The sequence below is a fragment of the Mesorhizobium sp. M0954 genome (assembly GCF_040319155.1).
Taxonomy (GTDB): Bacteria; Pseudomonadota; Alphaproteobacteria; order Rhizobiales; family Rhizobiaceae; genus Mesorhizobium.
This window is the reverse complement of sequence record NZ_JAMYNR010000010.1, coordinates 112,376-167,081: the sequence shown is the minus strand read 5'-3', so window position 1 is coordinate 167,081 and position 54,706 is coordinate 112,376. Positions and strand designations below refer to the sequence as shown.

Genomic DNA, 54,706 nt, shown 5'->3' with positions numbered 1-54,706 from the left:
CCTGGCTTCGACAGCGGAGTTCTTGTCAGATGCTGAAGACAGGCATCTTTTTCCGCTGGATATGCAGCCTAGGACAGCAGCTTCAGATGACGCCTACCAGCAGCGCGGCTCCACCGAGGAGGCCAACTGCGCAGCCCCACAGGAGCCAAAGCCCGCTAACCCTGCATTCGAGAACCGCTGCAACTGGGTTGTCGGGATCGTAGTGGACCTCGACCTTGTCGCCCTGGAGGTAGCGCTGCGATCGACCGCTGACGAGGCTCGGCAGCGAAGCCGTCACGTTTGCGCCGAACGCGATGCGATCGGCGGCGTAGCGCTGGCCGGCGACGCTATAGCTGTAGACGACGCGGGATTTGAAGACTGTCCGCCAGGGCCGATAGCTGCCTCCGGACCTGTCGCGGGTCTCGAATTTCTGCAGGCCCGAAGCATCGATGCGTCCTGCCGTGATCGGCCATTTGGCCGCCTGTTCCGCAAGTGACTTCTGGGCAAAGCCCATGCGCAGCACAAACAATCCCATGAAAAGCAGCAGGGCAGCGGCGCCGAGGTTCTGCGGCCTGGGCAAAAACGGCCGGATCGCTTCGAGGAGGCCGCCGACGGAGAAGACCAATACAAGCGCGCCGACCACCAGCCCGGACGAAAGCTGGACCATGAACTTGAAGGAGCCGTCGGGCATGGTGCGTTCGATCACCGCCTTGGCTGGATCGGCCGGATTGTAGAAGACGGTTACGCCGGCCCCGTTTGGAAATTTCGCAAGGGTTTCCGCCACTGCAAAGTTTCCAAGGTTCTCCTGCACGCTGTAGTGCGAACTGCGAAATGTCTTGCCGTTCACCTTGTATTCGAAGGTGATTGCCGGGAAGTTGCGGATTTCGGTCGACCCTCTGCTGTCCGAACCGGATCCCGAACTGGTCACCTCGCGAGCCTCGACCTGCGACGAGATGATCTTTCCCGGCGTCGGAGACCAGCGGCTGACCGCCCTCACCTCCCACCACTTCAGCAAGGTGACGAGGGAGAGCATGCCGGCAACCGCGCAGGCAAACCCGACCAACAGAAATTTGAGTTCCAACTCTCACCCCCTTGGCACTTTTGCGCCATGCCCCGCACAGGCATATCACGGTGATGAGGATAATGCGCCTGTCCAGAAGCCTGGAAACCACACGATCTTGATGCGAAAAGGCCGGCGGATCGCTCCGCCGGCCTTTCTTGATCGGCAATGAAATTGCGATCAGTTCTTGGCCTTGTCGACCAGCTTGTTCATGGAAATTCCCACGCGCCCGCAGGGCGAAGCCCGAGGACGGGTAACGAAACGAACGTGGGTGTCCTTCAGTTCTTGGCCTTATCAACCAGCTTGTTCTTCGAAATCCACGGCATCATCGCGCGCAGCTTGGCGCCGACTTCCTCGATCTGGTGGCTGTCGTTGTTGCGGCGGATGCCCTTGAAGCGCGACATGCCGGCGCGGTATTCCTGCATCCATTCCGAGGTGAACTTGCCGGTCTGGATATCCTTCAGCACGCGCTTCATCTCGGCCTTGGTCTCGGCGGTGATGATGCGCGGGCCCGAGACATATTCGCCCCATTCGGCGGTGTTCGAGATCGAGTAGTTCATGTTGGCAATGCCGCCTTCATAGATCAGGTCGACGATCAATTTGACCTCGTGCAGGCACTCGAAATAGGCCATTTCCGGCGCGTAGCCGGCTTCCACCAGTGTCTCGAAGCCGGCGCGGATCAATTCGACTAGGCCGCCGCACAGCACCACCTGCTCGCCGAACAGGTCGGTCTCGCACTCCTCGCGGAAATTGGTCTCGATAATACCCGAGCGGCCGCCGCCAACGCCGCAGGCATAGGAGAGCGCCAGGTCGAGCGCATTGCCCGAAGCGTCCTGGTTGACCGCGACCAGGCACGGCACACCACCGCCCTTCTGGTATTCGCCGCGCACCGTATGGCCAGGCCCCTTCGGCGCGATCATCACGACGTCAACCGAAGCTTTGGGCTCGATCAGGCCAAAATGCACGTTGAGGCCGTGGGCAAAGGCAATCGCTGCGCCATCGCGGATGTTCGGCGCGATCTCGGATTTGTAGATGTCGGCCTGCAGCTCGTCCGGCGTGGCCATCATCATCAGGTCGGCCCACTTGGCGGCATCGGCTACGCTCATCACCTTGAGCCCGTCGGCCTCGACCTTCTTGGCGGTCGCCGAGCCGGCCTTGAGGCCGATGGCGATGTCCTTGACGCCGGAATCCTTAAGGTTGAGCGCATGCGCCCTGCCCTGGCTGCCATAGCCGATGATGGCGACCTTCTTGCCCTTGATCAGGTTGAGATCGGCATCGCGATCGTAATAGACACGCATTTTTGTTCCTTCCCGTTTTGAATTCAGAGGCCTTGCGGCCCGGTTTTTGCCCCGTAAAGAGCGAGAAACTGCTGCGTCGCCCGGACGGCATCGCCGCCGATCGCCGCATCAGTCAATTCCAGCCGGTCGCCAAGCAGCAGGCGGATCTGCACGTCGCGGGCGACCAGCCCGAAAAAGGTGCGGAACGCCGTCTCCGCGTCGGAAAACTCGAGGAAACCAGCTTCCTTGCCTGCCTCCAGCACCGGTTTAAGGCGCCGGGCCAGTGCGAAGCGGCCGTTCTCCAGCACGATGGCGCCGAGATCGTCCTTCCCCGAACTAGCATGGCCGACCGCCACCCTGTTCAGCGCGATCGAGGTGTCGCTCGAAATTACCTTGAGCCAGTCCGAAGCGAAGCGTTCGAGGCTCGCCGTCAGCGAAGGGAGGTCGAGCCCCTTGCGGTCGACCGGCACTACCCGCACCTTAGACGCCTGCCATTGTACCGTTGCCGTCAACAGCCCGTCGCGATCGCCGAACCATTTGTAGAGCGTCTCCTTCGAGCAGCTCGCCCGCCGCGCCACGGCGGTCATGGTCAACTGATCGCCCTCTTCGACCAGCAGGCGAAGGGCGGCGTCGAGCACGTCCTTCTGCCGCTCCGTCAGCGCCTCGCTGGTTTCGATGTCGGTCACAGCGTGCAACACAGTTTTTCCTCAGGACGCAAACTCACCGCAGTTCAGATACGAGCTCGATGGCGTACCGTACGTTACGGTTCGGCTTTATGGCGTATTGCCCGACCCGACGCAAGCCTTTATTTCTGTAGCTTGCTCCATGCGGGGCATCACGGGAGACACTGATCATGCTCGCCGGATTGCTTGCGTTGACCGTTACCGCAGTGTTCGCGGGTGCGGCTATCTACGTCAGCGTCGCCGAACAGCCGGCGCGGCTTCGCCTCGAGGACAAAGCATTGCTGCAGGAATGGCAGCCTTCCTACGAGCGCGGCGCCGCCATGCAGGCCTCGATTGCCGTCATCGCCTGTTTTCTTGGCCTCGTCGCGTGGTGGCTGACTGGCAATCTCGCTTATCTGGCTGGCGCCGTGCTGATCATCCTGCCTTGGCCATGGACGCTGCTGGTGATGATGCCGGCAAACAGGTTGCTGGAGGCGATGGACGCGAACTCCGTCAATCCTGAAGCTCGGACATTGATCGCCAAATGGGGCAATCTGCATCTGGTCCGCGTCGGGCTTGGCGTTCTGGCGACGTTGGCATTCCTCTTGGGCAGTGCCTGACCTCGCCAATCGGTCGCCATCTTCGTCATGAAGGCGTGTCACTCCAGGGCGGGCGGATCTCGCAGGCGCCCAAGCAGAGCTGACAGCGCGTCCAGCTCAACATTGGAAAGCCGGGAGCCGACCAACTCCGCGATCGACCGGCCGTAGACAGCCCACATGCGGCGGCGCGTCTCGCGTCCCTTGTCTGTGACGCGGACTGTTTGCCCGCGGCCGTCATCGGCAACTGGAAGCTTCTCGACCTGCCCGTCGGCTTCGAGCCGCGCCAGCAGCCGGGAGATGTTGTACTGCGCAAACAGGGTGCGCTCGGTGAGTTGGAACGGCCGCAATCCGCCCTCGCCCGCCTCGGCAAGCTCGTGCAGGACGTCGTACCAGGCAAGCGGCGGCAGGCCACTGTCCTTCAGCGCGTCCTCGGCTCTTTCCAACAACTGGCGCGAAACCCGCATCAGGCGAGCCCAGGCCTTGATGGCTGGAGGTGAAGGAATCCCGGTCATGATTGCATCGTAGGCGATAGATGCAATTGCATCAAGCTTGACGATCGATGCAAATGCATCTATATAGATGCAATTGCATCAATCACGAGAGGCAATTCCGATGAAGCATGAAATCTGCAAGATCGCCGACATTCCGGAAACAGGCAGCCTCATCGCTCCGTTTTTCGGCCGCGAGGTCCATGTCTACCGCAGCGGCGAGCGTATCCGCGCCGCCGCCAACGTCTGCCTGCATTTCGGTGGCCCGCTCGACTGCAAGGACGGGAAGCTCGTCTGCCAGTGGCACGGCGCCTCGTTCGACATGGCTAACGGTGATCGCCTCGAAGGCCCGACGCCGAAGGGCTCCCGCCTGATGTTCCTCTCCACCCGCGTCGAGGACGGCGCATTGAACTATGTCTGGGGAGAGTGAGATGACCGACAAGCTCATCCTCGTCAGCCACCATCTTTGTCCCTATGTGCAGCGCGCGGCGATTTCACTTCGCGAAAAGGACGTTCCATTCGAGCGCATCACGGTCGATCTCGCCAACAAGCCTGCCTGGTTCAAGGCGATATCGCCGCTCGGCAAGGTGCCGCTGCTCCGCGTTGAGCATGACGGCCAGGAAACGGTGATCTTCGAATCGCTCGTCATCCTCGAATTCCTCGAGGAAACCCAGCCCAATCCGCTGCATCCCACCGACCCCTATGCCCGTGCCCGGCATCGCGCTTGGATCGAATTCGGCTCAGCAATCCTGAGCGGCATCGGCCGCTTCTATTCAGCGCCTACGGAAGCCGCGTTGCTCGCTGAAAGCGAGGCGCTATCGGCAATGTTCGATCGCCTGGAAGTGGAACTGGCGAACGGCGCGGCTGGGCCATGCTTCGACGGCGAGCGCTTCTCACTGGTCGACGCGGTCTACGGCCCGATTTTTCGCTATTTCGACGTCTTCGACCGGATCGGCGATTTCGGCATCCTGGACGGAAAGCCGCATGTCCAGGTGTGGCGCGAGGCGTTGCGCAAACGCCCATCAGTGAAGGGCGCGGTCGCTCCCGATTATCCGCAACGCCTCCATGCATTCTTGCAGGCTAAGGGTTCGCACCTTTCGGAAATCATCCGCCAAAACGATCCGGCCACAGCGCTTCCGCAAGCCCTATCGGCTTGAATGGATTGAGCACCGTTCCTGTAACCATGGAAGCAAGAAACTGCGGCGCCGGCGGGACTTTTGCCAGCGTCGCCACCAGCCTGTCGCGGACGAACGGCATCACAATCGAATCCGACTGATAAAACGGCGTCAGCACCAGCGACAGCGCCTGGAAGACCCGCACATGCCATCGCCGCGCCCGGACATAGGCCCCCAGCGCAGTATCGATACGGTCCGTTCCTATGAGCGCGTAGTTGAGCGCGGCTGCATCGAGCAGCGCCATGTTCGCGCCCTGCCCGAGCTGCGGGCTTGTCGAATGGGCCGCGTCGCCGATAACGGCCAATCGCCGTCCGGCTGGCGTCTTCATCGTGTGATGGCCATAGCGCGCCAGCGAGAGCTGCTCGAAACTGTCGATCTGGTCGATGAAGGCCGCGCATTCAGGCCACAGCCCGGCCAATCTCGCCTTCCATGCATCGAGACCTGCCGCCCAGACGCGCTCGGCATCCGCCGGCTTGAGGCTCCAGAAGAATGCCGCCATCTTCTGGGCATCCGGCTCGGGCCGGCCGATTGGCAGCACGCCGATCATCACGCTCGCGCTGTCGTAGCGCTGCAGCAGCGCGTGCTCGTCGAAACCCTCGCCGCGCCAGCCAAGCGATGCCCAGAACGCGCCATAGGCGAGCGATCGCGGTTCGCCCGGATTGTTCACGCACCGCCGCAGTTTGGAGCGCGAACCGCTGGCATCCACTACCAGGTCGAACGACCCTATCCGTTGTCCGTTGCCGCAGATCAATGTTGCCCGCTCGCCGGTTTCCAGCGTCTCGAGCTCGATACCTGTCTCAATGGTGAGCGCCTGGCGCCGGGCGGCGCGGAAAAGCACGCCGAACAGAGCCGCGCGGTGCACCGCCAGCCCGAAGCGGCCGCCACTCCGGGCATCGTAGCGGACGTCGAGCACTGTGCGGCCGGTCTTGGCATCTGCACCATGCAGGCGGTCTATGCGGCTGCCCAGCGCCAGAATGTCATCGAGCAGGCCGAGATCGGCAAGCACCGTCAGCCCGGTCGGCTGCAGGATCAGCCCGGACCCGACCGGTTGTGGCTGGTTGAAGCGCTCGAAGATGGTGACCCTATGTCCGGCGCGCGTGAGATAGAGCGCGGCGGCAAGTCCAGCCGGCCCGGCGCCGGCAATCGCGATGTCCAGAGAATTGCCCATCTGCCCGCCCCAACCCAGGCCGGACAATCCTTCAGCACCGCCGCTAAATCAAGCCGCCGTCTCGGCCTGGAGGCTCAGCCTTCGGCAGCATCGAAAACCTTCCGCGCCTCGCGTACAGCGCCGTGATTGAGCTCGGCCCATTGGATCAGCTGATGCAAGGGTCCAAACATCGAGCGCCCGAGATCGGTGAGGCTGTATTCGACGCTCGGCGGTTTGGTCGGAAACACCTGGCGATGCACATAGCCGTCGCGCTGCAGATCGTGCAGCGTCTGGGTGAGCATCCGCTGTGAAATATCGGGCACCAGCCGCCGCAATTCGCCGAAGCGGTACGGCTTCTCGGCCAAGGCCTCCATCAACAGTGAACTCCATTTATTGCTTATGCCCTGGATCACGTCGCGAACCGGGCAATCCGCAAGGTTTCCGCCACCGCTGCCTGCTTTGTATATCTCGAGCTTCGATCTCAGATTGACGATCTTGCCGTCCATGGCTGGTTCCCTGGGTGTGCCTACCTCCCGCAAAACTGCCTTCTTTACGAGGATGGGTCAATTCCTATTTTAGTGCTGGTCTCTTTTTGAGACTAACATATGCACCCGCCGCTCCGGCGCAACGTCAGGACATCTCATGACCGACACCCTTCTCGTCACCGGCGCCTCCGGCCAGCTTGGCCGCGGCGTCATTAATCATCTGCTTGACACGCTCAAGGTCTCCCCTCAGCGCATCATCGCCGCCACCCGCAACCCGGAAAATCTGGCCGATCTGGCAGCCCGAGGCGTCACCATCCGGGCAGTCGACTTCGACGACGCCACGTCGTTGGCCAGTGCATTTACCGGCGCGGACAGGGTTCTGATCATTTCGACAAACGAGCTCGCCGTTCCGGGCAAGCGCCTGAAGCAACATGAGGCTGCGGTCGCCGCCGCAAAAAGCGCCGGCGTTTCGCATCTGCTCTACACGTCGATGCCCAGTCCGGAGCCAGGATCGCCGGTACTGTTTGCGCCTGATCACCACGGCACCGAGCAGGCGATCAAGGCGAGCGGTATCCCCTACACCATCTTCCGCAACGGCTGGTATCAGGAGAACCTGTTCATGGCGCTGCCGCACGCCATCGCCTCGGGGCACTGGTACACATCCGCTGGAGACGGCCGCATTGCCCATGGCGCACGCGACGACATAGCCGCGGCGATCGCCGCCTGTCTCGCATCGGGGGCAACCGAAAGCAAGACATACACGCTGACGGGTCCGCAGGCCTATACGGTGGCTGAAATCGCGGCCCTCGTCACCGAAGTTACCGGCAAGCCGATCGAGGTCGTCCAGCTTTCGGACGAAGCGCTGACCGGGGGATTGAAGGCAGCCGGCGTCCCCGAAGGTTTCGCCCCGGTCATCGTTTCGTTCGACACCAACACACGTTCCGGCCGCATCAGCATGGTGACGGACGAGATCGAGACGCTGTCCGGCAGGAAGCCGCGGCCGCTGAAGCAATTTCTTGAAGCAAATAAGGCGGCTCTGGTGAGCTGAGCCTGACAAATGGCCGTGCCCTTCGAAGGGCACGGCCATTTATTTAGATAGCCACCTGCGTTCCGATCTCGACGACGCGTCCGGTCGGGATCTGGAAATATTCCGTCGCATCGGCCGCCGTGCGCGCCAGCCCGATGAACAGCTTGTCCTGCCAGACCGGCATGCCGGAATTGGGCGAGGCCTTGAGAGAGCGCCGCGACAGGAAGAAGGACGTCGTCATGATGTCGAACTTCCAGCCCTGTTTGCGGCAGATCGCCAGCGCACGCGGGATGTTGGGCTGCTCCATATAGCCGAAGGTCAGCGTCACCCGCATGAACAGCTCGTTGACCATTTCCATCTTGACGCGCTCGCTGTCGGGCACGACAGGCTGCGGTGCCGTCACCACCGAAAGGATGACGTTCTGCTCGTGCAGCACCTTGTAGTGCTTGAGGCTGTGCATCAGCGCCGTCGGCGCGCTCAGCGGGTCGCTGGTCAGGAACACCGCGGTGCCCGACACCAGATGCGGCTTCTTCTTCAGCAGATTGCCGGCGAGGAAATCCAGCGGGATCTCGTTCCGGCGCGTCTTGTCGAACAAATAGCGGCTGCCGCGGATCCAGGTCCACATAGTCATCACGATAACTGCGGCGATGGCAAGCGATGCCCAGCCACCTTCAAACACCTTGACTATGTTGGCGGCAAAGAAGCCGGTATCGACGAAGGCGAACACGGCCATCAAGGCGATCGCGACGCCGAGCGGCCATTTCCAGATGCGCGTCATCACAACAAAAAGCAGCACATTCGTCACCAGCATGTTGCCGGTCACCGAAATGCCGTAGGCCGAGGCCAGGCGGCTGGATTCGCCGAAGCCGACCACCAGCAACATCACCACCAGCGCCAGCATCAGGTTGATGCGCGGCAGATAGATCTGGCCCGACTGTTTTTCCGACGTATGCTGGATAACGAAACGCGGCAGCATATTGAGCTGCACCGCCTGTCTGGTCAGCGAAAAAGCGCCGGAGATCACCGCCTGGCTGGCGATGACGGTCGCCGCCGTCGCCAGCACGACCATCGGAATAAGCGTCCAGCCCTGGTTCATCTCGAAGAATGGATGACCGACAACGCCGCCATTTGCCAGCACGAAGGCGCCTTGCCCGACATAGTTGAGCAACAGACAAGGAAACACGATTGCCAGCCAGGCGAGTACGATCGGCTTGCGGCCGAAATGGCCGAGGTCGGCATAGAGCGCCTCGGCGCCGGTGACGGCGAGGAAGACCGCACCAACCGTGACGAAGGCGACATCGGGCGAGTTGACCAGGAACGACACGATGTAATGCGGGCTGATCGCCAGCAGGATTTCCGGATCGGCGATGATGTGGTTAATGCCGGAAAGGCCGATGGCCAGGAACCACAGCGCGGTGACTGGCCCGAACACCAAACCTACGCCGCCGGTGCCGAATCGCTGTACCGCAAACAGGATCGCCAAGATGGCCAGTGTCAGTGGCACCACATAGGGCTGGAATGTCGGCGTGACGACGTTCATACCTTCGACCGCCGATAGCACCGAGATCGCCGGCGTGATGACTGCGTCGCCGAAAAAAAGCGCCGCGCCGACGATGCCGATGCCGAGGATCACCGCAGAGCGCGTCGGGAAGCTGTTGCGCGCCAGCGCCATCAGCGACAGCACCCCGCCCTCGCCTCGATTGTCGGCGCGGAGCACGAACATGATGTATTTGATGGTGACGGTGATCGTCAGCGACCAGATGATCAGCGACAACACACCGAGGATGTCGCCACGGTTGGCGACGTTGCCACCGGCCGATGCGTGCAACGCCTCGCGAAATGCATAGATCGGGCTGGTACCGATATCGCCGTAAACCACGCCGAGCGCGCCCAGCATCAGCACCTTGGTGCTGTGCTGCTCGACCTCAGAATGGCTGGATTGTTCGACAGGTTCTGCCTCGTTACCAGCATTGGTAAGGGCCATGGACGACACTCCGGTAAGCGGGCGGTGCTCTACGCTTGCTGCGCTGCAATATCAAGTGCCGTCACGTAATGGCTCCGTCCCGATATTGCGAGCCCTCCACGACTTGGCAGACTCAGTCCGATCGGCAGACCACCTGGAATGTCGCAACGGACACGTTTTTAAATAGCCACCTGCGTCCCGATCTCGACGACGCGTCCGGTCGGGATCTGGAAATATTCCGTTGCATCGGCCGCCGAGCGCGCCAGCCCGATGAACAGCTTGTCCTGCCAGACCGGCATGCCGGAATTGGGCGAGGCCTTGAGAGAGCGCCGCGACAGGAAGAAGGACGTCGTCATGATGTCGAACTTCCAGCCCTGTTTGCGGCAGATCGCCAGCGCACGCGGGATGTTGGGCTGCTCCATGTAGCCGAAGGTCAGCGTCACCCGCATGAACAGCTCGTTGACCATTTCCATCTTGACGCGCTCGCTGTCGGGCACAACCGGCTGCGGTGCCGTCACCACCGAAAGGATGACGTTCTGCTCGTGCAGCACCTTGTAGTGCTTCAGGCTGTGCATCAGCGCGGTCGGCGCGCTCAGCGGATCGCTCGTCAGGAACACCGCGGTGCCCGACACCAGATGCGGCTTCTTCTTCAGCAGATTGCCGGCGAGGAAATCCAGCGGGATCTCGTTCCGGCGCGTCTTGTCGAACAAATAGCGGGTGCCGCGTATCCATGTGGACATGATCAGCCCCATGCCGCAGGCGACCGTGATCGACACCCACCCGCCTTCGAGGATCTTGACGACGTTTGCGAGGAAAAATCCAGTATCGATCGTGCCGAACAGCAGTGTGAGCGCGGCTGCCAGTGCAAGCTGCCATTTCCACCGGAACCGCATCACCACAAACAACAGGATGGTTGTCATCAGCATTTCGCCAGTCACCGAAATGCCATAGGCGGAAGCCAGCGAACTCGAACTGCCAAAGCCGACCACCAGCAGCATCACGCCGAGTGCGACCACCAGATTGACCCGCGGCATGTAGATCTGGCCGGATTGCATCTCGGAAGTATGCTGCACCTCGATACGTGGCAGCAGATTGAGCTGCACCGCCTGCCGCGTCAGCGAGAAAGCGCCGGAGATCACCGCCTGACTGGCGATCACCGTCGCTGCCGTGGCCAGCCCAACCATGGGCATTAGCGCCCAATCCGGCAGCATCTGGAAGAATGGATTGGTGGGTTTGCCGCCGTTGGCCAGAACGAACGCGCCTTGTCCGAAATAGTTGAGGAGCAGACAAGGGAACACCACGGAGAACCACGCCAGCACGATCGGCCTGCGGCCGAAATGGCCGAGATCGACATAAAGGGCTTCGGCCCCGGTGACCGCCAGGAACACCGCCCCGACCGTGACGAACGCACCGGTGGGCGTATTGGCCAGATAAGCGACGGCGTAATAGGGATTGATCGCCAGCAGGACCGACGGGTCGTCCAGCAGATGGTAGACCCCGGCGGCGCCGATCGCCAGGAACCACGCTGCCGTCACCGGTCCGAACACGGCCGCCACCCTGCCGGTGCCAAAGCGTTGCACGGCAAAAAGCATTGCCAGGATGATCAGCGTGATCGGAACAACATAAGTTTCCAGCGTCGGGGTCACCACTTCCAGGCCCTCGACCGCCGAAAGCACGGAGATGGCCGGCGTTATGATGGCGTCGCCGAAAAACAGCGCCGCGCCGCAAAGTCCGATCCCCAGAATGAACCGGGCTCCCTTTGGATAAGCGTTGCGCGCAAGCGCCATCAGCGACAGCGTGCCGCCCTCACCCTTGTTGTCGGCTCTGAGCACGAAAGCGACGTACTTTATCGTGACGATGATCGTCAGCGCCCAGACGATAAGCGACAGCACGCCGAGAACATCGTTGCGCGCTACCGGTCCCGACGATGCGTGCAGCGCTTCCCGAAACGCGTAGATTGGGCTCGTGCCGATATCGCCGTAAACCACGCCCAACGCGCCCAGCATCAAAACTCTGGTGCTGTGCTGCTCGGCCTTGGAGTGGCTGGATTGTTCGATGGGTTCTGCCTCGCTACCAGCGTGGGCAAGGGCCATGGACGACACTCCCATAGACGTGCGGCGCTCTATGCTGCGGGATGGAAAGGACGCGCTGCCGTGCCGGGAACGCATGGCCTATCGGCTCGCCTTTCCTACCAGCCACAAGCCTTCAGAAACCGCCTGACCGTTGCGGCCATGCCATACTCCAACGCATCGGCTGTCAACCCATGTCCGATCGACACTTCGGCCAATGCCGGGATGCGCCTGGCCAGCGCCGGCAAATTGCTCACCACAAGGTCGTGCCCGGCATTGACCTGGAGCCCTGCGGCCAATGCGGCATCCGCCGTCTTTCCCAATTTCTCCAATTCCTTCGCCGCTTTTGCCGAATCGGAATGATAGCTGCCATATGGACCCGTATAGAGTTCGATCCGGTCGGCGCCGGTGTCGCGAGCGGCTTTCACGGCAGCGGGATCCGGATCGGAAAACAGCGATACGCGAAAGCCTCCCTTCTTCAGGCGCTTGACAACCGGTGTCAGAAACGCAGCCTCGGCGGCGAAGTTCCAGCCATGGTCGGAAGTCGCCTGCGCCGGGTCGTCGGGCACCAGCGTCACCTGCTCGGGCTGATGCTTTTCCACAAGCGCCAGGAACTCCTCGGTCGGATAGCCCTCGATGTTGAATTCCGCATTCGGGAACTCGTCGTCGATCAGCGCCCTGATCTCAGGCAGATCGGAATGCCTGGTGTGCCGCTCGTCGGGTCGCGGGTGCACCGTCAGCCCATGCGCGCCGGCGGCAAGGGCGATGCGTCCGAGCCCGGTCACGCTTGGCCACGGCAGGTCGCGCCGGTTGCGCAGCATGGCGATGGCGTTGAGGTTGACGGAAAGCTTTGCAGGCATTTGCACGGCTCCAGGCTGATCTTGGCGCGCATCTATACCGCCTTTAACGGGAACAGACAGAGGGTTTCAGGTGTTCCAAGGTGTGCGAAGAAAATCGAGCGCAAGGAGTTCCCTGTTGAATTTTCTCGAGGCTGTGCCGGCGGTTCGCCGCATCGATACCGATCGCGAAGATCTTTTCGCCATCGATGTCGTCGGCCATGTCGCAGCGGCTGACGCCGAAAACCTGTTCGGATTGCTGGAGGCGGCCTATGCGCTGCATCCGAAGATCGACGTGCTGGTGCGCCTGATCGACCATGAGGGTGTCGACTGGGCCGACGTATCGGACGAGACGATCGAACAGGGCATAGCTCATGCCGTGGAGCATATCGGCCGCTGCGCGGCGATCGGTGAGCCGAACTGGATACCGGAGGCAAGAGCCTTTTTACCTGCCTCTTTGCCTATCGAACTCCGGCATTTCGAGGCCGAGGACGAGGCCGCCGCCTGGGAATGGCTTGGCGCCAACCCAATCGCCCAGCGCTGATACGACCGCCCTATCGGACGATCGTCAGCCGTTCGGCCGCGCGCGTGATAGCGGTATAGAGCCAACGCTGCCGGGTTTCCTTGAACGCCCAGCTTTCGTCGAAAAGCACGATCTCGTTCCACTGCGAGCCCTGCGCCTTGTGCACGGTCAGTGCATAGCCATAGTCGAAATCGTCGAAACGTTTCTTCTGCTGCCAGGGAATGTCGGCGTCCGGATCTTCGAATGCCGCCTTGAGCAGCTTGATCTTGGCGACGCCGCGATCCGGGTCGTCTTCCTCCGGCGAAACCAGCAGATTGATGCCGGGCTTGACCGTCTCGCGCGACGAGGTCATCACCTTCCACAACGAGCCGTTGAGCAGTCCCTTGGCCGGATCGTTGCGCAGACAGACCAGCTTGTCGCCGGCTTGCGGATAATCGGCGTTGAACCCCTTCAGTTCGCGCAGCCGCTGGTTGTAACGGCGGCGCGTGCGGTTGGTGCCGACCAGCACCTGGTCCGCTTTCAGCACCAATTCCTGGGTGACGTCTTCCTTGCCGATCACCTGCGCCGCGCCATAGTCGCCGCGCATGAACTCGCGGCCCTCGCGCACGTCAAGCGCAAGCCGGATGATCGGGTTGTCTCGCGCCTGGCGATGGATTTCGGTGAGCAGAATGTCCGGCTCATGGTCGGTGAAGAAGCCGCCGCCGGAGATTGGCGGCAACTGGCCGGGATCGCCGAGCACCAGGATCGGCGTGCCGAAGCTCATCAGGTCACGGCCGAGTTGCTCGTCGACCATTGAGCATTCGTCGATGACGACGAGCTTGGCCCGCGAGATCGGGCTCTGCCGGTTGAGCGAAAATGTCGGCGACATCGATGTCTTGCCGGTCACCTCGTCCGCTACCGATTCCTCGCCCTTCGGCCGGTAGATCAGCGAATGGATGGTGCGGGCATTGACCGCGCCCTTGGAACGCAGCACCTGCGCCGCCTTACCCGTAAACGCGGCGAACTGCACCTGGCCGTCGACATGCTCGGCGAAATAGCGCGCCAGCGTCGTCTTACCGGTGCCGGCATAGCCGAACAGCCGGAACAGCTGCGGCTTGCCGGCTTTCAGCCAGCCGGCCACCGCCTTCAGCGCCTCGTCTTGTTGAGGAGAGAATTCCATCAGCGCGACAGACCGGATTCGCGAGGGAAAGACAAGGTGACTGCCGTCACCGGCAAGTTTTCATCGCCGGCAATCACGCCGCTGCGACAGGGTCAGGCTATCAGTGACGAACAGGAACGTAAAGAGAACAAGGCCGGGCGGCCGCAGCTTACCCGGCCCGCTGTGGATCGTTCTCCAGCTGGATCGGCTTGCCATGCGGCGTTGCGTGCGCGGCGCGTTCCCAGGCAGCGGCGAGCGCATCGACGTCGCGCTTTCCGGAAACGCCCTTGGCCAAAAGCAGCTTTTCCAGCGCTGCCAGCCAGTGCTCGTAGTAATCGTGACCGTCGCGCGCGGCGCCCGGCCGCTTCACCTCTGCCGACAAAGCATCCGCCCATTCGCTCCACGAAAACAGCCCGTTGTCGTGCAGTGCTACCGTCATGGCAAAGGCCTCTGCTTGCCACGGCTCGGCAAACACAGGCGCCTCGACACCGGCGGGCAGCATGGCGGCAACTGAGCCCGTCTCACGCCGGCTCAAGGTAGCTCTCCCAGGCGTCGATCGACACGAGAAGTGTCGGATCGGCGCCCTCGCCCCAGATTTCGCCGCCGGTGAAGGCCACCGTATAGACCCATTGCGGGTTTTCGCCCTGGCCGTGCGCATTGGTGTCGGGAAAGACAAAGCCGTCGCGCACAGCCTCGACGACGCCTCGCTTGCCGCGTGCATAGCGCGGCAGTCTGGTGTGGCCGGTCGGATGAAAGTTCTTGGTTCGCACGGGGTCGCCCGCCTTGAACCGCGCAGGCGCGGCGACAGGCCGATCGCAGTGCCCGCCCTTGGCCAGCACCGCCGGAACGTCCTTAGCCTTCAGCACCCGTTTGGGTGTCGCTGCCGGGTCGACTGCGTCGCCCGTAGTCAGGTCCCCGTCGCTGACGAAACCATGGCGTTTGAGCAGCACCTCCAGCGCCTTGATCCATATCTGGTAGTAGCTGGAGGCATAATAATCCGCTGGATGCAGCGATTCCCGCGCGTGCCGGCTCTCGTCGATGGTCCAGGCGCCCATGGCGCCGGCGCACAACGTCACGCCCAGCGCCCGCCTTTCCCAATCGGCATGGAAATAGGGTTCGTCAGGTTCGGGCGCGACCGGCCCGAAACCCATCTGGCCGCCGAGATCCTGCGGCCCGTTCATGCCGGTTCCCGCACCAACGCCGTGCCGATCATGGCATCGCGCGTCACCAGATCGGCGAGCCTTGCCTCATCCCAGCCCTCCGTACCCCGGGGGCGCATCGGCACCACCAGATAGCGCAGCTCGGCGGTCGAATCCCACACCCGGATTGTCGTCCTCGCCGGCAAGGTCAGACCGAATTCCTCGAGCACGCCGCGCGGATCGATCACTGCGCGCGAACGGTAGGGCGGCGCCTTGTACCAGACCGGCGGCAGGCCGAGCACCGACCACGGATAGCAGGAGCATAGCGTGCAGACGACGAGGTTGTGCGTGTCGGCCGTGTTGAACACCGCCTGCATGTGCTCGCCTTGCCGGCCGGTGTAGCCGAGCGATTCGATTGCCGCCGTCGCATCACGCTTCAGCCATGCGGCAAACCCGGGATCAACCCAAGCCTTCGCCACCACCTTTGCGCCGTTGCGCGGCCCGATCTTAGTCTCATAGGTGTCGACGATAACATCGATCGCCGCCGGATCGATCAGGCCTTTGCGGGTGAGAATCGTCTCCAGCGCGCGCACCCGCGCCGCAAAGGGATCAAGCTCGTTGTCGTGGTCGTGATTGTGCGGCATGGCGTCAAATTACGATCGCGGACCTCCGGCCGCAAGCACCACGGCTTGGGCCAGCGCTATTCGGCTGCCGCCTTTTGCGGCACCGGTTCTTCCTCCTCGTCGAACAGTGACGGCTGGTCGACCGCTTCGACCGGGCTCGGCTCGCCCCGGCGCCGCGCCCACAGCCTGACCAGCCAGCCGGAAAAATGCTCCATGTAGACGTAAATGACGGGTGTGACGAACAGCGTTAGTGCCTGCGAGGCGACAAGACCGCCGACCACCGCCACGCCGAGAGGCTGGCGCAATTCCGCGCTGGCGCCGGTGCCGAGCGCGATCGGGATGGTACCCATCAGCGCGGCAAGCGTGGTCATCATGATCGGCCGAAAGCGCATCAGGCAGGCCTTGTGGATGGATTCGACGGGCGACATCCCCTCGCGCCTGAGTTCCAGCGCCACGTCGATCATCATGATGCCGTTCTTCTTGACGATGCCGATCAGCATCAGGATGCCGATCACCGCGATCACCGACAGATCCATCCCCGCCAGCCGCAGTGCCACCAGCGCGCCGAGCACCGCCGATGGAAGCCCGGTCAGGATGGTGAGCGGGTGGATGAAGCTCTCATAGAGCATGCCGAGAACGATATAGATGGTCAGAATCGCGCCGCCGATCAGCAGCCCCTGGTTGGAAAGCGAATCCTGGAACGTCTTGGCCGTGCCCGAGAAGGCGGTCGAGATCGTCGGCGGCATGCCGATCTTGTCCTTCAGCGCGTTGATGTGGCTCACGCTGTCGCCGAGGGCCACGCCTTGCGGCAGATTGTAGGAGATGGTCACTGCCGGAAGTTGGCCGAGCTGGTTGACGGTCAAAGCACCGGCGGTCCGATCGACGCGGGCGAACGCACCGAGCGGCACTAGGCTGCCGCTCGCCGTTCTCACCTTGATGGCCAGCATCCGCTCGGGCGACCACTCGATCTTCGGATCGAGCTCCATGATCACGTCGTAGCTGTCGGCCGAACCGAAGATGGTCGACACCTGCTGGGTGCCGAAACCGCCGTAGAGACTGGAGCGCAGCGTGTCGGTATCGACGCCGAGGTTCGCCGCCTTGTCGCGGTCGATCACCAGCGTCGCCTGTAGCGCGTTGTTCTGCAGGTCATTGGTGACGTCGGTGAAGGCGGCATGATCGGCAGCCATCGCGTCCGTCAGCCTCTGCGCCCAGACGTTCGTCAGGCCGGTATCGAGGCCCTGAACGGCAAGCTGGTAGGCACTCGCCGAAGAACGCGCGCCGAGCCGCAGGTTCTGCACCGGCTGCATGTAGGTTTCGATGCCGGGCACATTGGCCAGCTGGCGCCGCAGGTCCGTAAGCACCTTGTCGATGTTCGGTCGGTGGTCCTTGTCTTTCAGCTGCACAAACAGCTGGCCCTGGTTGAGCGCATTGTTTCCACTGCCCGCCGACCAGCCGACATGCGCGACGTAGGGCGAATGGGTGAAGACATCCGCCACTTGCCCCTGCAGCTTCACCATCGCGTCAAACGAAATGTCCTGGCGCGCGATGGTCGTCACCGAGACCTGGCCGATATCCTCCTGCGGGAAGAAGCCTTTCGGCGAAATCTGGATCAGCCACACCGACAGCCCGGCGGTCACGAGGAAGACAAGGAAGACAAGGAAATTGTGGCGCAGGCAGAATGTCAGCAGCCTTTCATAGCCCCGCATGAAGACGTTTTGTCTATGGCCTTCGTGCGCTGCTTTCTGCTCGGCTTTCGATAATGACAACAGCCGCGAGCACAGCATCGGCGTCAGCGTCAGCGAGACGAACATCGACGCCAGGATGGCGACCGTCACCACCACCGCGAATTCGTTGAAGATGCGCCCGATCACGCCGCCCATCAAAAGCACCGGAATGAACACGGCGACCAGCGAGATCGAGATCGAGATGATGGTGAAGCCGATTTCGCGGGCGCCCTTGAGCGACGCCTCGAGGGCAGAGAGCCCGTCCTCCTCCATGTGGCGGAAAATGTTTTCGAGCATGACGATTGCATCGTCGACGACAAGACCGACCGCCAGCGTCAGCCCCATCAATGAGACGTTGTCGATGGAAAAGCCGAACAGGTACATCACGCCCAGCGTGGCGATGAGCGAAATCGGCACCGCCACGGCCGGGATCACCGTCGCCGTTACCCGGCGCAGGAACAGGAAGATCACCATCACCACCAGCGCGATGGTGAGCAGCAGCGTGAACTGCACGTCGTCGACCGCCTCGCGGATCGACGTCGAGCGGTCGTTGAGCAACTGGATGCTCGCCGCCGCCGGCATCTGATCGTCGAAGGAAGGCAGCATCGCCTTGACGCGGTCGACGACGTCGACGGTATTGGCATCCGGCTGGCGCTGCACCGCCATAATGATGGCGCGGGTGCCGTCATACCAGCTTGCCGTCGTCGTGGTCTCGACCGAATCGATGACGCGGGTCACCTCGCCGAGCCGCACCGGATGGCCGTTCTTGGTGGCGATGATGATGTTGGAGAATCCCGCCGCATCGGTCAGCTGCGTGTTCGCGGTGATCGTCAGCTGCTGTTTGTTGTTCTTGAGCACGCCGAGCGGCGTGTTGCTGTTGGCCGAGGCAATGGCCGTCTGCAGCTGGTCGATCGAGATGCCGCGTGCGGCGAGCGCCGTAGGATCGATCTGGACGCGTACGGCATATTTCTGCTGGCCGTAGATCGAAACCTGCGCAACGCCGTCGATCGTCGACAGCGACGGCGAAATCACATTCTCGGCAAACGCGTCGAGATCGGTCAGCGGAATTGTGTCGCTGACCAGCGACATCAGCAGGATCGGCGCGTCGGCTGGATTGACCTTGCGGTAGCTCGGCGGGCTGGTCATCTCCGGCGGCAATTGTCGTTGCGTGCGTGCGATCGCTGCCTGCACGTCGGCGGCGGCTGCATCGATGTCGCGGTTGAGCACGAACTGAATGGCGATCGAGGTCGAGCCGAGCGAGTTGGTCGTCGAGATCGAATCGATGCCTGCGATAGTGGCAAACTGCTTGATCAGAGGCGTTGCCACCGAGGTCGCCATGGTTTCCGGCGAAGCCCCGGGCAGCGAGGCCGAGACGTTGACAACCGGAAATTCGGCGCTTGGCAGCGCCGCGACCGGCAGGAATTTGTAAGCAAATAGTCCGCCCAGAACCAGGGCGAACGACATGAGCAGCGTGGCGACGGGCCTGCGGATGCAGAATTCGGAAATCATGGCTGTGTTCCGCCCGTCCGGTCAGCCTCGGCAACCTTCGGAGCCGCCTGATCGCCGGTGCCGGTCGAAGCCTTGCCTTCGCGCACCGCCGCGCCGTTCTTCAGTTTGGTCTGACCCTCGACGACGACACGCTCGCCGCTTTTCAATCCTTGGCTGATCGCGGTGTTGGTGCCTTCTGTCAGCGCGACCTGCACGGGCCGCATTTCAACGGTGTTGTCCGGCTTGATCACATAGACGAACGGGCCCTTCTGGCTGGGCTGGACGGCGACCGTCGGAACGGACGTCATTTGTGGCATGATGCCGGCATCGAGCACGACGTTGACATATTGGCCCGGCCATAGCGAAAGATCGGCGTTGGGCACACTGGCCCGCGTTGCGATCGTGCCCGACGCCGTGTCTACGCTGGAATCGACGAAATCCAGCGTTCCCTTGCCGATCGGCTTCGGGTCGCCGTCCTTGGTCAGCGTCACCGCACCTTGCTGCGGCGCTGCCAGCGCCTTGTGCAGCAAGGCAAGATCGCTTTCGGGGAGATTGAAGTTCACCTGCAGCGGGTCGACCTGCGTGATCGTCACCAGTGGAGTCGACGTGCTGCTGCCGTTGCTGGTGGTGACGAGATCGCCGACGGCGACGTTGACTGCGCCAAGCCTGCCGGAGATCGGCGCCCTGATCGTGGCGAAGCCAAGCTGGATTTGGTCTGCATCGATCGTTGCCTTGTCGGCGTCGACGGTGGCCGCGGCGGATTTCTGCGCCGCGACGGCCTGATCGTAGGTCTGCTGTGTTCCGGCCTGCTTGGCGACGAGATTTTTGGCGCGCTGAAGATCGGCCGTGGCGCTGGCAAGCAGCGCCTGGTCTTTCGCGAGCGTCGCCTGATCGCGTGCCAGTTGTGCCTTCAACGAGCGATCGTCCAGCGAGAACAGAACGTCGCCGGCCTTCACCATTTGTCCGTCCTTGACCGCGATTGCGACGATCTGACTCGATATCCGCGCGTTGATGCTGACCACGGCAGGAGAGGACACAAAGCCGATGGCATAGCGCCGGACCGGGAAATCGGCCGTCGCAGCGGTGGCGGCAACCACTGAAGTCGTACGCGCGGCATTTGCCGCTGCAGTGGGCTTGTCCGCTGTCGCCGTCTGCTTCGCCGACAGCATCTGCTGAAGACCGCTCATTGCGCTGGGCGAAAGATAGAGCCACGCCGCGGCAACGCAGGCTGCAGCGATCACCGCTAATACGATCTTTCCGCGCATCGACAAAAGACCTCTCGATCCGACACGCCGCTATCCGGTGGCCGTAGTCTAGCTCAACTCGCAGCCTCTTGCCGCGCTTTTGCCAGATAATAGAGGATGCCGAAGGCGAAAAAGGGCCAAAACCCGTCATTACGAAGATTTAATGTGCAGTGCACAATAGAACGGCAGCTAACGCAGCATCGGCCACAGCGTCGCCGCAAGCATCACACCCATGGCGATGTTGAACCATTTGAGCCGCACCGCATCCGCCAGAAAGCCGCGCAGCGCCATGCCGAAACCGGCCCAGGTCGAAATGCTCGGCAGCATGACGACGGCGAAAGCGGCTGCGATCAGCACCACCGACACAAACGGGCGTTCCGGATTGGTATAGACGGCCATGGCTGTAATCGCCATCACCCAGGCCTTGGGATTAACCCACTGGAATGCCGCAGCCTCGATGAAGCGCATTGGCTGGCCCTTCGCCTCGCCTTCGCCGTCGAGCGAGCGCGACATGGCGATCTTCCAGGCGAGATAAAGCAGGTAGAGGCCGCCAGCGATCTTCAACCCGGTATGCAGCACCGGAAAGGCCGTCAACACGGCGCCAAGCCCGAAGCCTACGGCAAGCAACAGCACGAGGAAGCCGAAGCCGATGCCGAGCATGTGTGGCACGGTTTTGACCAAGCCGAAATTCACGCCCGAGGCCAAAAGCATGAAATTGTTGGGACCCGGTGTGATCGAGGTCACGAAGGCATAAACCAGCAGAGCAAGGAATGCATCGAAGGTCATGGAGGATCGCAAAGATCAATAATATTGAAATACTGACTTAAATCGATGAGGTGCTGAGTGCAAATGCAATTCGTTGGTCCACGCGCGCCCAGCGTTCTTTCATATCTTAGGCCAATATCCGCTGAGAACATCTATCTGCGGTAGGGCTGCACCGACCATAGATCTGAATCCGGGGCAGTTTCGCGCTGACGGCGCACGCGTCGCAGCCCTTTGCGTCTCGGCGTATTCTCCGGAATCTTGACGCTGTGCGCCAGACCCAGGATCGCCAGAACCTGAATGAATAGCCAGCCGAGATCGATCTGTCCGTGTTCCAAACCAAGCCGTGCAGACTCGGGAAACGCGTGATGGTTGCCGTGGAAACTCTCGCCGAACGTTACCAGCCCGAAACGCGGCAAATTGTATCCTTGCACGGCAACGTCGTCGACGCGCCATCCTTGCTCCCCATCTCGGTGCGCAAAATGCCCAACCAACCAATGCCCGGCAAGCGACACTGAAACGCGCACCGCGATTCCCCATACCACCCAATCCCAGCCGCCAAACGCGAAAAAGAGGATCGCCCAGGGCAGTTGTTGCAGCATCCAGGTGCGTTCGACGAACTTGTAGAACGGGTCATTCCTAATCGAGGGTTCGATGATGAAGGTGGGTGGATTGCGCAAAGCGACCGCGCAATGCATCTGCCAGAAGGCATCGGTGAAAAATGGCCGACGATGGGCATGGAGATCGTGACATGCGGTCTGGCGCTGAGCCCAGTCACGAATATCGTGAGCATAGATCATCCCAAAAGGACCGGCCATGCCGACGAGCACGCCAAGGTAGACCAGCGCATGCTCGACCCAGATATGAACCTTGAACGACCGGTGGATGAGCAGACGGTGCATCCCCACCGAGTGTCCGGCGCAGATTGTCGCCGCCGTTGTCGCAACGAATAAGGCGAAGGCACTCCAGCTAAATGTCATCGGTCCCAACACAATGGCGGCGATCGTCATCGCCCCGACCCAGATCGACTTTGCCGGCACCCACACGACTTTGCCGTCTTCGGCGTCACTGTCCTGTTGGGAAATCATTCTGCCCGTGGATATGGTTTTCATCGGTACCCCTCCTCCTGCATGAACATTTCCGGACCACAGCCTTGCCTTCTGGCGCGTCGTCCGTTACTTAGGCAGTAAGCTAATCGTCTACTACTGCGAATTAGGTATTTAGGCAATAGTCTAAATGAAAATAAGAAAAGCGGACCGAGGCGCAGCCAACGCCTCGGCATCACAAGGTGGCAGACAGTGATCGAAGATGCAGAGCACGCAGCGGATGCCGAAACGGCTGCTCACGCAAATGGCGCGATACAGCGCGTGTTTGAAGCGCTATCTTCAGCGCCCCGGCGCAAGATCCTCGCCTATCTTGCGCACTCTTCCCTAACGGCGGGCGAGATCGCGGCGCGCTTCGAGATGTCGAAGCCGTCGATCTCGCAGCATTTGAGCATTCTGGAGACGGCCGGGCTCATCGCCAAGGAGCGGCACGGACAGTTCATCCACTATTCTCTGGTCCAGAACAATCTTGTGAACACGCTGAATGGATTTGTTCAGGATGTCTGCCCGGTATCGCGCCCTATCAAGAGAGAAAGCAAAGAACTTGGTCGAGGCGAGGCAGCGCAAAGATCGCACTTGCGCAAATCTGAAAAGCCCTAGCGGCTTTGCATCGTTTTCATGAGCGCCTTGGCGTATCGGCAGGCGTCAAATTCCACAGCGATCTCGCAAGACTTTTTGTAAGCGGCCATCGCCTCGGCTTCGTCCGCAGAGACGCCTTCACCATGCTGAAGGGCGCCGCCATACATGGTGCAACCCCAGGCATCGCCCTCATTGCAGCTCAGCTTGAATGTGCGATAAGGGCAAGATTCGTTTGCACTACCGGCGGCAAGCAGTTTGTTTAGCCCAAGCCGACCCAAAAGAATTCCCGCGCCGCGATTTGTGCAGCCGCCGATACTGCCAGTTGCGCAGGCCTGGGCGAACATCTCCTCGGTCCATTGCTTGTCTTCTGGCGAGTGCTCCTGGATGACCCTGGCCGTCTCGAAACAGGCTTCGCCCCTGCGTCCGTCGAAACACCGCCTGGCACAGGCCAAGACGTCTTTCTCACAACCTTGGTAATCTATTCCCGGCGTGGAAAAGAGCGCGTCATCGACGCCCGACGCCCTGCGCCAAATATCGGCCGGGCATTGTTGGAAATAATAGCTCGGTGTGCCCCTGCGGTCGATTTCTTCAAACAATTTCGGCAGCACTGACTTGTCGAATACCGGCTCCTGGCTGGCCGCCGCCGTCGTGACCGCAAGAACGATTGCGCCGGCGCCTGCTCGAATTGCCGCCGCGAGCATCATGATCACATCCCTTGCGGGCCGCGGTTCATCGCCGCCACCCCGGTACGGCAGATCTCGACCAGCCCGAGCGGTTTCATGATGGCGATGAACTGATCGAGCTTGGAGCCCTTGCCGGTGATCTCGAAGATGAAATGCTCGGTGTTGGCATCGATGACGCTGGCGCGGAATGCATCGGCGAGCCGGAGCGCCTCGACGCGGGCTTCGCCGGTGCCGGCGACCTTGACCAGCGCGAGTTCCCGCTCCAATGGCCGCTCCTGTCCGAATTCCTGCGACCGCACGGTGAGATCGACGACGCGGTGCACCGGCACGATGCGCTCGAGCTGGTGCTTGATCTGCTCCAGCACGTGCGGCGTGCCGCGCGTCACGATGGTGATGCGCGACAGGTGCTTTTCGTGCTCGGTTTCCGAGACCGTCAGGCTCTCGATGTTGTAGCCACGTCCCGAAAACAGGCCGATGACCCGCGCAAGCACGCCCGGCTCGTTGTCGACCAGGACCGAAAGCGTGTGGTTCTCTGGTTTTTCCGTCTCCTTGGCGATGAAATAGGCGGAGCCGGTCGGTTGCAACTGTGCGTTCATGACATGAATCTCGATTTCAAACTTTTGCGCTAATCTGCTGTTTTCGCACAGCTTCCTTGAACCAGACTACACCAGTTCCCTACCCTTGGCGTCGATCGCGTTGGCGACAGCTTCGTCCGTCGCCTCGTCCGGCAACAGCATCTCGTTATGCGCCTTGCCGGACGGGATCATCGGGAAGCAGTTGGCGAGCGTCGCCACGCGGCAGTCGAACAGGACGGGCTTCTTGACCGCGATCATCTCCTTGATGGCATCATCGAGTTCGTCCGGCTTGTCGCAGCGAATGCCGTGGCCGCCATAGGCTTCGGCGAGCTTGACGAAATCCGGCATCGCCTCGGTGTAGGAGTGCGACAGCCGGTTGCCGTGTAGCAGCTGCTGCCACTGCCGCACCATGCCCATATACTGGTTGTTGAGGATGAAGATCTTGATCGGCGCCTCGTGCTGCACCGCCGCGCTCATTTCCTGCATCGTCATCTGCACCGAGGCGTCGCCGGCGATATCGATGACCAGCGCATCCGGGTGCGCGATCTGCACGCCGAGTGCCGCCGGCAGGCCGTAGCCCATCGTGCCCAGTCCGCCAGAGGTCATCCAGCGGTTCGGCTTCTCGAAATGATAGTGCTGCGCCGCCCACATCTGATGCTGGCCGACCTCGGTGGTGATGTAGGTGTCGAGGTCCTTGGTCAGCGCATAGAGCCGCTGGACGGCGTATTGCGGCATGATCACCTCGTGGTTCATCTTGTAGGCGAGCGAATCGCGCGCGCGCCATTTGGCAATCTGCTCCCACCACGGGTGAAGCGCTTTCTTGTCGGCCTTGGCGGTTGCCCGCCACAGCCGCACCAGATCCTCCAGCACACGCCCGACATCGCCGATGATCGGCACGTCGGTGTGGACGTTCTTGTTGATCGACGACGGGTCGATGTCGATGTGGATCTTCTTCGAATTCGGCGAAAACGCCGTCAGCCGCCCGGTGATGCGGTCGTCGAAGCGCGCGCCGATGCAGAGCATGACGTCGCAATCGTGCATCGCCATGTTCGCTTCATACGTGCCGTGCATGCCGAGCATGCCCATCCAGTTCTTGCCCGACGCCGGATAGGCGCCGAGGCCCATCAGCGTCGAGGTGATGGGAAAGCCGGTGAGGTCGACCAGCTCGCGCAGCAGATGGCTCGCCTCCGGGCCGGAATTGATGACGCCGCCGCCCGAATAGATGATCGGCTTTCGGGCAGCCCCCATCAGCTCGACCGCCGCCTTGATCTTTTCCAGATCGCCCTGGACCTTCGGTTGGTAGCTGGTGCGCGGCGCCGTCTGCGGCGGGACATAGATACCCCTGGCGAACTGCACGTCCTTCGGGATGTCGACGACGACCGGACCGGGGCGCCCTGTCGTTGCCACATGGAAGGCCTCGTGGATCGTTGCCGCGAGCTCGTTGACGTCCTTCACCAGCCAGTTGTGCTTGGTGCAGGGCCGCGTGATGCCGACCGTGTCGCACTCCTGGAACGCATCCGAGCCGATCAGCGAAGTCGGCACCTGGCCGGTCAGGCAGACCAGCGGGATCGAGTCCATCAGCGCGTCCTGCAATGGCGTCACCGCATTGGTGGCGCCCGGCCCTGAGGTCACCAGCATGACGCCGGCCTTGCCAGTCGAGCGCGCATAGCCTTCCGCCGCGTGGCCCGCGCCCTGCTCGTGGCGGACGAGGATGTGCTCGACCTCGTCCTGCTGGAAGATTTCATCGTAGATTGGCAGAACCGCGCCGCCCGGATAGCCGAAAACATGCTTGACGCCATTGTCCTTCAGCGCCTGCACCACCATTTCGGCACCCGTCATTTCGCTCCTTGGCATTTCAGTTCTTGGCATTTCGCGCCGCTCATTCTGTCCACTGCTCATCGTTCTGGTCCCGTACTGTTCGCCATCTGGCGATTGCTCGTCGTTTAGTCGTGTTTCGGGCAATAAAAAAGGCCCCCGAGGGAGCCTGTGTCTTGCGCATGGGAGGTCACCGCCCGGCGGTTACACCGCCTTGCCCACGCGCTTTCCTACGAGAATGAGTGCCTTTTTCATGGTGGCGGACAATAGAATTGGTTTGACGCCGCTGTCAACGGCGAATGTGCACTTGGCCCGACGTCGGCACATCCGCCCATTATGCACCCGCGCCGCCTTTCCGCCGCGCGGGTGTTCCGTTTCAGGCGCAGAGCACCACACCCCTCGCCTTGGCCCAGCGCTCGATGATCTTGCGCTCCTCGAGCGAGGCGAGACGATTGCCGAAACCGCGCACCTGCACCGCACGGTTTTGCGGGTCGAGTTCGATCGTCAGCAACCGCTCGATCTTGCCCAGCGCCGAGCGCCGCAGCACCCAGATCGAGGCATTGCCGGCGATGCATTTGGCCGCGTATATCGAGACGCAATGATGCATCGCCCGGCTCTCGGCGACCAGATCCTCGGCTGTCTTCAACTGACGGACGAAGAAACGCTCGCCATGCGCCTTTGCCTCCTTGGTCGACGGCTGCCAGTCCCAGTCGTCCAGGCACGAGCCGTCCCAGGCGCGACCCTGCGACTGCGTCCCGGCAGTACGCGTGGTCCGCCCGGCAGCGCGGCGGCGCATTGCCTCGATGCGTTCGATCGCGGCAATGTCTCGATGCCATTCCAGCATCTGCCGACGCAGCGAGGCAAGCGTGCGACCCTTCAGGCTGTACGCCGCATCGCGCTGGTGCACGGCGCCGATATAGTCGCAAAGATCGTCGATCTCCTCCTTCGACGCGGGTTGCCCGCAGAAGAACCGTGTCACCTCGCGCCAGAACGCCAGATCGTTACGTGGCGTGCGCGCGATTTTCGACTTGGCAAGTCGGGCCGCCAACCCGGAATCATCCGTGTAGGACCGGGCGATCACCACCCAAAATGCCTCGTCGAACGTGAAATCGCCGGGCAAGTTCAAGAAGCAATGCACCTCCTTGCGAGACAGCCACGCACAGGCGCCCGCCTTGTAAAGCGAGTCACCACGCGCCACTGCGGTATACCAAGCCTTGCGAAGCGCAATCTCGCCGGCATTCAACCCCGAGCTGTCCAGCCAGATCCCCTCGAGCGCGGCTGTAACCGGGTAGCGCGCATAGAGATGGCGCGCCGCGGCCAGCCGCAGCCGCGCGGGGTCGCGCGTCTTCAGCTTTGGACGCCACAGCGCGCCGTCGCGGATCGCCATGCCGGCAAAGCCCCGACGTGCCTCGTCGAGCGCCCGCTCGAAATCCGGAGCGGGACGCGGGACAGGAAAAACCCGCCGCAGCGTTACGGCATATGCTTCAATGCGTTCGCGCTCGGCATCCTGCCTGCGCTGGATCATGGACTTTGCCATGGCCGTTCTTCCTGATTGGAACCCTGTCAGCCGCACGCAATTCCAGCGTCGGCACGGAATGTGTCGATCTGGATCGCCGGGTCATTGACAGGTCTCCTTTCAGGACGACGGATCAGAATGGGCGGCTTCTCTAAGCTCGCCGCCAATTTGACGCAAGAGCTATTCTTTCCACGCCCGCGATGGTCTGACGGGTGTTGCAAAGGTGCATCGTTGTCGCCATCAGCGTGTCCGGCCGACGCGTTTCCAGTAGATGAGGGTGCCTGTGAGCCCGCCATGCGGCTTCAGCGCATAATCCGGTATTTCGCCGGCCAGCGTGAAGCCGAGCTTTTCATAGAGCCCGGAAGCCCCCTCCTCTTTTGCCGTGTCGAGGACCAACAGCGTGCGGCCTTTCTCCACAGCAACGGCTTCCGCCGCCTCCATCAGGCGGGTTGCGATGCCCTTGCCGCGGTAATCGAGGCGGATCATCAGCTTGGCGATCTCGGCCCGGTGCGGCTGGTTGGGAGGGCAGTCGAGCAGCAAGGTGATGGTGCCGACCAGAGCCTCGCCGTTCCAGGCCCCAAGCACCGCCCTTTCGCCTCTGGCGGCCGCCTGAAGCGACTTGTTCCAGAAGGCCGCGGCCATCTCCGGCACCAACGGATGCATGAAGCTGACCGAGCCGCCGGCAGCGACTGTCCCGATCAGCAGTTCCGTCAGCATTTTTTGCGTTCCGTCAGCATTGCTGAGTGGCCTGATTTCGATCGAACTCATGTCGTTCCCCTGTCGCCGTCCGTCAGTCGAAACGACTGGTCCGCTTCCGCTTCCTGGCCCGCCGGATTTCCGCGATGCGATCGGCGTCTTCCTCTTGCAGATGTCGCCCGCGTTCCAGCAGTTCGAGCGTGTATTCCTCATAGGTCAGGCCCAGCCGCTCGGCCTTGTGCAGCCGCATCAGCATGATCTCGCGGCTCGGCACTTTCCATGCCTGGGCATGGGCGGTCTGCCAGGCAAGAAACACATAGGGGTCGCCCTTGCCCCAGGGCGGACCGTCATAGTCGTCGAGCGGCGGACCGCCATTGTCGCAGCGTTTTGGACGGCGCGCCTTCACCTCAGCTCCTGGCCAACGCAACCAGATAGTCGGCGGCGTCCGGCCCCGGAGCGTGAAAGACGCAATCGGATGGCGCGCCGAGCGCCAGGCAGTCGCCCGGTTCGAGCCGGTGAACGATGTCTCCCTCTGTGAATTCCAGCCGCCCGGAGATCAGCCATATCTGTTGCCTGATGAAGGCATAAGACGCCGCCGGGAAACTTACCTTGGCGCCGGCCGGCAACTGGATCCGGATCAGTTCGAGGGGCATGTCCGAAACCGGCGAAAGATGCCGCCGCACATATCCCGTAGCCGGATCGCGCCAGAGCGGCTGGTCACGTTCGCGAAGCAGGCCACCGCCCTGCAATTCCGCCCTTGCGATCAATGTGGACAGCGTCATGCCGAAGGCGGCCGCAATACGCACAAGGAGTGCCGCCGTCGGGCTGGTCATGCCGCGTTCTACCGTGCTCAGCATGGCTTTCGAAACATCGGACCGCTCCGCCAGTTCTGCCAAGGACCAGCCTCGAGCCACTCTTTCGGTATGTATTCTTCTGCCGATGGTCGAGGAGATGTCGTTCGCTATATCATCCATTAATCCAATATATCGAAATTCTTCTACAGAGCAACGGCCGTTTCATCCAGTTTTCGCAAACTCCTTAATGTCCGCTAAACCATCCGGCCTCATCCCACCTTAACCCCGTTCGCCTAGGCTCATCGCTTGGGAAAAGGGGACCGGCGTATCCATGCTCGTTGAACGCGAAGTCTCCATTGGGGAACCGACTTTGCTGGAGCGCCGCAGGGCGGAGCAGAACGACAAGCGCATTCTGGGCAATGTCGTACAATGCGACGGCGCGCGCGCCACCATCAGCGCCTATGCCGACGATATCGAAGGCACGGTCACCGGCCTGTGGAGCGTCGGCAAGATGATCTCGATCAATCTCGGTACATCACGAACCGTCGGCCTGGTCTATGAAATCGGCAAGTCGGATCGTGCGTGGAGCAGCGAGGGCCAGAATCCGATCGAGGTCAGCATCGAATTGATCGGCGAGGTGCGCGACGGGGCCGAACCCGGCGCGAAGCCGATCTTCGACCGTGGCATCACAACCTACCCGCATATCGGCGCCATTGCCCATCGTATCCGCAGCCGCGACCTGCAGGCCGTCTACGATCTCGCAGGTCGTCATTCGATCACCATCGGCACGCTGTCGCAGGACGAGGCGATCGACGCCAATATCGCCATCGACGATACGCTGGCGCGGCATTTCGCCATTGTCGGCACCACCGGGGTCGGCAAATCGACCGCCGTGTCGCTGCTCTTGCGCAAGTCGATCGCCGCCCGGCCCGACCTGCGCGTGCTCATCCTCGATCCACACAACGAGTTCGCCGCGTCGTTGCCCGAATATTGCGTCAGGGTCGATTCGACGACGCTCGACCTGCCCTTCTGGATGTTCAAGCTAGAGGAATTTGCCGAGGTGCTGTTTCGCGGCCGCGAGACGGTCCCGGAAGAGGTCGACGCCTTGCGCGATCTCATCCCCGCGGCCAAGAACCTCTACCGCAATCCGAACTCCGGCAACTATCTACGGCGCAGCACCGATGCGCTGACCGCAGACGCGCCGGTGCCCTATCGCATTGCCGACCTCATCAAGCTGGTCGACGAGCGCATGGGGCTGCTGGAAAGCAAGAACGATCGCCCGACCCTCAGGTCACTGAAGACACGTATCGAATCGGCGGCATCCGATCCGCGCTACCGTTTCATGTTCAACTCGCGCCTGATCGAGGACACCATCCACGAGACGATCGGCAACATCTTCCGCGTGCCGCATCACGGCCGCCCGGTGACCTGCTTCGAAATGGCCGGCATGCCGTCCGAGGTGGTCAATTCCGTTTGCTCGGTCCTGGCGCGGCTGGCCTTCGACCTGGCGTTGTGGAGCGAAGGCCGCCTGCGGCTGCTCTTCCTGTGCGAGGAAGCGCATCGCTATATGCCGGCCGATCCGCGCCTCGGTTTCGCGCCGACGCGGCACGCGCTGTCGCGCATCGCCAAGGAAGGCCGCAAATATGGCTGTTATCTCGGCGTCGTCACCCAGCGCCCGGGCGAACTCGACCCGACCATCCTGTCGCAGTGCTCGACGTTCTTTGCCATGCGGCTCGCCAACGAGCAGGACCAGGCGATCATCCGCTCGGCGATCGCCGATTCCTCGGCTTCGACGCTCGCGTTCCTGTCTTCCATGGGCCAGCGCGAGGCTATCGCCTTCGGGGAAGGCGTGGCGACGACGATGCGGATGAAGTTCGAAAAGCTCTCCGAGGATTTGATCCCCGGCACCGCCAGACGCGAGAATGCCTTGCCGTCCGAAACCGGCGACGAGGTCGACCTCGTGGCAATCGTCGAACGGCTGCGCAACGTGCCGAAATCACAACAGGCAATGCCTTTCGCGGAAGTCGTCGATCCGGGCCGGCAGGCCGGCGATTCGGACTATCGCAAGCCGTCGGCCGCACGCACCCAGCGAAACGACGATTTCGACTTGCGCTACGGCCTCAAGCCGGCGACCTTCGGCCTGCGTCCCCCAGAATGATTGAGCCGAGCGACTTTTAGGCAGCGCTCGCAGATATCAAAGCTGAGTTTCGATGGCTGTCTTGTCTATAACTGACCACACCTGGCGAATTTTCCCTCTCTGAAGCTCATAAAATACGTTCTCGGCAAACGAAATTCTCTTCCCGCTTACATCGAGCCCAAGGAACGTTCCCCTTGGCGCGCAGTCGAAGCTTAGCCGGCTCGCTACATAAGGCGGATCGGCAACCAATAGCTGAATGTTGAAATAAAGGTCCGGAATTTCGTCGAAGTCTCTCACCAACATTTCGAGATAGCCGGACAATCCGAGCTTGCGACCGTTGTGGGTCACTTCATCATGAACAAACCTCCCCAGATTTGGCCAATCCTGCTTGTTCAGGCATGCAATATAGCCTCGGTAAAGACCGGAGAGATCGGATTTAGTCACGGCAACACCTCTATTTCCGGCAAGCCCCGCAAAGGCAGCATCTCAGCTTGACGGGGTGATGTCGGTCTGCGTGCACCGGAAACGAAGAAAACGATACCAGACGGCCGGAATCACGAATTCAATGACGGAATTCAGGCACAGACGCGGTTGCGCCCTTGCCTCTTCGCCTCATAGAGCTGGCGATCGGCGCGGCGATAGAACTCCTCGGCGGTTTCCTTGCGATCCCAGACGGCAAGCCCGACGCTGGTGGTGATTTTCAGTCGGACATTGCCCGTCAGCACCGACATGTTGGCGATCGCCTTGCGGATGCGCTCGGCGAATTTGGATAGCAGCTCGGCGTCCATATTGGGCGTGACCACCGCGAACTCCTCGCCGCCCAGGCGCGCCACCACGTCGTGATAGCGTGTCATGTCCTTGAGACAGTTGGCGACCGCCCGCAACACCTCGTCGCCGACATCGTGGCCGTGGCTGTCGTTGACCTGCTTGAAATGGTCGAGGTCGAGGATCATCAGCCCTACTGGTTTCTCGATGCGGCGGAACTCTTCGAGATATTCCTTCAGCGCATCGTCGAAATAACGCCGGTTCTGCATGCCGGTGAGGCTGTCGGTGAGCGCCGCATGCTCCAGCGTCTCCGAACGCGCGCTGAGCGAAACGGTCATGGCGCGCAGCTTGCCTTCTTCCGTCGCCTGCTTTCGGATCAGCGGGTAGATGAAGAAAATGCCGAAGAACAGCGCAGTCGCCAACAGCACGCCCGTCGCAAACAGCAGCTTGTTGAGATAGACGATTTCATCGAGTTTTGAAGGCGTATTGCTAATGTCGGCGGCCAGGGTTTGCAGGAGCCCATAGGCGTAAAGCGTCACCAGGCCGGCGGCCAGGATCACAAAAATAAAGACGAAAAAGGCTGATTCCGCCTTGTGGAAACGCATCTGCTCCCCGTTGGAAAGTTCGTAGCGATCTTATGGCATGCGGGAACTTACGGACAGTTAACCTGGACAACTTCAACGCGAAATGTCCCCTCGGTGTCGACTTTTCAGGTTGCGCTCGAAGGAGGGAGTGAGAGCATCGAGTCGATCCCCCCATCAGGACGCAATCTCTGCCATTCCGGGCCCAATTGGTGCCTGAACCAGGTCGCCTGCCGTTTGGCATATTGCCGCGTCGCGATTTTCGCGCGCTCGATGGCCTCGGGAAAACTGAAGGCGCCGGCCAGCGCGGCCTGAAGCTCGCGAACACCGATTGCTTTCATCGCCGGCAGGTCGGGATCGAGGCCGAGCGCTGAAAGCTGTTTCACCTCGTCCAGTGCCCCCTCATCCAGCATGCGGTCGAAGCGGGCATCGATCCGCTCCACCAGAGCCGCTCGCTCCGGCTCGATGACGAAAAAACGCGCGCTGCTCCCGTCGATCAACGGCCGGCCACGCGCGGCCTGCCAGTCCAGGATGGAACGGCCCGACGCGTCGAGCACCTCCAGCGCCCGCACGATGCGCTGGCCATCCGTCGGCTTCAGCATCATGCCGGCCGCAGAATCCTCGCGCAACAGGATGCGGTGCAATCTCACTGCGCCCTGTTCCTGGAGCTCGTAGCGCCAGCGGTCGCGGATCGACTTCGGAATGTCGGGCATCTCCGAGATACCTTCCGTGAGCGCCCGGAAATAAAGCCCGGTTCCGCCGACGAAAATCACTGGCCGCTCCGAAAGCGTGCCGTCGTCGATCAGCTTTATGACATCACGCAACCAGGCGCCGGTTGAATAGGCGGTGGACGGATCGACGTGTCCATAAAGAAAGTGGGGGACGCGGGCGAGTTCGGCAGGACCAGGCCGCGCCGTCAGCACGTCGAGCACCGAATAGCCTTGCATGGAATCGGTGTTGACGATGACACCGCCATTGCGCTCGGCGAGGTCGAGTGCGAGCGCCGACTTGCCGCTGGCGGTCGGCCCGGCTATCAGGATCGCGTTCTTCAGGCGGCCGCCGCCCGCCCGTCCGCTGGAATTTTCGATGCCGCTGATCGCCACGCTTCTATCCCATCCCGCCGGCCGCGCATTGACGCCGACGCTAGCGAATATGGCCTCGCGGTCGGTCGGCGCAAGCGCTGTTCGCTGGCTGGCCGAAGGCATCGCCTGCGAGCTCGACTTGCCGGAGACCGCCGACGCTTCCGAAATAACGGCGCGCCTGCGTGCCGCGCTGGCTTCCGAACCGATCGACGTGGCCGTCCAGCCGGCCGAGAACAGGCGCAAGAAGATCCTGATCGCCGACATGGATTCGACGATGATCGACCAGGAATGCATCGACGAGCTTGCCGACGAGATCGGCGTCAAGGATCGCGTCGCCGCCATCACGGCGCGATCGATGAACGGCGAGATCGCATTCGAGCCGGCCTTGCGCGAGCGCGTGGCGCTGCTCAAGGGTCTCGATGCCGCAATCATCGACCGCATCATCGACAATCGCCTGACGCTAGCCTCCGGCGGCCGCACGCTCGTCCAGACAATGGCGGCCAATGGCGCCTGGACGGCCCTGATCTCCGGTGGTTTCGACATCTTCACCACCCGCATCGCAGCATTGCTCGGCTTTCACGAAAATCGCGCCAACCGCCTGATCGAGCAGGATCGCCGCTTCACCGGCCTGGTCGCCGAACCGATCCTCGGCCGCGCCGCCAAGGCCGAAGCCCTTATCGAGATTTCCGCCGGCCTCGGCCTGACGCCTGCCGATGCCATTGCCGTCGGTGACGGCGCCAACGATCTCGACATGATCCGTCTTGCCGGGATCGGCGTCGCCTTGCATGCCAAGCCGGCCGTGGCAGCCGAGGCAAAGATCCGTATCGACCACGGCGACCTCACCGCCTTGCTTTATCTGCAGGGTTATCGCCGGAAGGAATTTGTCGAATGACGCCGATCCGCACCGAGCGCCTGATCCTGCGCAACTGGGGAGATCGTGACCGCGAGCTCTTCCATCGCATCAATTCCGACGAGTTGGTCATGGAATTCTTTCCGTTTCGCCGCGACCGCGCCCAGGCTGACGCCAAGATGGAGGAGTTGCGCGCGGCTATCGATCGCGACGGCTTCGGCTTCGCGGCCGCTGAGATCGCAGCCACAGGTGAATGCATCGGCTTCGTCGGCATAACCGGAACCGATCATTTGCCATTCCTGCCGCGCGGCACGATCGAGATCGGCTGGCGGCTGGCACCCGAATTCTGGGGCCGCGGCTATGTCACCGAAGCAGCCGAAGCCTGGCTCACCTATGGCTTTGAAAGACTTGGCCTCGACGAAATCGTGTCCTTCGCAGTCAAGGATAACAGCCGGTCCACTGGCGTCATGGAGCGCCTGGGCATGATCGCCGACCCCGCCTCCGATTTCGACCATCCCGGTGTTCCGGACAGCCACACCGCACTCAGGCGACATGTCTTCTACAGGCTGTCACGCACAGACTGGCAGGCAAGAAAAAAAGCGGCCCGCTAGCCGCCCTTTTCCTTTTAACATCAGAGCGTTGCAGGCTCTTCCGGACTCAATCCATCCGGATCGTAACGAACCGCAGCTCGCCGGTCTTCGACGCCAGCATCAAAAGCGCGTTCTTGCGCCCCTGCTCCTTCAGCGCGCCGATCCGGTCCATGACATCCTTGGGCGTGGCGACCGATTCCTGCGCGATCTCGGTGATCACCTCGCCCGGCTGGATGCCGCGTTCGGCAGCCGCCGAATCCTTGGAGACGTCGGTCACGACGACTCCGGAGACGTCGGCGGCGATGCCGAATTTCGTGCGCGTCTCCTCATTGAGCTCGCCGATCGTCATGCCGAGCACGGCAGCCGTCGAAACCGCAGGCGCCTTGTCGGCATCGTCCTGGTCGGCGTTGCCGTTTTCACCGCCGCTGGCAAGCTTTTCGCCGTCCTCGAGCCGGCCGAGCGTCACCTTGACGGTCTGCTCGACCCCTTTGCGCACGATGATCACGTCGACCGCCTTGCCGACCGGGCTCTCCGCCACGACGCGTGGCAGGTCGCGCATTTCATGGATGTCCTTGCCGTCGAACTTGATGATGACGTCGCCGGCCTGGATGGTGCCGTTGTCGACCGGCCCGCCCTTGATAACGCCGGCGACCAACGCGCCCTTGGCGGTCGCCATGCCCAGGCTTTCGGCAATGTCGTCGGTCACCGGCTGGATGCGCACGCCGAGCCAGCCGCGCCGCGTCTCGCCGAACTGGCGAAGCTGGTCGACGACGCCCGAGGCAAGCTGCGACGGGATCGAGAAGCCGATGCCGATCGAGCCGCCCGATGGCGAGATGATTGCCGTGTTGATGCCGATGACCTCGCCGCTGCTGTTGAACAGCGGTCCGCCGGAATTGCCGCGGTTGATCGCGGCATCGGTCTGGATGAAGTCGTCATACGGGCCGGAATTGATGTCGCGATTGCGTGCCGAGACGATGCCGACCGTCACCGTGCCGCCGAGACCGAACGGATTGCCGATCGCCATCACCCAGTCGCCGACACGCATCGTGTTGGAATCGCCGAACTTCACCGCCGTCAGCTTGTGCCCTTTCGGATCGACCTTCAGCACCGCGACATCGGTCTTGGTGTCGGTGCCGACCAGCGTCGCCTTGAGCGTCACCCCATCGGAGAAATTCACCTCGATGTCGTCGGCATCGGCAATGACGTGGTTGTTGGTCACCACGATGCCCTGCTCGGCGTCGACCACGAAGCCGGAGCCCAGCGACTGCACCTTTTGCCCGCCGCCGCCCTTGTCGCCGCCACGGTTCTTGAAGAAATCGTCGAAGAAGTCCTGGAAGGGCGAGCCCTCCGGCAGCTGCGGCATCGGCACTGCGCCCGGCCCCTCAGTGCCTTTAACAGTCTGCGACGTCGAGATGTTGACCACGGCGCCAAGCAGGCCGGCGGCGAGATCGGCAACCGAGGGCGGCCCGTCGGCTGCCATCGTCGGCGCCACGAACGACGGAACGGCAACGCCGCCGACCAGAAGCGCAGCGGCCCCGGCGATGAACGTCCGCCTCGCTGCACGCAGAAGGGTGGTGGATGTCATCGAAAGGCCTCCGGGTGTTCTGAAAAAAGCGCTTCGGCAAAAAACGCCGCGTCGCGTCATGTTGGCAAGAAATAAGGCACGTTTGCGGCTATGGCTACCGCCAGAGAATAAATCCTCTGTTACGCCGGCTATCCCTGCACCGGCCCTACTGGCCGGTGCTTGGCTGAGCCGCCGGTGGCGCGGGAGCGGCAGGTGCTGGCGGTGGTGCCGCCGGTGCCGCAGGCGTTTCCTTGCTGTCCGGGTCGCGGAAGAAGCGGAAGAACTCGGAATTCGGCGACAGCACCATCGTCGTTCCTGCGCTGTTCAGCGCCGTGCCATAGGCATTCATCGACCGGTAGAAATCGAAGAAGGCCGGATCGCGCTGATAGGCCCCGGCAAACGTCGCGCTGCGCTGGGCTTCACCTTCACCGCGCAGGATTTCAGACTCTTTCTGCGCTTCGGCGACGATTTCGACCACTTCGCGGTCGGCGCGAGCCCTGATCCGCTGCGCTGCCTCGTTGCCGCGCGCCCTCAGCCGCTCGGCTTCGGCGAGACGTTCGGCCTTCATGCGGTCGAAGGTCTGCTGCGAGACTTCGGCCGTGAGATCGGTGCGGCGGATGCGGACATCCTCGATCTGCAGGCCAAGCGAGGTGGCATCAGGCCTCAGCTGATCGCGCACCTCGCGCATCATCACGGCGCGCTCTTCCGAGAGTGCCGCCTCGAAGTCGCGCAGGCCGTAGACGCGGCGCAAGGCAGCGTCGAGACGCGTCCTCAGCCGGGCCTCGGCCAGTTCGATCTGGCCGGAAACCGCGGCGCGGAACACACGCGGGTCCGAGATACGATAGGCGATAAAGGCATCGACCTCATAGAATTTGCCGCCCGAAACCTGGACACGGATGTTGTCGAGGTCGAAGCGCAGGACCCTGTTTTCGATCAGCTGGACGGTGTCGGCATCGAAGAAGGAGAATGGCGCCTTGAAATAGATGCCCGGCTGGTTCTTGACGTCGACGATTTCGCCGAACCTGAGCACCAGCGCCTGCTGGCGCGCATTGACGACGAAGACCGACGAATAGAGCAGGAACAGGATGACCGCGGCGATGACCGCAATGACGGGAAGACGGTTGGCCATCACTGGTTTCCTCCGGTGGCCGGTGCCGGCGCCTTCTGCTGCAATGCCGGCAGCGGCAGGTAGGGAACCACCCCTTGCCCGTTGCCTTGCTCGACGATGACCTTGCTCGAATCCTTCAGCACCCTCTCCATCGTCTCCAGGTAGAGCCGCTTGCGCGTCACTTCCGGCGCCTTTGCATATTCGTCATAGACCGAGATGAAGCGCTGCGCCTCGCCTTCGGCCTCCTGCACGACCCGGTTCTTGTAGGCGGCCGCGTCTTCGCGGATCTGTGCGGCCGCACCGCGCGCCTGGCCGAGCTTCTGATTGGAATACTGATTGGCCTGCTCGACGAACTTGTCCTCGTCCTGTTCGGCCCGCTGCACCTCGTCGAACGCGTCTGCCACCTCGCGCGGCGGCGCGGCGTCCTCGATGGAAATTGCGTTGACGTTGAGGCCGGCCTTGTAGCCGTCCAGCGTCGTCTGGATGATCTCACGCACCGACGCCGCAATGCCTTGCCGGTCGTCGCGGAAAATGTCCTGCGCCGGGCGCCGGCCGACCGCTTCGCGCATCGCGCTTTCGGCGACCTGCTGCAGCATGCCGCCCGGGTCGGACACGTCGAACAGATAGGCCTTCGGGTCGGAAACCTGATAGGCCACCGAGAATTGCACGTTGACGATGTTCTGGTCGCCGGAAAGCATCAGGCCATCGCCGCTGGTGCTGCCGCCGCCGATGCTGACAAGCTGCTCGGCGATGTTAGCGGTCTCGACCGTTTCGATGGGCCACCAATGGAAATGCAGGCCCGGCTGCGACAGCTCCGCCTTCGGCTTGCCGAACCTGAGCTCCACCGCAACTTCATCTGGCTGGACGGTGTACACTGCCTTGAACGCCCATAGCACCACCAGCGCCGCGGCAATCAGCCCGAACACGGCAGGGCTCGCGCCACCGCCGCCCGGCAGCGCGCGCCGCAACCGGTCCTGCCCGCGCCGGATGATATCCTCGAGATCGGGAGGCGAGCCCTGCGGGCCGCTGGGTCCTTTTGGTCCCTGACCCCAAGGCCCCTGATTGTTGCCGCCGCCCCACGGGCCGCCGCCGCCGCTCTTGTCGTTCCAGGGCATGAATGTCCTTTCGCTTGGAATTCCCTCAAGCGCCGGCTCACCGGCGCAAAATCCAATATTATTCTTCTATAGGGATGCGACGGCACGCTTTCAACGCGATCGGCTGCCGCCACTGTCCGCCTTTGGGTCCATCTAGACCTGTCGCGACCCCTTTGTCGCCTTCAATGCACGTCGCGGCGCCGCTCGTAAACCGAATAGCGTGTCGCATGGCTGTCCTTTTCGCCAGCCTCCACCTCCTGCGAGCGGACGATCCGCCACAGCGCCGGATCGATCGGCGGGAAATGGGCATCGCCGTCGACCGCGGCCAGAACATGGGTCACGTGCAGCCGATCGGCCAACGGCAGCGCCTGAGCGTAGATTTCGCCGCCGCCGATGACGCAGATCTCGTCGGCGCCGGCCATGCAGCGCCCGCGCACCGTCGCCAGCGCGATTGCGTCCTCGATCGAGTGCGCGACTTCGACGCCCTCGGCGCGCCATGCCTTGTCTCGTGTCACCACGATGTTGAGCCTGCCCGGCAATGGGCGGCCGATGCCTTCATAGGTCTTGCGGCCCATGATGATGGGCTTGCCCATCGTATCGGCTTTGAACCGCTTGAGATCGGTGGACAGCCGCCACGGCAACCCACCCTCGCGCCCGATCACGCCGTTCTCGGCGATGGCGACATAAAGCGCGAGGTCCATCAGCCGCCGTTTCCGCCATCCGACGGCTCCAGCAGCAATATGTCGATGTCATGCTCGGGGTAGAAGTTCTGCGCCTTCATCTCGAACGTCGTCGGTCCGATCTTCCTGACGTTTTCGCCGCAAAACGAGACCAGGTTCTTCGCATCGCCCTTGTCGACGGTCAGCTTGAAACTGCCGATGTTTCCCGACGCCCAGTTGCCGCCCGTGGTCAGGATATAGGCGATGCGGTTCTCGAAATATTTGGGGTAGCCGTCGGGATCGTCCTTGGCTGCCTTGCGCACGGCATTCTCGAAGGCATCGTCCATGCAGTAGCGTGTCTTGTAGGCGGCATACTGACCCTGGAACTGGCCGTCATAGAAGAAGCTGACCGAGGAGGTGCCGCCGACGCTCGGCTTGTAGCGATGCGAGACATGGACCGCCTTGTTGGCCGGAAACGTCGAGCGCCACCAATAGGTCGAGCGCAATTGCCAGAACGGCGTATAGACGGTCTTCATGCCCGAACCGTCGTCAGCAGTGTCCTCGATGATGATGCCGCGGTTGACCCAGTCGTCGGCGACCGCTTGCGGCAGCTTTGCCAGCGCTGCCTTGGCCGCATCGCCGAACGGATAGAACGGCACGCCCTGCGCCTTCAGGTCAGCGCCGATGTCGATGCCGAGCGCGAACACCTTCTGCTCGAGCTGCGGCTTTGCCGGCTCCCCGTCGATCGTCACTTCGAAGCCGAGGAAATTGTCGCTCTGCGCCTCCGGAATCGCTGGTATTTCTTCGGGGTCGCCTTCGATGTCGGGCATCGGAAAGGCGACGATCGCATCGACATCCTTGTCGGTATTGTTGCGGAAGACGTAATCGACCATCACTTTTTCCGGCGAGATGTAGAGATCCTCGCTTTCCATCGCCACCGCATCGCTGCGCGAAAGAATCAGCCCACCGGTGCCGAGTTCGGCGACCGAATCATTGGCGAGCGCAGGCGTAGCCGAGAGCGCCAAGGCTGCGGTCAGGACGTAACGGAACATGGAAACTCCCCCGGCGAGAATGCCAACATGACTCTAGCTGTTCAATGTGGCGTTTCAAAGCCTTTCGGCAAATGCGCCGGCGCCTGCCGGCATGTCGTGTCGGTCTGGACACGCCGGTCCCGATCGGGCAGGAGTTCGCCCATGCGCAAGCTTCTCGTCATCGGCATCGGCGCCGGCAATCCGGAGCACATGACGGTCCAGGCCATTAACGGTCTCAATCGGGCCGACGTGCTGTTCATTCCCGACAAGGGCGCCAAGAAGAACGATCTCGCCGAATTGCGCCGCCAGATCTGCGACCGCTTCGTCATTAATCCGAACTCGCGCCGTGTCGAATTCGACGTGCCGGTGCGCGCCGAGCCGGCGCCTTCCTACCGCTCGACCGTCGACGACTGGCACGAGGCGATCGCCGCGATCTACGAAGGCCTGATCCGCGACGAACTCCCTGAAGATGGCTGCGGCGCCTTCCTGATCTGGGGCGATCCGTCGCTCTACGACAGTGCGCTGCGCATCCTCGAGCGCGTGCGCCTCAGAGGCAATGTAGCGTTCGAGCTGGAGGTCGTCCCTGGCATCACCGCCATCCAGGCACTCGCAGCCAGCCACAAAATGGCATTGAACCGGATCGGCGACGCCATTTTGATCACCACCGGCCGCCGGCTCGCCGAGGAAGGTCTGCCCGAAAACGCCGGCAGCACCATCGTCATGCTGGACGGCAAATGCGCCTTCAACACGCTGGACGACAACGACGTCACCGTTCACTGGGGCGCCTATCTCGGGACGCCTGACGAGATCGTCATCTCGGGCCGGATTGGCGACGTCGGCGACAAGATCGTGACCACCCGTGAGCAGGCCCGCCGGAAAAAAGGCTGGATCATGGACACCTATCTGCTGCGCAAGCCGGGCGAGCCTAAGAAGTAACAGGGATCACACGCGGCATGAATTCCGCCGGCGTCACGCTGCGTCGATCTCGGCCTGCAGCGCCTCCATATGCGCCGCCGCTGCTGAAGACGCAGCCCGCTCGATCGCGCGGAAGCGGCTGACCACAGCAAGCCCGACCGACGTCAACTGGGCGCCACCGCCTTTTTTGCCGCCCGTCTGTGCCGCAACCAGCGGCTTGCCGAACACGCGGTTCATGTCTTCGACCAGATCCCAGGCGTGCTTGTAGGACATCTCCATGCCGCGTGCCGCGGCCGAAATCGAGCCGAAGGCGGCGATCTGTTCCAGAAGCTCGATCTTGCCCGGTCCGATGCGGCCATCTGGATCGAGATTTATCCGCAAACTCAGCGACGGCATTTGCTCCTCCGCGGTCACGCTATTCTACAAGTTCCGCGGCGATACCGCTATTCCAAAACGATATAGCGAATCATCGGCCGTTCACTCATCCGCCTCGGCGGGCAGGCCGGCGCCGGTATTCGCCCGGTCGAAGCTCACCGTCTTGACCACGGCGAAGACCTGTCGACCAAGCCGAAGCTCCAGTGTCTGCCGCGACTGTTCGGTGATGCGGGCAAGCACGGTTGCGCCATTGCAGTCGATGCCGATCTCGACCGTGGGCCCTTCGCCCGGCTCTATCGCCACGATCGTGCCCGGCAATATGTTGAGCGCGCTGAGGCCAACCGGCTGCTCGGTGGCGATCATCACGTCGCGGGCACGGATGCGGACGCGCACCGGCGCACCGACTGGCGTTGCCAGAAGCGGCACCCGGATCTCGCCCGCCAATGAGCCTAGCACCGTCATGCCAAAGGCTTCGTCGTGGCGCAGAACCGCGGTATCCAGCACGCCACCGCCCTCGCCGCGCTCTTCGGCCGGCAATAGATCCAGACGCTGCATGATCGCACCGGTCGGACCGGAAGCGGCGACCTTTCCTTGCATCAGCACCACGACGTCGCTCGCCAGCCGCGCCACTTCGGCGATCGAGTGGCTGACATAGACGATCGGAATTTTCGTCTCGTCGCGCAGCCGCTCGATGTAAGGCAAGATCTCGGCCTTGCGCCGCTCATCGAGCGACGCCAGCGGCTCGTCCATCAGCAGCAATTTCGGACTGGCAAGCAGCGCCCTGCCGATTGCCACGCGCTGCTTCTCGCCACCGGAGAGTTTTGCCGGCCGCCGATCGAGCAAATGGCCGATCCCGAGCAGTTCGACCACAGCATTGATATCGGCGTAACGCTCGGCAGCCGGCGTGAACCAGCGGCCATAGCGCAGATTGCTCGCCACGCTCATATGCGGAAACAGCCGCGCATCCTGGAACACCATGCCGATCCGCCGTTTGTGCTTCGGCACGAACAGACCGGCATCGCTATCAACCAGCACGCGGCCCTCGGCCGCGATGCGACCTTTGTCGGGGCGGATCAGCCCGGCAATCAAATTGATCAGCGTCGTCTTTCCGGAGCCGGAAGGCCCGAACAGCGCAGTCAGCCGCCCGGCGCTTTCGAAACGGGCATTGACGATGAAATCGCCAAGCCGGTGGCTGATGTCGACCTGAACCGTCATTCGATGTCCATCCGCCGGCCGACACGCCGCGCCAGCACTTCCGAGGCAACAAGTGCCGCCATCGAGATGACGATCGAGATCAGCGTCAGCCTGAGCGCGCCGGCGTCGCCGCCGGGAACCTGCGTGAAAGTGTAGATCGCCGACGGTAGCGTCTGCGTCTCGTTCGGAATGTTGGAGACAAAGGTGATCGTCGCGCCGAATTCGCCCATCGCCTTGGCGAAGGAGAGGATCGCACCGGCGATCAGCCCGGGCAGGATCAGCGGCAGCGTGATCGTGCCGAATACCCATAGCGGATTGGCGCCGAGCGTGCCGGCGGCCGCCTCGATTTTGCGGTCGACGGCCTCGATCGACAGCCGGATGGCCCGCACCATCAGCGGAAAGCCCATCACGCCGCAGGCGAGCGCGGCGCCAGTCCAGCGGAAGGAAAAAACGATCCCGAAATGTTCGGCCAGGAAAGCGCCGGCCGGACCACGCTTGCCGAAAGTCAACAGCAGCAAATAGCCGGTCACCACCGGCGGCACGATCAGCGGCAGATGCACCAGACCATTGAGCAGCGTCTTGCCCCAGAACTGGCCGCGGGCAAGCACAAGAGCGATCAGGATGCCTGGCGGCAGGCTGGCAATCATCGCCACGGTCGCCACCTTGATCGACAGCTGGACCGCATTCCATTCGTCGGGAGCGAGATCCAGCAGCCAGTTCATGTGCGGTGCCGTACGTCAGTTGCTCGGCGCGAGGATTGTAAAACCTTGCGCCTTGAAGAGTTCGCCAGCCTTGGCGGATTGCAGGCATTTCAGGAATGCCGGAGTATCCCTGCTCTTCGAATCCGCAAGCTGGGCGACTGGATAGATGATCGGCGGATGGGTACCCGCGGGGAAAGTGCCGACCACCTTCACGCCAGGCTCCGCATGCGCATCCGTGGCGTAGACGATGCCGAGTGCTGCCTCGCCGGTCGACACCAGCTTTAGGGCGGCGCGGACATTCTCGGCCTGCGCCACCTTGCCTTCGACCGAAGACCAGGCACCGAGCGATTCGAGGGCTGCCTTGCCGTATTTGCCTGCCGGCACAGCTTTGACATCGCCCATGGCAAGTTTGCCGTCACCGACGAGCTTGGCAAGATCGAAACCCTTTTCGATCCTGGTTTCAACCTTGGAATCCCGTGGCGCAACCAGAACGATCTGGTTACCGAGCAGTTTCACTTCGGTTTCGGGCTTGGTCAGCTTCCTGTCGGCAAGATATTTCATCCAGTCGAGATCGGCCGAGATGAACAGGTCTGCTGGCGCGCCGCTTTCAATCTGCCTGGCCAGCGCCGAGCTCGCCGCGTAGGAAATGGTCGCCGCCTCGCCGACATCGGCCTCGCAGGCCTTGTTGACGGCATCGAGCCCGTCCTTCAGGCTCGCCGCGGCAAACACGACCACCTTGTCATCGGCATGGGCCGCCGGCACCGCGGCCATCAGCATGGCGGCGAGACCCGCGATGGCAATCGTCGTCGAACCTTTGCGCGCCAGCATGAAACTCTCCTCGTCTCGGAACGCCCGAAGCCGTCCATCGATATATCCATGTGAACATAACAAGGAAAGGCTCTTTACCGCCTACGGCATTCTGAGCTGAGGTTTTCCCGGCCTGCGATAATCTTCGTTGGATACAGCGGCACCGAGGCCGAAGGAAATATTCACATGAAAATCAGCGACCCGGATTGCGCGTCAAGTCGACGTCGGCCGATCGAGATTGATGCTGACAAGGCCCGAAGGCGCAGCCGCAGTAGGCAATTTCGATATGGATGGTCAGGTATGGTGCTAGACCGCGATCGGCGCCTTGATCGTCGCGTCGGCGAAATAGTTCTCGAGCTGGAAATCCTCGAAGCGGAAGGCAAAGAGATCCTTCACCTCGGGATTGATCCACAGCGTCGGCAACGCCTTGGGCGTGCGCCGCAATTGTTCGCGCGCCTGCTCGAAATGGTTCGAGTAAAGATGCGCGTCGCCGAGCGTGTGGATGAAATCGCCGGGTTTCAATCCGGTCACCTGCGCCACCATCAGCGTCAGCAACGCATAGGAAGCGATGTTGAACGGCACACCGAGAAAGATATCGCCCGAACGCTGGTAGAGCTGGCAGGAAAGCTTGCCTTCCGAAACATAGAACTGGAACAGGCAGTGGCAGGGCGGCAAGGCCATGGCCTCCACCTCGGCCGGGTTCCACGCCGAAACGATCAGCCGCCGCGAATTAGGATTTTTGCGTATCTCCTTCAGAAGATTCGCAATCTGGTCGATAGCGCCGCCATGGCCGTCCGGCCACGACCGCCATTGTTTGCCATAGACCGGGCCGAGATCGCCGTTCTCGTCGGCCCACTCATCCCAGATCGAGACGCCGTGATCGTTGAGATATTTGATGTTGGTGTCGCCGGCCAGGAACCACAAAAGTTCGTGGATGATCGACTTCAGGTGCAGCTTCTTGGTGGTGGTGACCGGAAAGCCGCGGGCCAGGTCGAAGCGCATCTGGTAGCCGAATACCGAGCGCGTTCCGGTGCCCGTGCGGTCGCCGCGATCAGCGCCGTTTTCCAGCACATGCTTCAGAAGGTCGAGATACTGGCGCATCGGCTCCGGTCCGATTCGGGTTGTCAGCCATCATAGCCGAATGACCGTCGGCCGAACACAGCAAAGCGAGACGATTCCAGCAGAAGTCTCACCAGCACCGGCGGCGAGGTTGCTCAGAGCGAGCCGAGCATGCCCAGATCCTTGGCGACGAGGTAATAGAATGTCACCCGGCTCTTGCTGTTGTCGGCCGCCATAGCCTTGCAGGTCTTTTCGATAGCCGCATCCGCCTTGGCACCGTCGGTGACGCCGAGCTTGCCGGCGACCCAGCTGTTCCTGACGCGCTTCAGTTCCTCCGGGTCGGTGCAGGACACTAGCGAGGAATCGCGGTTCCTGAGCGCGATGCCCAGATGCTTGACGATCTTGGCGACCGCGTCGGCATCCGCCGCCGCATCATACTTCTTTACGTCTGCGAGATAATCGGCCATCGAAATTCCCCTCGTCGGCGCCACGGGATCCGGTCGATGAGGATTGTGGCGCGCTGCCGCAAGTATGCGCTAGGTCTCCTCACCGCCACAAAGCTTCGGTTGAGACCGGCTGCAAGTCAACCCTTCATGATCCACTTTGGCACGGACGAAAGTGGCATTCCGGCCTTTCATTTTCCACCGCCAGTCTCTATATTCGCTTCGTCGGCTCGACCGACTATGGCGATAAACAGGCGATGAAATAAGCCGTTCGGACCCGGGGGCGGTACCCGGCGCCTCCACCAAAAACCGCTGCTCAGGAGCGGCTTTTGCTGGGGGCGAAATAGGATCGACGAAGGTGTAAAGATCGTACTTTTGCCCGGCATTGTACCACCGTTATCGGGCTAAACTTATAGTTGCCAACGACAACTATGCGGAAGCACGTCTCGCCGCGTAAGCGGTGCGATAGCTTCAATTCAAGCCCTAGTGGTTCGCACTTCTAGGCGGGGTTCGGAGGTACCTGGCAACAGAAACCTCCATTTCTCCCCCTTTTTGATATGCGCAGCCGCAGGCTCGCCCGATATGTGCAGCTGCGGGCCTGGGCTTTTTACGCCCTGATACGCCTTGGCGCCGCTGCGTTCATACCAGTCCCTGGCTGATCGTTTCGATCGCGCTGCCAAAGGTCTCGTCGGCAGCCTCATGTGACATCTCATTGTGCGCCCTGCCCGTCCTGATCATCGGAAAACAATTGGCGAGCTTGGCAACACGACAGTCAAGGAGCACCGGCCGGTCCACATCGATCATTTCCTGGATCGCATCATCAAGGTCGGCTGGTTTGTCGCAGCGCAGGCCGACCGCTCCGAACGCCTCGGCCAATTTGATAAAATCGGGCAAAGCCTCGGAATAGGAATGCGCGAGGCGGTTGCCGTGGAGAATTTGCTGCCACTGGCGAACCATGCCCATATATCCGTTGTTCAGGATGAAGACCTTGATCGGCGCGTCGTACTGGACTGCCGTCGACATCTCTTTCATGGTCATCTGAACCGATGCGTCGCCGGCGATATCGATGACGAGGCTGTCCGGATGTGCGATCTGCACGCCCAGCGCCGCCGGCAGGCCGTAGCCCATCGTCCCGAGGCCGCCCGAACTCATCCAGCGGTTCGGCTTTTCCAAGCCGTAGAATTGGGCCGCCCACATCTGATGCTGGCCCACTTCAGTGGTGATGTATGTGTCGCGATCCTTCGTCAGCGCGTAGAGACGCTGCACCGCATATTGCGGCATGATCACATCCTTGTTCATCTCGTAGGAGAATGAATTGCGTGCGCGCCAGCCGACGATCCTTCTCCACCAGTCCTGGAGGCGGCCTCCATCCGGTTTCTGAGGCAATGCGCGCCATAGACGAACCATGTCATCCAGAACATTGCCGACATCGCCTTGTATGCCGATATCGACGTGGACGTTCTTGTTGATCGAGGACGGATCTATATCGATATGGATCTTGCTGGAGTTCGGCGAAAAAGCATCCACACGCGAGGTCACGCGGTCATCGAAGCGCGCGCCGATACAGATCATGACGTCGCAATCGTGCATCGCCATGTTCGCCTCATAGGAACCATGCAGGCCGACCATCTTGAGCCAGTTTTTGCCGGAGGCGGGGTAAGCTCCAAGGCCCATAAGCGTCGAGGTGACCGGAAAATCGGTCAGTTGAACCAGCTCCCTGAGCAATCTCGATGCTTCCGGGCCGGAATTGACGATGCCGCCGCCGGCATAGATAACGGGACGGCTGGCATTGGCCATCAGTGCTATCGCCTGGCCGATCTTGCCGATATCACCCTGAAGCTTCGGTTGATAATTTTTCAGCGCAGCAACACCCGATGGCGGCGTATACACGCCGGACGCAAACAGAACGTCCTTTGGCATGTCGACGAGAACAGGCCCCGGTCGCCCCGACCGGGCGATGTGGAACGCCGTATGGATTGCTGACGCCAGGTCATTGACGTCTTTGACCAAAGAGTTGTGCTTGGTGCAGGATCGCGTGATGCCAATCGTGTCACATTCCTGAAAGGCATCGGAGCCGATCAATGTTGTCGGCACTTGTCCGGACAGACAGACGATCGGCACTGAATCCATCAGCGCGTCCTGCAGGGGCGTCACGGCATTCGTCGTGCCTGGGCCTGATGTGACCAGCATCACGCCGACCTTGCCCGTGGACCGGGCATAACCCTCCGCGGCATGGCCGGCGCCCTGTTCGTGGCGCACGAGGATATGCTTGATGTCGTCCTGCTGGAATATCTTGTCGTAGATCGGCAATATGGCCGCGCCGGGATAGCCGAAAATATGCTCCACACCATTGTCTTTGAGTGCGCGGAGAACGATCTCCGCTCCTGTCATGCGGTTGCTCGTATGCTGAATGGAATTATCGCTTGTCATGGTTCTGTCCCGTAGCGTGATGAGGATGGGCTGACGGGGCATCGCCGAAATCGGGCGTAAGAAGAATTTCGGGCATAAAAAAAGGCCCCGTCGGGAGCCTGTTTGTCGCGCACGGGTGGCTGTCGCCGGATGGTTACACCATCCTGCCCGTGCGCTTTCCTACCACTGCAAGAACCATTGCGATCTTCATGATGATCGCTGCTACACAGAAAATCGCGCATCGTCAACGTCTCAGGCTGAGGCGTCTCAGGCTGAGGCGAAAGCCCAAGGGCCTCCCATCATCGGAACCTCCGATGGCAGTATTCGTTTCTTCCCGTTTCCCTTCTTCCACGCCTTTGCGGGACAAGGCCTCAGTTTCTCGCCGCGTGTGGTCATGCCCGGCGAGCTGCCTCATGGAGAGATAAGATGAACCAGGAAACCACACCAAAACACGAACGCATCCTGATCGTTGGCGGCAGTTCCGGCATGGGGCTGTCGCTGGCCGAACAGCAGCTTGCCGCCGGCGCCGAGGTTACGATCGTCGGCCGCTCCGAGGACCGGTTGTCGGCCGCACGGCAGCGCTTGCCTCACCCGGAAAGGCTGAGGACGATCGCAGCCGACGTCACAAGCGAGGACGAGGTCCAGCGCCTGTTCCAGGATGTCGGCACGCTCGACCACATCGTCTCGACCGCCGCCGACGTTACCGGCGTCTATGTGTTGCTTCCCGAGATGGATATCTCGGTGGCGCGCAAAGTGATGGATTCCAAAGTCGTCGGACCGCTTCTTCTTGCCAAACATGGCGCGCCTCGTCTGACGCCCGGGGGATCGATCACGCTGACCTCGGGCATCGCCGCCTATCGTCCGGCGGCGAAAGGCTCGGTGGTGGCAGCCGTTAATGGGGCACTTGGCTCACTCGCCTACGCGCTTGCCGTCGAACTGGCGCCGATCCGCGTCAACGTCGTTTCGCCCGGCTGGGTCGACACGCCGATTTGGGATGCCGTCGTCGGCAGCGGAAAGACAGCCGCGCTGGACGCCATGGCAAAGCGTCTGCTCGTCGGCCGGATCGGCCAGGCAGCCGACATTGCCCAAGCCATCACGTCCCTCATGCACAACGGCTTCATCACCGGAACCGTGCTTCATGTCGATGGTGGCCAGCGACTGGTCTAGCGATGGCCAAAATTTCGCGGACCATTGCAAGGAACAGCCGCAGCACCGGCGCTTGAATGCGCCGGTGGCGCCATACCATGGTGACCGGCGTCACCGGGCTGCTTCCGACCCAGGGCAGCACGACGATATTGGCGTCAGCCGCGGAAGCCACCAGACGCGGGACCAGCGCGCATCCAAGACCGCCTTCAACAAGGCTCCGTATCGCGCCCATGCTGGCGAACTCGCCGACGAGTTTTGGACGGTCAGGCAATGTTGCGGCAAACGTTTCGTCGAACATCCGCCTATAGACGCAACCGGGCTGGGTGACGAGGAAGGCCTCGTCGGCCAGATCGTCGGGCGTTATGGCAGAATATCCGGCCAACCGGTGATTTGCCGGCATTATGGTGACGAGCTCTTCTAATGCCACTTGCTCGCTTCGCAGCTCCGGCGCCGCCGCCGGGACGGCTCCGAAATGGAAAGATACGTCCAGCGCCCCGCTTGTCACGCCGGCACGCAACCCACTGCTATCGTCCGCCCTGAGGTTCAGTTCCACATCGGGATGGCGCCGATGGAATTCCGCCAGCACAGCTGGCAAGCGTGTCGAGCAAAGCGTCTCCAGGCCGCCGACAGTCAGGCGACCGGCAACCGTGCCGCTCGCGTCGGCGACTGCGGAACGGGCTTCGTCCGCGAGGTCGAGGAGATCGTTTGCATAGTCCAGCAGGCGTTGTCCCGCCGCCGTCAGCTTCAAGCCACGCCGTGATCTGTCGAACAGCGACGTGCCTAGATCGCTTTCCAGCGCCTGGATCTGTTCGGTCACGCTCGATTGGGCAAGATGAACCCGCTCGGAGGCGCGTGTGATGTTCAAAGTGGTGGCGACCGCTACGAAGGTTTTGAGATGTCGAAGCTGCATGTCCTGAACCCGTCATATAGGCATAGACTGCTTTGAACCGGGACCGCAAACGTGAAAAGGCCGGGAACATCGGCCGGCCTTTTTGTCTCGATAAGCGAAGTTTACTCCGCCGGCGCTTCCGCGACGTCCCGGCTGCGGCCGAGCGTTATTTTGGCCAGTGTGAAGGAGATCGCCGCGCAGAGCGTGATGCCCGCCACCATCGGCAGCGGCGTGCCGTCGAAAAACACGCCGGCGACGCCCATGGCGACCGCGCCGATGGCGAAGTGCAGCGTGCCCATCAGCGCCGACGCGGTACCGGCGATCTCGCCATGCTCTTCCATGGCCAGCACCGACGTCGTCGGGATGACCAGGCCGAGAAAGCCATAGCCGATGAACAGCAGCGCCGCCATCACGTCGAGCCGGTCGACACCCGATGCCATCACCGCGAACAGCACCACCATCGTCGTCGCATAGCCGGTCACCGCGACGCGCACCACGCGCTGCAGCCCGAACCGCTCCGACAGCAACCCGGTCAGCTGCGACATGCCGATAAAGGCAACCGCATTGATCGAGAAGAACACGCTGTAGACCGAAGGCGACAAGCCATAATGGTCGATCAGGATGAAGGACGAGCTCGACAGATAGACGAAGAAGCTCGCAATGCCGAAGCCGGCGATGGCCGTCAGGCCAAGGAAGTTGCGGTCACCCATCAGGAAGCGGTAGCCGGAAAGTGCCGTCCCGAAGGACGACCCGGCGCGCTCCTCGACCGGCCGTGTCTCCTTGAGCGAGGTCGCCAGCAGGATGGTGGCGAGCACGGCCGCGCCCGTCACCGTCCAGAACACGGCGCGCCAGCCGAAATTCTCGATGATCTGGCTACCGGTCAGCGGTGCCAGGATCGGCGACACCGAAAACACAAGCATCAGCAGCGACATCAGCTTGGCGGCCTCGGTGCCGGTATGCAGATCGCGCACGATCGCGCGCGGCACGGCCATGCCGGCGCTGGCGCCGAGCCCTTGCAGGAAGCGGAAGGCGATCAGCCATTCGATCGAGGGAGCCAGCGCCGAGCCGACGCCGCCGACCATGAACAGCGCCAGGCCGCCGTAGAGTGGCAGCTTACGGCCGACCATGTCGGAGATCGGTCCGACGACGATCTGGCCGAAGCCCATGGAAAGAAAGAAGATCAGCAGGCTCATCTGCACCGCGGCAGTGCCGGCATGCAGATCCTCACCGATTGAAGGCAGGGCCGGAAGATACATGTCGATGGCAAACGGGCCGATCGCGGACAATAGGCCGAGCACGACCGCAATGCGGAGGAATTTGGCGTTCATGGTAGCAGGCTCTTTCGAATTCTGGTTGCCGCCGAGGACCGGCGTGTAACCCCAGGACGTTCCATCCCGTGGAGTTCCGACTCTTCTGCGGAACGAAACCCCCTTCGTGCAAGTCCACAAATTTAGACAGGCTTGTCTAATTCGTCAACCACCTCTATATAGTTTTGCATGAAGGCCAACGTCTCTCCTGACATTTTCCCGCCGCGGGGCCACGAGGCCAAGCGCATATCGATTGTCGATGCCGCCGCCTCGGTCTTCTGCCGCGAAAGCTTTGCCGGTGCCAATATCGACATGATTGCCGCCGAGGCCGGCGTCTCCCGCCAGACCATCTACAATCATCACGGCGACAAGGAAAAACTCTTCGTTGCCATCGTCCGCGACCTCACCGAACGTTGCAATGCCGGCATCTTTGCCACGATTTCCACTTTTCCCGATCAGCCGAAGGATCTCGAGGCCGACCTCATCGCCTTTGCTGTGCGGATGAACCACAACTGCATCTGCAACCGCGACGGCAAATTCCTGCGCAAGCTGATCCAGACCGAGGGCGGGCGCTATCCCGAGTTGTTCGCCGAATGGCGCGAAGAAGGACCGGGCAGGACATGGCCGGCGATCGCCGCCCGCTTCGCCCGCCTCGCTCATGCCGGCTTCCTTGACATCGACGATCCCGATGTCGCAGCGCGCCAGTTCATGGCGCTTGCCAATGCCGAGTTGCAGACGACATTCATGCTCGGCGGCACACCGACCGAGGACGAGGTGGTGCAATCGGCGACAAATGGCGTGCGCACCTTCCTGCGCGCCTTCGGCAAGCGGCAGCCTATGGCCCGGGCGAGCAATCAGGGCGCGCTCGCCAGCGCTTGACGATCAAAGCCGTTTGGCGATCAAATCGTCGCCAATGGGCTTCGCTTCCGCACGCCGGCGATCTATATCCGGTTTACGCCGCGCTCAAGCTTGATTACAGCTATCAGGACGATTCAACGGAACCCGACAGCCACATGGCCGACGACCACATCCGCTACGACATTCTGGCCCAGGAGGCGTTGCGCGGCGTCATGCGCAAGGTCCTGGCCGAAGTCGCGCGCACCGGTCTCCCGGGCAACCATCATTTCTTCATCACCTTTCTCACCGGCGCGCCGGGCGTGCGCGTGTCGTCGCGGCTGCGCGAGCGCTATCCCGAACAGATGACCATCGTCATCCAGTTCCAGTATTGGGACCTGAAGGTGAGCGACACCGGCTTTGAGGTCGGGCTGTCGTTTTCCGACGTGCCGGAGAAACTGGAAATCCCGTTCTCGGCCGTACGCGGCTTTTACGACCCGTCCGTCAACTTCGAGCTCGAATTCGACGTCAAGACCGATACCCCGGCGGAACAGGAGACAAAGGCCAAGCCTGCTCCCGAACCGCTGGCCATCGTCGCCGAGAAAAAGCCCGAGACGAAGAAGAAAACCGCCGAGGCGGAAAAGAAGCCTGCCGCGGCCGACGCCGGCGCCAAGGGCGCCGACGTGGTGTCGCTTGACGCCTTCCGCAAGAAGTGACCGGACGGGCGGCGTGACATGGCCGAGATCGTCAATCTCCGTCAGGCACGCAAGCAGAAGGCGCGAGCCGAGAAGGAGCGCCTGGCCGAACAGAACCGGGCGCTGCATGGCCGTTCCAAACCCAGCCGGGATCGCGACCGCCTGATCGCCGACAAGGCCGATAAATTCGTCGCCGGCCATCGCCGCGAAAATTCGGGCGATTCGGACAAATCCGATGCTTGAAGTGTGAGTAGGATCGTCTCGTGAGCCCGGTGGAAAAGCGCTCGGTCACCATTCGCGGCCACCGCACCAGCTATTCGCTCGAAAAGCCTTTTTACGACGACCTGGTCGCCATCGCGGCCGTGCGAAAACTGACGCTCGCCGCCCTTGTCGCCGAAATCGACGAGAGCCGTCCGCGGGATGCCAATCTCTCCTCGGCGCTCCGGCTCTATGTGCTGGATTGGGCCAAGCGCAGCAAGTTGTAGCCTTCAGGCAACGCTATCCTGTTTCCTGCGCCGGATACGGAAGCCCAGCAAAGCCGAGCGGTCGCGTTCTTCGGCCTGCCAAGCAGCGTATCCTGCAGTTTCAGGTCGGCGAGCGTGAACTGGCCAAAATAGGCGATGTTCGTGGCAAGCCGGATCAGCTTCAAGAGGGCAATGCCGGCAAACAACCCCGCCGTCGCAACCACCACCGCTATGCCGGCAATGAGCAGCACCCGGGCATCGGTGGTAAAATCGCGCAGATGGCCGGGGTTGGCGTGATCGGACTTCATTTGCAGACCTTGCTTTCTGGCGGCGTGCCGACTTGCGGATGGGTCGCCGGCCGTGCCACCGAGGATGGCGGGCACGAGCGATGTTGGTGACACCACGCCAGCATCAGGCCCTGCTTGCAATCAAAGGGTTCCCCGGCGGAGGGCCAGTGACCATTGGCGACCTCGCGGAGCGCCTGCGCATCCGCCATCACAGCGCAGTGGAATTGGTCAACCGTCTTTGCGAAGCCGGGCTGGTCGCGAGGGACCACGACGAGGAGGACCACCGCCGCGTGCTGCTGCGGCTGACCGAGCGCGCCGACGACAGTCTCGCCGATCTGTCAGCCGCTCATCTCGACGAACTCGGGCGGATCGAGCCGATGCTGAAGCGCTTGCTTGCTGGAGGCGACACATAAGGGATGCGCCGTCACCCGCCATTCAGCGATTTCAGCAGATCGTCGATCGACGAGGGATCGAGCTTGAGCTTTGGCGGGGGCTGCACTGGCGGTGGCACGTTGTTTGCGGCCGGTGGCTCCCGTTCCGCGCGCTCCGCC

58 protein-coding genes, 1 other RNA gene and 1 pseudogene (1 of these 60 only partly in view) are annotated in these 54,706 nt (G+C 62.1%); 17 read left to right on the top strand and 43 right to left on the bottom strand.

From position 1 onward, the window contains the following. Window positions 1–82: 82 nt before the first annotated feature. The 3 genes from NKH93_RS16190 to NKH93_RS16180 form a co-directional block, all read right to left on the bottom strand. On the bottom strand, window positions 83–1,060 hold the full coding sequence (locus tag NKH93_RS16190; RefSeq protein ID WP_352820460.1) for a DUF3592 domain-containing protein: 978 nt from the start codon (window positions 1,058–1,060) through the stop codon (window positions 83–85). A 257-nt stretch (window positions 1,061–1,317) separates the two neighbouring features. Next, complete coding sequence (gene ilvC, locus NKH93_RS16185; RefSeq protein WP_023676662.1) at window positions 1,318–2,337, bottom strand: ketol-acid reductoisomerase; 1,020 nt, start codon at window positions 2,335–2,337, stop codon at window positions 1,318–1,320. A 23-nt stretch (window positions 2,338–2,360) separates the two neighbouring features. After that, the gene (locus NKH93_RS16180; RefSeq protein ID WP_352539587.1) at window positions 2,361–3,014 is read right to left on the bottom strand and encodes a TetR/AcrR family transcriptional regulator; all 654 of its coding nucleotides are present in this window, start codon (window positions 3,012–3,014) and stop codon (window positions 2,361–2,363) included. Between the two features lie 155 nt (window positions 3,015–3,169). On the opposite strand from NKH93_RS16180, the gene NKH93_RS16175 reads away from it, so the two are divergent. Next, window positions 3,170–3,598: an anthrone oxygenase family protein gene (locus NKH93_RS16175; RefSeq protein WP_352919470.1), complete on the top strand. Its 429-nt coding sequence runs from the start codon at window positions 3,170–3,172 to the stop codon at window positions 3,596–3,598. A 38-nt stretch (window positions 3,599–3,636) separates the two neighbouring features. Here the strand turns inward: NKH93_RS16175 and NKH93_RS16170 are convergent, their stop codons facing one another. Next, window positions 3,637–4,089 carry a MarR family winged helix-turn-helix transcriptional regulator gene (locus tag NKH93_RS16170; protein ID WP_352470199.1) on the bottom strand — a complete coding sequence of 151 codons (453 nt, stop codon included), beginning with the start codon at window positions 4,087–4,089 and terminating at the stop codon, window positions 3,637–3,639. A gap of 100 nt (window positions 4,090–4,189) precedes the next feature. Here NKH93_RS16170 and NKH93_RS16165 point away from each other — a divergent pair, with 100 nt between their 5' ends. Then, window positions 4,190–4,495, top strand: a complete 306-nt coding sequence (locus NKH93_RS16165) for a Rieske (2Fe-2S) protein (RefSeq protein ID WP_352681719.1) — start codon at window positions 4,190–4,192, stop codon at window positions 4,493–4,495. A 1-nt stretch (window position 4,496) separates the two neighbouring features. Next, window positions 4,497–5,222 (top strand): glutathione S-transferase family protein, encoded by a 726-nt coding sequence (locus NKH93_RS16160; protein ID WP_352919474.1) that lies wholly within the window; start codon window positions 4,497–4,499, stop codon window positions 5,220–5,222. Here NKH93_RS16160 and NKH93_RS16155 read toward each other — a convergent pair. Beyond that, window positions 5,170–6,408: an FAD-dependent oxidoreductase gene (locus NKH93_RS16155; protein WP_352815356.1), complete on the bottom strand. Its 1,239-nt coding sequence runs from the start codon at window positions 6,406–6,408 to the stop codon at window positions 5,170–5,172. The genes NKH93_RS16160 and NKH93_RS16155 overlap by 53 nt on opposite strands. Before the next feature lie 74 nt (window positions 6,409–6,482). Then, on the bottom strand, window positions 6,483–6,893 hold the full coding sequence (locus NKH93_RS16150; RefSeq protein WP_352466906.1) for a winged helix-turn-helix transcriptional regulator: 411 nt from the start codon (window positions 6,891–6,893) through the stop codon (window positions 6,483–6,485). Between the two features lie 136 nt (window positions 6,894–7,029). Here NKH93_RS16150 and NKH93_RS16145 point away from each other — a divergent pair, with 136 nt between their 5' ends. Next, window positions 7,030–7,920 (top strand): SDR family oxidoreductase, encoded by an 891-nt coding sequence (locus tag NKH93_RS16145; protein ID WP_352815358.1) that lies wholly within the window; start codon window positions 7,030–7,032, stop codon window positions 7,918–7,920. A 43-nt stretch (window positions 7,921–7,963) separates the two neighbouring features. Here NKH93_RS16145 and NKH93_RS16140 read toward each other — a convergent pair whose 3' ends face one another. From NKH93_RS16140 to NKH93_RS16130, 3 genes are all read right to left on the bottom strand, one after another. Continuing rightward, window positions 7,964–9,883: a potassium transporter Kup gene (locus NKH93_RS16140; RefSeq protein WP_352450049.1), complete on the bottom strand. Its 1,920-nt coding sequence runs from the start codon at window positions 9,881–9,883 to the stop codon at window positions 7,964–7,966. Between the two features lie 158 nt (window positions 9,884–10,041). Further along, entirely contained in the window at window positions 10,042–11,955 is a 1,914-nt protein-coding gene (locus tag NKH93_RS16135) for a potassium transporter Kup (protein ID WP_352539580.1), read from the bottom strand. Window positions 11,956–12,050: 95 nt separating this feature from the next. Further along, entirely contained in the window at window positions 12,051–12,791 is a 741-nt protein-coding gene (locus NKH93_RS16130) for a pyridoxine 5'-phosphate synthase (protein WP_352681724.1), read from the bottom strand. A 115-nt stretch (window positions 12,792–12,906) separates the two neighbouring features. On the opposite strand from NKH93_RS16130, the gene NKH93_RS16125 reads away from it, so the two are divergent. Continuing rightward, window positions 12,907–13,311 carry a SpoIIAA family protein gene (locus tag NKH93_RS16125; RefSeq protein WP_352456501.1) on the top strand — a complete coding sequence of 135 codons (405 nt, stop codon included), beginning with the start codon at window positions 12,907–12,909 and terminating at the stop codon, window positions 13,309–13,311. Between the two features lie 10 nt (window positions 13,312–13,321). On the opposite strand, the gene NKH93_RS16120 is transcribed toward NKH93_RS16125, so the two are convergent. The 8 genes from NKH93_RS16120 to NKH93_RS16085 form a co-directional block, all read right to left on the bottom strand. After that, complete coding sequence (locus NKH93_RS16120) at window positions 13,322–14,449, bottom strand: ATP-dependent DNA helicase (RefSeq protein ID WP_023720791.1); 1,128 nt, start codon at window positions 14,447–14,449, stop codon at window positions 13,322–13,324. Between the two features lie 148 nt (window positions 14,450–14,597). After that, window positions 14,598–14,930: a nitrile hydratase accessory protein gene (locus NKH93_RS16115; RefSeq protein ID WP_352919605.1), complete on the bottom strand. Its 333-nt coding sequence runs from the start codon at window positions 14,928–14,930 to the stop codon at window positions 14,598–14,600. Between the two features lie 19 nt (window positions 14,931–14,949). Continuing rightward, a complete protein-coding gene (nthB, locus tag NKH93_RS16110) occupies window positions 14,950–15,609 on the bottom strand; it encodes a nitrile hydratase subunit beta (protein ID WP_352919479.1) in 660 nt (219 codons plus the stop codon). Further along, the gene (nthA, locus tag NKH93_RS16105; protein ID WP_352501008.1) at window positions 15,606–16,211 is read right to left on the bottom strand and encodes a nitrile hydratase subunit alpha; all 606 of its coding nucleotides are present in this window, start codon (window positions 16,209–16,211) and stop codon (window positions 15,606–15,608) included. The genes nthB and nthA overlap by 4 nt, the downstream gene beginning before the upstream one ends. A 56-nt stretch (window positions 16,212–16,267) precedes the next feature. Continuing rightward, a complete protein-coding gene (locus NKH93_RS16100; protein WP_352919482.1) occupies window positions 16,268–19,423 on the bottom strand; it encodes an efflux RND transporter permease subunit in 3,156 nt (1,051 codons plus the stop codon). Beyond that, on the bottom strand, window positions 19,420–20,667 hold the full coding sequence (locus NKH93_RS16095) for an efflux RND transporter periplasmic adaptor subunit (RefSeq protein ID WP_352919484.1): 1,248 nt from the start codon (window positions 20,665–20,667) through the stop codon (window positions 19,420–19,422). Before NKH93_RS16095 ends, NKH93_RS16100 begins: the two co-directional genes overlap by 4 nt. Before the next feature lie 168 nt (window positions 20,668–20,835). After that, window positions 20,836–21,432 carry a LysE family translocator gene (locus NKH93_RS16090; RefSeq protein ID WP_352970856.1) on the bottom strand — a complete coding sequence of 199 codons (597 nt, stop codon included), beginning with the start codon at window positions 21,430–21,432 and terminating at the stop codon, window positions 20,836–20,838. Between the two features lie 131 nt (window positions 21,433–21,563). Further along, window positions 21,564–22,520 carry an acyl-CoA desaturase gene (locus NKH93_RS16085; protein ID WP_352471632.1) on the bottom strand — a complete coding sequence of 319 codons (957 nt, stop codon included), beginning with the start codon at window positions 22,518–22,520 and terminating at the stop codon, window positions 21,564–21,566. Between the two features lie 186 nt (window positions 22,521–22,706). Here NKH93_RS16085 and NKH93_RS16080 point away from each other — a divergent pair, with 186 nt between their 5' ends. Then, window positions 22,707–23,111, top strand: a complete 405-nt coding sequence (locus NKH93_RS16080; protein WP_352570428.1) for a metalloregulator ArsR/SmtB family transcription factor — start codon at window positions 22,707–22,709, stop codon at window positions 23,109–23,111. Here the strand turns inward: NKH93_RS16080 and NKH93_RS16075 are convergent. The 7 genes from NKH93_RS16075 to NKH93_RS16045 form a co-directional block, all read right to left on the bottom strand. After that, entirely contained in the window at window positions 23,108–23,794 is a 687-nt protein-coding gene (locus NKH93_RS16075) for an SEL1-like repeat protein (protein ID WP_352471630.1), read from the bottom strand. The two genes, NKH93_RS16080 and NKH93_RS16075, sit on opposite strands and share 4 nt — an antisense overlap. A 2-nt stretch (window positions 23,795–23,796) precedes the next feature. After that, window positions 23,797–24,369 (bottom strand): acetolactate synthase small subunit, encoded by a 573-nt coding sequence (ilvN, locus tag NKH93_RS16070; RefSeq protein WP_023676680.1) that lies wholly within the window; start codon window positions 24,367–24,369, stop codon window positions 23,797–23,799. Between the two features lie 66 nt (window positions 24,370–24,435). Continuing rightward, window positions 24,436–26,187, bottom strand: a complete 1,752-nt coding sequence (locus NKH93_RS16065; RefSeq protein ID WP_352471629.1) for an acetolactate synthase 3 large subunit — start codon at window positions 26,185–26,187, stop codon at window positions 24,436–24,438. A gap of 352 nt (window positions 26,188–26,539) precedes the next feature. After that, window positions 26,540–27,700 (bottom strand): PcfJ domain-containing protein, encoded by a 1,161-nt coding sequence (locus NKH93_RS16060; protein WP_352539572.1) that lies wholly within the window; start codon window positions 27,698–27,700, stop codon window positions 26,540–26,542. Window positions 27,701–27,919: 219 nt separating this feature from the next. Further along, window positions 27,920–28,447: a GNAT family N-acetyltransferase gene (locus tag NKH93_RS16055; protein ID WP_352471627.1), complete on the bottom strand. Its 528-nt coding sequence runs from the start codon at window positions 28,445–28,447 to the stop codon at window positions 27,920–27,922. 22 nt (window positions 28,448–28,469) lie between these two features. Next, a complete protein-coding gene (locus tag NKH93_RS16050; protein WP_352471626.1) occupies window positions 28,470–28,781 on the bottom strand; it encodes a hypothetical protein in 312 nt (103 codons plus the stop codon). Window position 28,782: 1 nt separating this feature from the next. Continuing rightward, complete coding sequence (locus NKH93_RS16045) at window positions 28,783–29,349, bottom strand: helix-turn-helix domain-containing protein (protein ID WP_352768935.1); 567 nt, start codon at window positions 29,347–29,349, stop codon at window positions 28,783–28,785. A gap of 151 nt (window positions 29,350–29,500) precedes the next feature. Here NKH93_RS16045 and NKH93_RS16040 point away from each other — a divergent pair, with 151 nt between their 5' ends. Then, complete coding sequence (locus NKH93_RS16040) at window positions 29,501–31,327, top strand: ATP-binding protein (protein WP_352970851.1); 1,827 nt, start codon at window positions 29,501–29,503, stop codon at window positions 31,325–31,327. Between the two features lie 36 nt (window positions 31,328–31,363). Here NKH93_RS16040 and NKH93_RS16035 read toward each other — a convergent pair whose 3' ends face one another. The 3 genes from NKH93_RS16035 to miaA form a co-directional block, all read right to left on the bottom strand. Next, window positions 31,364–31,750 (bottom strand): ester cyclase, encoded by a 387-nt coding sequence (locus NKH93_RS16035; protein WP_352539569.1) that lies wholly within the window; start codon window positions 31,748–31,750, stop codon window positions 31,364–31,366. A 131-nt stretch (window positions 31,751–31,881) separates the two neighbouring features. After that, window positions 31,882–32,676, bottom strand: a complete 795-nt coding sequence (locus tag NKH93_RS16030) for a GGDEF domain-containing protein (protein ID WP_352501016.1) — start codon at window positions 32,674–32,676, stop codon at window positions 31,882–31,884. Window positions 32,677–32,780: 104 nt separating this feature from the next. Beyond that, window positions 32,781–33,749, bottom strand: coding sequence for a tRNA (adenosine(37)-N6)-dimethylallyltransferase MiaA (miaA, locus tag NKH93_RS16025; protein WP_352820466.1), 969 nt, complete (start codon window positions 33,747–33,749; stop codon window positions 32,781–32,783). Here miaA and serB point away from each other — a divergent pair. Both serB and NKH93_RS16015 read left to right on the top strand, forming a co-directional pair. Next, a complete protein-coding gene (gene serB, locus NKH93_RS16020; protein ID WP_352820445.1) occupies window positions 33,739–34,626 on the top strand; it encodes a phosphoserine phosphatase SerB in 888 nt (295 codons plus the stop codon). The genes miaA and serB overlap by 11 nt on opposite strands. Further along, complete coding sequence (locus tag NKH93_RS16015) at window positions 34,623–35,195, top strand: GNAT family N-acetyltransferase (RefSeq protein WP_352831160.1); 573 nt, start codon at window positions 34,623–34,625, stop codon at window positions 35,193–35,195. The genes serB and NKH93_RS16015 overlap by 4 nt, the downstream gene beginning before the upstream one ends. A gap of 46 nt (window positions 35,196–35,241) precedes the next feature. Here the strand turns inward: NKH93_RS16015 and NKH93_RS16010 are convergent, their stop codons facing one another. The 5 genes from NKH93_RS16010 to NKH93_RS15990 form a co-directional block, all read right to left on the bottom strand. After that, window positions 35,242–36,759: a DegQ family serine endoprotease gene (locus NKH93_RS16010; protein ID WP_352919492.1), complete on the bottom strand. Its 1,518-nt coding sequence runs from the start codon at window positions 36,757–36,759 to the stop codon at window positions 35,242–35,244. A gap of 145 nt (window positions 36,760–36,904) precedes the next feature. Then, window positions 36,905–37,867 (bottom strand): protease modulator HflC, encoded by a 963-nt coding sequence (gene hflC, locus NKH93_RS16005; RefSeq protein ID WP_352471620.1) that lies wholly within the window; start codon window positions 37,865–37,867, stop codon window positions 36,905–36,907. Then, a complete protein-coding gene (gene hflK / locus NKH93_RS16000; protein WP_352471619.1) occupies window positions 37,867–38,961 on the bottom strand; it encodes an FtsH protease activity modulator HflK in 1,095 nt (364 codons plus the stop codon). Before hflK ends, hflC begins: the two co-directional genes overlap by 1 nt. A gap of 161 nt (window positions 38,962–39,122) precedes the next feature. After that, window positions 39,123–39,641 carry a dihydrofolate reductase gene (locus NKH93_RS15995; protein ID WP_352471618.1) on the bottom strand — a complete coding sequence of 173 codons (519 nt, stop codon included), beginning with the start codon at window positions 39,639–39,641 and terminating at the stop codon, window positions 39,123–39,125. Further along, window positions 39,641–40,651, bottom strand: coding sequence for a DUF4424 domain-containing protein (locus tag NKH93_RS15990; protein ID WP_352471617.1), 1,011 nt, complete (start codon window positions 40,649–40,651; stop codon window positions 39,641–39,643). Before NKH93_RS15990 ends, NKH93_RS15995 begins: the two co-directional genes overlap by 1 nt. 141 nt (window positions 40,652–40,792) lie before the next feature. On the opposite strand from NKH93_RS15990, the gene cobF reads away from it, so the two are divergent. Then, window positions 40,793–41,566 (top strand): precorrin-6A synthase (deacetylating), encoded by a 774-nt coding sequence (cobF, locus tag NKH93_RS15985; protein ID WP_352539563.1) that lies wholly within the window; start codon window positions 40,793–40,795, stop codon window positions 41,564–41,566. A gap of 33 nt (window positions 41,567–41,599) precedes the next feature. Here the strand turns inward: cobF and NKH93_RS15980 are convergent, their stop codons facing one another. The 6 genes from NKH93_RS15980 to NKH93_RS15955 all read right to left on the bottom strand — a co-directional run bounded on the left by NKH93_RS15980 (window position 41,600) and on the right by NKH93_RS15955 (window position 46,148). Then, a complete protein-coding gene (locus NKH93_RS15980; RefSeq protein WP_023676697.1) occupies window positions 41,600–41,941 on the bottom strand; it encodes a winged helix-turn-helix domain-containing protein in 342 nt (113 codons plus the stop codon). An 81-nt stretch (window positions 41,942–42,022) separates the two neighbouring features. After that, on the bottom strand, window positions 42,023–43,135 hold the full coding sequence (gene modC / locus NKH93_RS15975) for a molybdenum ABC transporter ATP-binding protein (RefSeq protein ID WP_352850177.1): 1,113 nt from the start codon (window positions 43,133–43,135) through the stop codon (window positions 42,023–42,025). Beyond that, entirely contained in the window at window positions 43,132–43,836 is a 705-nt protein-coding gene (gene modB, locus NKH93_RS15970; RefSeq protein ID WP_352831164.1) for a molybdate ABC transporter permease subunit, read from the bottom strand. The genes modC and modB overlap by 4 nt, the downstream gene beginning before the upstream one ends. 15 nt (window positions 43,837–43,851) lie before the next feature. Continuing rightward, window positions 43,852–44,643, bottom strand: a complete 792-nt coding sequence (modA, locus tag NKH93_RS15965) for a molybdate ABC transporter substrate-binding protein (RefSeq protein WP_352831166.1) — start codon at window positions 44,641–44,643, stop codon at window positions 43,852–43,854. 285 nt (window positions 44,644–44,928) lie between these two features. Then, entirely contained in the window at window positions 44,929–45,723 is a 795-nt protein-coding gene (locus NKH93_RS15960; RefSeq protein WP_352471610.1) for a thymidylate synthase, read from the bottom strand. A 113-nt stretch (window positions 45,724–45,836) separates the two neighbouring features. Further along, on the bottom strand, window positions 45,837–46,148 hold the full coding sequence (locus tag NKH93_RS15955; RefSeq protein ID WP_023676702.1) for a DUF2853 family protein: 312 nt from the start codon (window positions 46,146–46,148) through the stop codon (window positions 45,837–45,839). 161 nt (window positions 46,149–46,309) lie between these two features. Here NKH93_RS15955 and ssrA point away from each other — a divergent pair. Then, window positions 46,310–46,665: a transfer-messenger RNA gene (gene ssrA / locus NKH93_RS15950) on the top strand. A 98-nt stretch (window positions 46,666–46,763) separates the two neighbouring features. Here the strand turns inward: ssrA and NKH93_RS15945 are convergent. After that, a complete protein-coding gene (locus tag NKH93_RS15945) occupies window positions 46,764–48,554 on the bottom strand; it encodes an acetolactate synthase 3 large subunit (RefSeq protein WP_352919493.1) in 1,791 nt (596 codons plus the stop codon). Between the two features lie 405 nt (window positions 48,555–48,959). Here NKH93_RS15945 and NKH93_RS15940 point away from each other — a divergent pair, with 405 nt between their 5' ends. Continuing rightward, window positions 48,960–49,700, top strand: a complete 741-nt coding sequence (locus tag NKH93_RS15940; RefSeq protein WP_352501027.1) for an SDR family oxidoreductase — start codon at window positions 48,960–48,962, stop codon at window positions 49,698–49,700. On the opposite strand, the gene NKH93_RS15935 is transcribed toward NKH93_RS15940, so the two are convergent. Further along, window positions 49,654–50,589, bottom strand: a complete 936-nt coding sequence (locus tag NKH93_RS15935; RefSeq protein ID WP_352471607.1) for a LysR family transcriptional regulator — start codon at window positions 50,587–50,589, stop codon at window positions 49,654–49,656. The genes NKH93_RS15940 and NKH93_RS15935 overlap by 47 nt on opposite strands. A gap of 101 nt (window positions 50,590–50,690) precedes the next feature. Continuing rightward, complete coding sequence (locus NKH93_RS15930; protein WP_023676705.1) at window positions 50,691–51,896, bottom strand: multidrug effflux MFS transporter; 1,206 nt, start codon at window positions 51,894–51,896, stop codon at window positions 50,691–50,693. 168 nt (window positions 51,897–52,064) lie between these two features. On the opposite strand from NKH93_RS15930, the gene NKH93_RS15925 reads away from it, so the two are divergent. The 4 genes from NKH93_RS15925 (at window position 52,065) to NKH93_RS15910 (ending at window position 53,889) form a co-directional block, all read left to right on the top strand. Further along, the gene (locus NKH93_RS15925; RefSeq protein WP_352919497.1) at window positions 52,065–52,754 is read left to right on the top strand and encodes a TetR/AcrR family transcriptional regulator; all 690 of its coding nucleotides are present in this window, start codon (window positions 52,065–52,067) and stop codon (window positions 52,752–52,754) included. 134 nt (window positions 52,755–52,888) lie between these two features. Next, complete coding sequence (locus NKH93_RS15920; RefSeq protein WP_023676707.1) at window positions 52,889–53,425, top strand: SspB family protein; 537 nt, start codon at window positions 52,889–52,891, stop codon at window positions 53,423–53,425. A gap of 18 nt (window positions 53,426–53,443) precedes the next feature. Continuing rightward, window positions 53,444–53,647 carry a DUF4169 family protein gene (locus NKH93_RS15915; RefSeq protein WP_023676708.1) on the top strand — a complete coding sequence of 68 codons (204 nt, stop codon included), beginning with the start codon at window positions 53,444–53,446 and terminating at the stop codon, window positions 53,645–53,647. A 20-nt stretch (window positions 53,648–53,667) separates the two neighbouring features. Further along, window positions 53,668–53,889: a ribbon-helix-helix domain-containing protein gene (locus tag NKH93_RS15910; RefSeq protein ID WP_352539555.1), complete on the top strand. Its 222-nt coding sequence runs from the start codon at window positions 53,668–53,670 to the stop codon at window positions 53,887–53,889. Here the strand turns inward: NKH93_RS15910 and NKH93_RS15905 are convergent. Then, window positions 53,853–54,176: a hypothetical protein gene (locus tag NKH93_RS15905; protein WP_352919500.1), complete on the bottom strand. Its 324-nt coding sequence runs from the start codon at window positions 54,174–54,176 to the stop codon at window positions 53,853–53,855. The genes NKH93_RS15910 and NKH93_RS15905 overlap by 37 nt on opposite strands. Window positions 54,177–54,262: 86 nt before the next feature. On the opposite strand from NKH93_RS15905, the pseudogene NKH93_RS15900 reads away from it, so the two are divergent. Next, a pseudogene (locus NKH93_RS15900) lies at window positions 54,263–54,568 on the top strand (MarR family winged helix-turn-helix transcriptional regulator); the annotation flags it as partial. Between the two features lie 11 nt (window positions 54,569–54,579). Here the strand turns inward: NKH93_RS15900 and NKH93_RS15895 are convergent. After that, window positions 54,580–54,706, bottom strand: partial view of an AsmA family protein gene (locus NKH93_RS15895; protein WP_352919503.1) — the final stretch only. Its footprint extends 3,995 nt past the window's final position; 127 of the gene's 4,122 nt are visible here — the last part of the coding sequence; the start codon falls outside the window, past its right edge — the gene reads right to left on this strand; the stop codon is at window positions 54,580–54,582.

Coding starts and splice junctions, on each gene's coding strand:
- NKH93_RS15980 (WP_023676697.1), bottom strand. CDS start 41,941: ATGCCGTCGCTGAGTTTGCGGATAAATCTCGATCCAGATGGCCGCATC.
- modB (WP_352831164.1), bottom strand. CDS start 43,836: ATGAACTGGCTGCTGGATCTCGCTCCCGACGAATGGAATGCGGTCCAG.
- modC (WP_352850177.1), bottom strand. CDS start 43,135: ATGACGGTTCAGGTCGACATCAGCCACCGGCTTGGCGATTTCATCGTC.
- hflC (WP_352471620.1), bottom strand. CDS start 37,867: ATGGCCAACCGTCTTCCCGTCATTGCGGTCATCGCCGCGGTCATCCTG.
- NKH93_RS15930 (WP_023676705.1), bottom strand. CDS start 51,896: ATGAACGCCAAATTCCTCCGCATTGCGGTCGTGCTCGGCCTATTGTCC.
- nthA (WP_352501008.1), bottom strand. CDS start 16,211: ATGCCGCACAATCACGACCACGACAACGAGCTTGATCCCTTTGCGGCG.
- NKH93_RS16155 (WP_352815356.1), bottom strand. CDS start 6,408: ATGGGCAATTCTCTGGACATCGCGATTGCCGGCGCCGGGCCGGCTGGA.
- NKH93_RS16100 (WP_352919482.1), bottom strand. CDS start 19,423: ATGATTTCCGAATTCTGCATCCGCAGGCCCGTCGCCACGCTGCTCATG.
- NKH93_RS15935 (WP_352471607.1), bottom strand. CDS start 50,589: ATGCAGCTTCGACATCTCAAAACCTTCGTAGCGGTCGCCACCACTTTG.
- ilvC (WP_023676662.1), bottom strand. CDS start 2,337: ATGCGTGTCTATTACGATCGCGATGCCGATCTCAACCTGATCAAGGGC.
- NKH93_RS16055 (WP_352471627.1), bottom strand. CDS start 28,447: ATGAGTTCGATCGAAATCAGGCCACTCAGCAATGCTGACGGAACGCAA.
- NKH93_RS15945 (WP_352919493.1), bottom strand. CDS start 48,554: ATGACAAGCGATAATTCCATTCAGCATACGAGCAACCGCATGACAGGA.
- NKH93_RS15920 (WP_023676707.1), top strand. CDS start 52,889: ATGGCCGACGACCACATCCGCTACGACATTCTGGCCCAGGAGGCGTTG.
- NKH93_RS15915 (WP_023676708.1), top strand. CDS start 53,444: ATGGCCGAGATCGTCAATCTCCGTCAGGCACGCAAGCAGAAGGCGCGA.
- cobF (WP_352539563.1), top strand. CDS start 40,793: ATGCGCAAGCTTCTCGTCATCGGCATCGGCGCCGGCAATCCGGAGCAC.
- hflK (WP_352471619.1), bottom strand. CDS start 38,961: ATGCCCTGGAACGACAAGAGCGGCGGCGGCGGCCCGTGGGGCGGCGGC.
- NKH93_RS16065 (WP_352471629.1), bottom strand. CDS start 26,187: ATGACGGGTGCCGAAATGGTGGTGCAGGCGCTGAAGGACAATGGCGTC.
- NKH93_RS16045 (WP_352768935.1), bottom strand. CDS start 29,349: ATGGATGATATAGCGAACGACATCTCCTCGACCATCGGCAGAAGAATA.
- NKH93_RS15990 (WP_352471617.1), bottom strand. CDS start 40,651: ATGTTCCGTTACGTCCTGACCGCAGCCTTGGCGCTCTCGGCTACGCCT.
- NKH93_RS16085 (WP_352471632.1), bottom strand. CDS start 22,520: ATGAAAACCATATCCACGGGCAGAATGATTTCCCAACAGGACAGTGAC.
- NKH93_RS16145 (WP_352815358.1), top strand. CDS start 7,030: ATGACCGACACCCTTCTCGTCACCGGCGCCTCCGGCCAGCTTGGCCGC.
- ilvN (WP_023676680.1), bottom strand. CDS start 24,369: ATGAACGCACAGTTGCAACCGACCGGCTCCGCCTATTTCATCGCCAAG.
- NKH93_RS16075 (WP_352471630.1), bottom strand. CDS start 23,794: ATGATGCTCGCGGCGGCAATTCGAGCAGGCGCCGGCGCAATCGTTCTT.
- NKH93_RS16095 (WP_352919484.1), bottom strand. CDS start 20,667: ATGCGCGGAAAGATCGTATTAGCGGTGATCGCTGCAGCCTGCGTTGCC.
- serB (WP_352820445.1), top strand. CDS start 33,739: ATGCCGCTGATCGCCACGCTTCTATCCCATCCCGCCGGCCGCGCATTG.
- NKH93_RS16175 (WP_352919470.1), top strand. CDS start 3,170: ATGCTCGCCGGATTGCTTGCGTTGACCGTTACCGCAGTGTTCGCGGGT.
- NKH93_RS16150 (WP_352466906.1), bottom strand. CDS start 6,893: ATGGACGGCAAGATCGTCAATCTGAGATCGAAGCTCGAGATATACAAA.
- NKH93_RS16170 (WP_352470199.1), bottom strand. CDS start 4,089: ATGACCGGGATTCCTTCACCTCCAGCCATCAAGGCCTGGGCTCGCCTG.
- NKH93_RS16090 (WP_352970856.1), bottom strand. CDS start 21,432: ATGACCTTCGATGCATTCCTTGCTCTGCTGGTTTATGCCTTCGTGACC.
- NKH93_RS16165 (WP_352681719.1), top strand. CDS start 4,190: ATGAAGCATGAAATCTGCAAGATCGCCGACATTCCGGAAACAGGCAGC.
- NKH93_RS16120 (WP_023720791.1), bottom strand. CDS start 14,449: ATGGAATTCTCTCCTCAACAAGACGAGGCGCTGAAGGCGGTGGCCGGC.
- NKH93_RS15925 (WP_352919497.1), top strand. CDS start 52,065: ATGAAGGCCAACGTCTCTCCTGACATTTTCCCGCCGCGGGGCCACGAG.
- NKH93_RS16060 (WP_352539572.1), bottom strand. CDS start 27,700: ATGGCAAAGTCCATGATCCAGCGCAGGCAGGATGCCGAGCGCGAACGC.
- modA (WP_352831166.1), bottom strand. CDS start 44,643: ATGCTGGCGCGCAAAGGTTCGACGACGATTGCCATCGCGGGTCTCGCC.
- NKH93_RS16010 (WP_352919492.1), bottom strand. CDS start 36,759: ATGACATCCACCACCCTTCTGCGTGCAGCGAGGCGGACGTTCATCGCC.
- NKH93_RS16030 (WP_352501016.1), bottom strand. CDS start 32,676: ATGCGTTTCCACAAGGCGGAATCAGCCTTTTTCGTCTTTATTTTTGTG.
- NKH93_RS16040 (WP_352970851.1), top strand. CDS start 29,501: ATGCTCGTTGAACGCGAAGTCTCCATTGGGGAACCGACTTTGCTGGAG.
- NKH93_RS16140 (WP_352450049.1), bottom strand. CDS start 9,883: ATGGCCCTTACCAATGCTGGTAACGAGGCAGAACCTGTCGAACAATCC.
- NKH93_RS16135 (WP_352539580.1), bottom strand. CDS start 11,955: ATGGCCCTTGCCCACGCTGGTAGCGAGGCAGAACCCATCGAACAATCC.
- NKH93_RS16160 (WP_352919474.1), top strand. CDS start 4,497: ATGACCGACAAGCTCATCCTCGTCAGCCACCATCTTTGTCCCTATGTG.
- NKH93_RS15955 (WP_023676702.1), bottom strand. CDS start 46,148: ATGGCCGATTATCTCGCAGACGTAAAGAAGTATGATGCGGCGGCGGAT.
- NKH93_RS16115 (WP_352919605.1), bottom strand. CDS start 14,930: ATGCTGCCCGCCGGTGTCGAGGCGCCTGTGTTTGCCGAGCCGTGGCAA.
- NKH93_RS15905 (WP_352919500.1), bottom strand. CDS start 54,176: ATGAAGTCCGATCACGCCAACCCCGGCCATCTGCGCGATTTTACCACC.
- NKH93_RS15995 (WP_352471618.1), bottom strand. CDS start 39,641: ATGGACCTCGCGCTTTATGTCGCCATCGCCGAGAACGGCGTGATCGGG.
- NKH93_RS15960 (WP_352471610.1), bottom strand. CDS start 45,723: ATGCGCCAGTATCTCGACCTTCTGAAGCATGTGCTGGAAAACGGCGCT.
- NKH93_RS16015 (WP_352831160.1), top strand. CDS start 34,623: ATGACGCCGATCCGCACCGAGCGCCTGATCCTGCGCAACTGGGGAGAT.
- NKH93_RS16130 (WP_352681724.1), bottom strand. CDS start 12,791: ATGCCTGCAAAGCTTTCCGTCAACCTCAACGCCATCGCCATGCTGCGC.
- nthB (WP_352919479.1), bottom strand. CDS start 15,609: ATGAACGGGCCGCAGGATCTCGGCGGCCAGATGGGTTTCGGGCCGGTC.
- NKH93_RS15940 (WP_352501027.1), top strand. CDS start 48,960: ATGAACCAGGAAACCACACCAAAACACGAACGCATCCTGATCGTTGGC.